Source organism: Lysobacter sp. ISL-50, assembly GCF_018612875.1.
Classification (GTDB): Bacteria; Pseudomonadota; Gammaproteobacteria; order Xanthomonadales; family Xanthomonadaceae; genus Lysobacter.
In genome coordinates, this window is sequence record NZ_JAGGRI010000024.1 from 170,777 (window position 1) to 225,764 (window position 54,988).

Below are 54,988 nucleotides of genomic sequence, written 5' to 3' on the forward strand. Positions count from 1 at the left end.
CGCCTGCGCCAGCGCCTGGAAGCCCGGTTGGGAGAATTCGCATGAACCGCACACCTGAAAACACCGCTGCCGACGCGGTCCGCTTCGACGATCCGCGCATCGCCCGCGAATGGGAGCTGCAGGAACGCGCCCAGCGCGAGGAACGCGCCGGCGCGCCGATGGACGAGGCCGATCCCCGCCTGGCCCAGTACCGCCTGCTGACCCGGGCCTTGCGCGCGCCGGTGATGGAGCCCATCGCGTACGGCTTCGCGGAACAGATCGCGCGCCGCGCGCAGGCCCTGGCCGCCGGCAACGACCGGGTCGAACGTTATCTGCAGCAGCTCCTGCTCGCCGCGCTGGTGGTGGCGGGCGCGGCGATGGTCTGGTCGAGCAGCGCCAACTGGTGGCCGGCGCTGCAGGCGCAGGTGCCGTCCGGCAGCCTGTCCTGGGGTGTGCTGGCCGGCGGCTGCTGTCTGCTGACCTGGGGCTGGGAAGGCGTCGCCCGCGCAATCGGCCTGGACGCCGCGCCCCGGCATACGGCGTGATCGACTGAGCGCCAGCCGCGCCGCTGTCTGCAGCGGCGCGCGCGGCGATGACGGCGGCGCCTGGGTTCACGGCGTTTGCTGCCGCGGAAATTTTCTATTGTGGGAGGGGCTTCAGCCCCGATGCCTTTCGCTCCGATCGCCTTGACCCTAACCGGGCCTGATCGAACAGCATCGGGCCTGAAGGCCCTCCCACAACAAACCTCGAAACGGACGGCCGCTCGAACAAAACGCGAATGTAGGAGGGGCTTCAGCCCCAATGCCTTTCGCTCCGATCGCCTTGACCCTGACCGGGTCTGATCGAACAGCATCGGGCCTGAAGGCCCTCCTACAACAAACCTCGAAGCGGACCGGCCGCTCGAACAAAACGCGAATGTAGGAGGGGCTTCAGCCCCGATGCCTTTCGCTCCGATCGCCTTGACCCTAACCGGGCCTGATCGAACAGCATCGGGTCTGAAGGCCCTCCTACAAAAGACCTCGAAACGGACGGGCCGCTCGAACAAAACGCGAATGTAGGAGGGGCTTCAGCCCCGATGCCTTCCGCTCCGATCGCCCTGATCCTAACCGGGCCTGATCGAACAGCATCGGGCCTGAAGGCCCTCCTGCAACAAGCCTCGAAACGGGCGGGCCGCTCGAACAAAACGCGAATGTGGGAGGGGCTTCAGCCCCGATGCCTTCCGCTCCGATTGCCTTGACCCTAACCGGGCCTGATCGAACAGCATCGGGTCTGAAGGCCCTCCTACAAAAAACCTCGAAACGGACGGGCCGCTCGAACAAAACGCGAATGTGGAAGGGGCTTCAGCCCCGATGCCTTCCGCTCCGATTGCCTTGACCCTAACCGGGTCTGATCGAACAGCATCGGGCCTGAAGGCCCTCCTACAACAAACCTCGAAACGGGCGGGCCGCTCGAACAAAACGCGAAACCGCATCCGCGCATTTGCGGTATCGCGACGGCGTGCGCAGTTCGCTGTCACCAGTGCCCTGCGCGTGTCACCCAAGTAACAGCCATCGCCGGACCCCCTCACCAGACTCGCCTGACATGCATACAACAGGAGAGGCGAGTGATGGAACGTACAAGACTCGAACGTCCCGATTTCAAGGCCGCCGATGAAATGTTCGCCAACGCGTGGCGGGTGAGCCTGCCGGAGCTGGAAGCGCGGGCGCGACGTTTCGCCGAAGGCCAGCGCGACCGCGCCGAGGAATTACTGGCCAATACCGCGATCAAGGCCTTGCTGTTCATGCGCCGCTCGCCGCAGACCATCACCGATCCGTGCGGCTTCCTGTTCGTGGTGCTGCGTCACGTATTTCTCGACAGCGTGCGCCGGCGCGGGCGCGACCGCGAGGTGTTCGACCGCAACCGCGAGGTCGACGGCGACTCGGCCGGTTTCGCCCACGACGGCCTGACCGCCTTGCAGAAGCTGGAACTGGACCAGCAGCTCGACCGCGTGGTCGATGCGGTGGCGCGGATGAGCCGCGAGCAGCGGCGCCTGTTCGCTTACCGCTTCATCGACGATCTGCCGTATCCGGTGATCGCCGAGAAGCTGCACATCAATCAGCCGCTGGCGCGCAAGCGGGTGGAGCTGCTGCGCAATCGCCTGAAGCTGGTGATGTCGCGGGATTGAACCGGCGCGGCCGGGCGCCGCGCCTTCACAAGCCCACCGGGACCGCGTTCCACCTGGATAGACCCGTAACGAACTCAACCCAAGGACAGGCTCATGGCCGATACCCCCGTCAACTCGCAGATCACCGACGCCGTCACCCAGACCAACGTCAAGGTGGTCGCCGAAGCGCCCGCGCAGGCCATCGCTTCGTTGTACCAGGTGTCCAGCCATTCCACGGGTCTGGCCTTGCAGAACGCCGTGCACAGCCAGCAGGTGCTCAATCAGATCTCGACCGCGGTGGTGTCCAAGGCGGTGCAGCTGATCATGGCGGTGGGCGACAAGACGTGATGCGCCCGTTGCCGACCATGCATGCCGGGATTGAGCGGAAAGAGGGTTTTCGACGCGCGGGAGAAGTGCGATGAAGTTCTGGTTCGGTAAAGACAAGGATTCCGCCGCGACGCCGGCCGCGCCCGCGAGCGGGCCGTCGCCGCCGACGGTGGCTGCGGCTGCGGAAGCCGCGCCCGCGCCGCCTGCGGCCGCTGCCGTTGCCGCGAACGCCGCGCCCGCAGCGCCTGCTGTTGCCGCCGCCGCGCCCGTCGTGTCCCCTGGCACGCCATCGCCTGGCGGTGGTGCGGCCGCGTCGTCGCCAGCGTCCTCCGGCGGCGACGCGACCGCGCCTTTGGCCGCGGACGCGGCATCGACGGCCGCCGCTGCGCCTGCGGCAACCGCGCCGAACTCGAACACGAATGCGTCCAACGCAGCCGCAGCCGCAGCCGCAGCCGATCCGAGTCCGACGGACGCGACGCCGGCCGCCGTCGCGCCATCGCCTGTATTCGCCGCCGCGCCGCCGAAAACGCCGCTGGCGACGGCGCGCGAACGCGCGACCCAGGGCGGCGGCGCGACACCGCCGGGAGCGTCGGCGACACCGTCGGCCACGCCGCCCACGACGCCGCCCACCACACCACCCACGACACCGCCGACGCCGCCGACACCACCAACACCGCCGCCGACCGACGCGCTCAATCAGAAGATCGTGCAGGCGGTGCAGTTCACCAACGCCGAAACCGCGTCGTACTCGCCTTCGCAGATCGCGACCGGCCCGGACATGATGATCAGCCAGGCCGCCGGCCTGGTCGCGCAATCGGCCGCGGTGTATTTCGACGGCGTCACCAAGATGGCGCTGGCCAGCCAGGGCGTGCTGATAAAGCAAATGACGCAGGAACTGGTCGAAGGCAACATCGAACCGGCCGCGGAAGACGCTTTGGGCATCCTCGCCACGGACATCTTCATTGCCGCCGCCGCCGCCGTCGCCGCCGCCGCGGGCGCGATGGAAGCCGCATCGGCGAGCTACGCCATCGATCAAATCGACAAGAGCATCGACAAGTACTCCACCTTGTTGCAGAACCGCAAGAGTTCCTGAGCGCTCAGCGCTCGGGAACGCGCCGCCGCCGTATCGCCGTAGCCGTTTCGTTTCATCGCTCCGTCCGACATTCCGTCATCACCGTCGCCGCCACCCGCGTGCGGGCGCTGCATCCGCGCCCGCCACGCCGCGCTGTCGCCGCGAATTTCGCAAAGGACCCAGGCCGTGGCTTACTTTTCCTTGCCCTCGCTGACGCTGCCCAGCTACCGATTCGATTACCACAGCCATTTCGGCGGCATCCTGCCGGTCGAGGACGAGACCGCGACGGCCGCGCAGGCGGTGCAGCTGCCGGTGGCCTACACCCAGCAAGGCCGCGACGGCACCATCGAGGTCGATGTCAACGTGCAGATCGCGCAAGGCCAGCAGCTGTCGCTGGCCGGCGCGTTCGGCGGCGCCGCCGACGCCCAGCAGGGCCGCCGCGGCGCCCTGTCGTTGTTCCTCAAGGCGCTGGCGCTGATGGAAGAAAGCAATCCGTTGGCGATCCTCGCCGCCAGCGGCAATCGCCAGCGCTACGAGCGCGGCGAATGCATCGCGGAGGACATCTACATCGCCTGCGTGTGCCTGGTCCGGCGTATGGAACTAGCCGATCTGAGCGGCGCGGCGGCGACCGATCCGGTGCTGTACAAGAGCGTGCGCGGCGCACTGGAATCGATCGCCAAGCGCTCGTCGCTGCCCGGCGCGGCCGATGCGCTGGCGCCGCTGCTGCCGACGCTGCGCTACTTCAACGACAAGATCTACAGCGCGAGCAAATACACCCCGTTCGACGATGCCTACCGTGCGCGCTCGTTCGCGCTGAAGAAGCTGCGCGCCGAGCCCGGCGGCGAAGAGCGCTATCTGCAATGGATGGCGATGAGCCTGCTGTATCTGGAAAACGAAGGCATCGGCCATGCCCAGCTGGCCCTGGGCGAGGACGAGATCCGCGCCGCCAACGCCGTGGCCAGCAGCTACAACAGCGCGCGCAGCACCCAGTACAAGCTGCTGGGCCACACCTCGGCGGTGTACGGCGGCGACAAGGAACTCGAACGCGATCTCAACACCAAGCTGCTGCCGCTGTTCCAGGACGCGAGCCTGACCGAAGTGGTCGGCATCGATCTGCTCGGCAGCGAGAACAAGGTCGGCAACTACGCCGAGCTGTTCGCCTTCCTGACCGCGCAGGCCAGCCAGGCGACGCCGCCGTTGACGCAGTACTTCGGCAGCGGCGCGAATGCGCGCGCGCTGCAGTTCGTCAATCACATCCACTGCGGCGAAGGCATGGGCGTCGCCGCCGACAACCGCTCGGCGATCGGTTATGCGATGGCGTACTCGGCGCAATTGCCCGACGCGCCGTTCTACCGCGCCTACGCCGACTACGTGCTGACCTGCCTGGCCGCCGCGCAAGGCCGCCAGGCCGACCATCCGCGCGGCAGCGCCGGCACCCACGCGCTGTCGGACAACCAGGTCTCGGGCCTGTTCGACGAATTGTTCCGCAACGACTCGTTGACCATCGGCGGACTGACCCTGCGCCGCTACGACGGCAACAGCACGCGCACCCGCGAACTGGTCGCCTACGCCGGCAAGCGCAACATGATGGCGCTGTGCGAATCGCTGGACCTGCCGTCGGCGCCGCCGCCCGCGGGCGCGCCGCCGTCGCCGCCACCGCCGCCCGCGCCCAGTTACTACGCGCTGCTGACCGCGCCGGCGACGCTGCTGAGCTTCCGCCTGGGCCACGCCTACTACTACCGCAGCTTCGTCGCCGCGCGCTATCCGGTGATCGCCTTCGACACCAACCTGGGCAGCAACGCGATCACCGGCGCCTCGGGCCTGTTCGCTTCGGTGGAGGGCTACCGGCTCAACCGCGGCTTCCGCCATCTCGACGGTTATGTCGATACGGACCTGCTCACCGCCGTCACCGACACGGTGATGTTCACCGGCTTGCAAGCCCTGAGCGCGGATCAGGTCAATCAGCTGATGCAGCTGGCGCGCGGCTCGACCACCCTGCCGCTGCTGTTCAGCGCCGGCGCGCCGGTGATCACGCCGATGCTGAGCGTGGCGATGGCGCCGATCATCCAGACCATCGGCGCGGCGAACTGCTACCAGGGATTCCAGACCCTGGTCACGGCGATGATCGGCGAAAATCAGTCGCGCAGCGTGTGGTTCGCCGCTCTTGCGCGCGCGCTGAACCTGTTCATCAACTGGCGCTGCTATCTGCTCGGCTCCGACGCGCAAGGCGTGGAGCACACCGACATCCAGGACGAATACCTGCGCAGCGTGCTGCTGCTGGCCTACAACCTGGTGCCGTTCGATTCCGCGCCGGGCGCGACCGGTGTGGTCGGAAGCCAATTGCAGCAACTGATCTTTGATGTCGCCGCCGCCTACTGGCAAAGCACCATCGGGCCGCTAGCGGGCTATTCCAGCCAGCGTCAGACCACCGCGACCATCGCCGGCTACAAGGCGCCGGCATCGGTCGTCACCGTGACGCGCAACGCGGCGCCGGCCTGAAATCCGGCCGCATTGCGTATCGCATGACTTGTAGGACCGGAGTTCGCTATGGACGAGAATCTGCATTATCTGCTGCATGAGGAACTGGAAGGCCTGTTCGATTCGCCGGCGGCGCCGGAAAAAACTGCGAGCGTCGGGGCGGTGACGGGCGCGGCCGCCATGCCGGCGCCACAACGCGTAACGGCGGCCGAGCCGGCCGTTACCGCCGCATCGACCACGACAACTGCGACGGCCGTCGCGTCGCCGTCGGCGCAGATCGCCGAGCTGGAGCAATCGACCGAGGCGATGATCAAGCGCCTGATCGAGCTGCTGGCCGAGCCGAAAGTGGTGCAGGCGCTGACGCGTCTGCTGGGCGTGCGCTGAATGTCGGCCGTGGCGAAACAGCCGCCCGCCGCGCGGGCCGCGCGCTCGGACCTGGACGAGCAACTGCGCGTGTTCGCGCACAAGTACTTCGATCTGGAACTGAGCGAGGCGCAACGCGCCGAACTGGCCCTGCACCTGATCGCGCCGGACGCGCACGCGCGTGCGCAGACGAGCGCGGCGGCCGGCGGACGGCGCGGCCAGGCCGGGGATGCGATCGACGAAGAGCGCCAGCGCATTCAGGCCGTGATCAAGCAGAGCCTGGGCCGCGCGCAGGCCGCGCTGATCAGCAACGCCCAGGCCGAGCGCGCGGCCGAGAGCGCCGTGCTCGGCGCGCTGGAACGCACCGACTCGCTCGAAGGCCTGCGTCCGAAGGATCTGCCGCCGGGCACCCAGCCGCCGCTGATCTCGCAGATCGCGGGGCGCCTCACCGAGCTGATCAAGGCCGAAGTCGATGCCTGCTTCCAGCAACAGTTCGGCCCGCTCGCGCTGCAGCTGCAAGCGGTGATCGACACCGCCCAGGCCAAGGGCCTGCTGCCGAAAAAAGACGAAGACGACGCTGCCGGCGACGCTTCGAAAAGCGGAAAAACCACGGAAAAACCCGCTGCCGCCGCGGCCGCGGGCGAAGCGCGCGACAAGTCCGCCAAGACCTCGGCGCCGGCTTCACAACGCGATTGATGACTCGTTCTTCAGCAACGTACGGCATCGGCCGTACTTCATCCTAAGGAGCTCGACATGGCATTCCCTACCGCCGTCAACGATCAAATCACCGATGCCGTCACCCAGTCCAACGTCAAGGTCATCGGCGAAGCGCCGGCCTTCGCGATGGGTTCGATCTATCAGTCGATGGCCCACTCCACCGGCATCTTGTTCGAGAACGCAGTCTCGGCGCAGCAGCAGCAGAACACGCTGGCGCAGGCCGCCGCCAACCAGGGCGTGATGCAGATCTACAGCCTGGATACGACCGCCGCCGCCGGCGCCACCGAGAAGGTCGCCCAGACCGGTGTGTCCGACAACCTCACCAGCCTGATGACCGTGCTGCAGGCGTTCAAGTCCTAAGCCGTCGATCGCCGCGATCCGGCCGCGCAGGTCGGATCGAAGATGCCGGCTCGCGGTTTGCATGAGCCGGGCCGGCATCGGCCTTCGCCGCTTGCGACGCTTGAAATCCGATTACCGCTACCGAGGATTCACTCATGGCATATCCCACCGCAGTCAACAATCAGATCACCGACGCCGTCACCCAGTCCAACGTCAAGGTCATCGCCGAGGGCCCCGCCTTCGCGATGGGCTCGATCTTCCAGGCCTCGGCGCATTCCACCGGCATCCTGTTCGAGAACTCGGTCGCCGCTCAGCAGCAGCAGAACACCTTGGCGCTGGCCGCGGCCAACCAGGGGGTGATGCAGGTCTACAGCGTCGACACCACGGCCGCCGCGGGCGCGACGGAAAAGATCGGTCAGACCGGCGTGGCCGACAACCTGACCAGCCTGTTGACCGTGTTGAACGCGTTCAAATCGCCGTCCGGCCTGTAAGCCGCGACGGACGCGATGCCGGACCGCCGCAGGGCGCCGGCATCGTAGCGGCCACGCGCGCCGCGAGCAGCAGTACGGCGACGACGCCACGACTGCAGGGGAACCATCGCTGTTTCGGCCATCGTCCTCGCCGCGGCTTCCGAACGCAGACGTCCACAGGGGGCGTTATGAAACCTGCCACCGGCCGCGGTCGCGGCCGTCATCACCTGGGCGCCCGCAGCGGTCGCCTCGCCGCCGCCGCTGCCGGCGCGCGGCCGAGCTTATGTCCCTGACACCGGACGACGGCAACGCGGTGCGCCGGCGCCGTTGGGGCCTGGATCGCTGCGCGCTGCTGCGCGGCCTGCCGCCGACGCTGCTGGAGCACATCGCGCGTCACAGCACCGAGCTGAATCTGGACGAAGGCGACGCGCTGTTCTTCAAGAACGATCCCAGCGATTTTCTCGCCTTCGTCGTGCACGGGCGGATCTACAAGCTGCTGTACGGGCCCGATGGGCAGGAGTTGATCGTCGATACGATCGAAAGCGGCGAGACGGTCGATGAGACGCCGCTGCTGGATACGCATTCGCACACCTTCACCGCGGTGGCCTACACCGCCACGCGGGTGTTGCTGCTGTCGCGCCGGCACTTTCCCAGCCTGACCTGCGATCCGGGGGTGATCGAACGCGCCCACGTATCGCTGTGCCTGCGTTTGCGGCATGCGGTCGAGAGCCTGGAGACCATGTGCCTGCATCGGCTGGAGTCGCGCCTGGCGCGTTATCTGCTGTCGCTGATGCACAACCAGTCGCGGCCGCGCGAAGGCGATTTCGAAGTCGCCTTGCCGCCGACCCAGAGCATTCTGGCGGCGATGGTCAACGCCAGCCGGCCGAAGTTGAACGCGCAGTTGCAGACCTGGCATCGCAGCGGTTTGGTGAGCCGCAAGCGCAATATCCTGCGCATCAACGATATCGACCAGTTCCGCTGCAAGGCGTATCTGGGTCGCGATGCGGAACGGCCGGATCAACGCGCGAGGTCGACGGCGGCGCGGCGTAGTGCGTGATGTCGAAGATGCGCGTCGTCGCTGCATGCTGTTCCCCCCTTTGAAAAAGGGGGGCTAGGGGGGATTTGCTTTTAGCCGCACGGCCCGAAGAACAACCGCAAAAGCAAATCCCCCACGTCCGCTTCGCGACCGTTCGCCCCCTTTGTCAAAGGGGGCAACAGCAAAAGCCGCGGCGAAACGATCTCACTTCAACATCGGCCCCAGCTTCGTCCACACATGATCGCGCAGCTTCGGTTGCGCGCTGGCGATCGGATGCAGGTTGTCGGCCTGGAACGCGGCGCGATCCATCGCCACCGGTTCCAGCAGGAACGGCAGCAACTGGGTGCGGTACTTCTGCGACAGCTCGCGGTAGTTGCGCTCGAAGCCTTCCGTGTATTCCTTGCCCAGGTTCGGCGGCATGCGCATGCCGATCAGCAGCACCTGCGCCTTGGCGCCCTGCGCGGCCTGGATCATGCGCTCCAGATTGGCCCGGCTCTGCGCCAACTGCAGACCGCGCAAGCCGTCGTTGGCGCCCAGTTCGATCACCACCACGGCCGGCTTGTTGCGCTGCAACTCGCCGGCGATGCGCGCCGCGCCGCCGGCGGTGGTTTCGCCGCTGATGCTGGCGTTGACCACGCGCCAGCCGGGCTGGGTCTTGGCGATGCGCTCGGCGGTCAACGACACCCAGCCCTGCGAGGCGGCCAGGCCGTAACCGGCCGAAAGCGAATCGCCCATGAACAACACCGTGCGCGCGGCCTTGGCCGCGGGGGCCGCCGCCGCCGGCTTGGCGGCCGGCGCGGGCTGGGCCGAAAGCGGCGCCCCGGCGCTCAGCAGCACGGCCGCGGCCAATAATGCGGCCCGCGCGCCGCCCGTGCCGGCCGCGCGGGCATGCCCGATGGCCCATTGAACCGTGCCGCGCCGTGCCGCATATCCTTCATTCGCGCGTCTGTCGCCAGCGGCATCGGTGCCGCCGCGGTGCGGGCCCGCAGCGGCATGCCGGGCGCCAAGGTTCTTAAAGATCATTTAATAACGTCTCCCGATGATGCGGCGAGGCAAGCAGAAGGACGATCATGGCAGTTTCCAATCTCGCTGATTCGATCATGGCCGAGCGCATCGTGAAAGACGGTGACGAACCGCAGGCTGAAGCGACGCCAGCGGCGGCGCGCGGTGTGGCGACGCTGGAAGTCGATGGCCTGGGCAAGCACGTCGCGTTGCCGTCGGGCGAACTCACCATCCTCGATGGGGTCGGTTTCTCGATCGCCAAGGGCGACACCGTCGCCATCGTCGGCGCGTCGGGTTCGGGCAAGAGCACCTTGCTGTCGTTGCTGGCGGGCCTGGATTCGCCCAGCACCGGCACGGTCAAGCTCGACGGCGAAAATATTTCCGCACTGGACGAAGACGGCCGCGCGCGCGTGCGCGGCGAGAAGGTCGGCTTCGTGTTCCAAAGCTTCCAACTGCTGCCGTCGCTGACCGCGCTGGAAAACGTGATGCTGCCGCTGGAACTGCGCGGCGATCGCGATGCGCGCACGCCGGCGCAGGCGATCCTGGACAAGGTCGGATTGGGCCAGCGCCTGGAACACTATCCGCGCCAGTTGTCCGGCGGCGAGCAACAGCGCGTGGCGCTGGCGCGCGCGTTCGTGACCCGGCCGTCGCTGCTGTTCGCCGATGAGCCCACGGGCAATCTCGACACTCACACCGGTCAGGCGATCATCGAATTGCTGTTCCAGCTCAATGCCGACGCCGGCACCACGCTGGTGCTGGTGACCCACGATGAGCATCTGGCCGAGCGCTGCCATCGCCGCATCCGCCTGGACAGCGGCCGACTGGTGCAGGGCTGATCGTGGGCCGGATCATCGCGATGGCATGGCGGCAATTGCGCCGCGACCTGAAAGCCGGCGACGTGCGCATCCTGCTCGCCTCGCTGGTGCTGGCGGTGCTGGCGGTGACCGCGGTCGGTTTCGTCACCGATCGCGCCGAGCGCGCGCTGGCGATCGAAGCCAACCGCCTGCTCGGCGGCGACGCGGTGATCCGCGCCGATCAGCCGATCCAGGGCGCGTTGCGCGAAGCCGCTTCGGTGCCGCAACTGCGCCGCGCCGAAGCGACCGAACTGCAGACCATGATCCGGGTCGGCGAGCGCCTGCAATTGGGCGATCTGCGCGCGCTGGGTCAGGGCTTTCCGCTGCGCGGCAGCTTCCGCATCGCCGATCGCGCCGGCGGCGCCGAACGCGATGCGACCGGCGTGCCCGCGCCGGGCACGGTGTGGATGAGCCAGGCCGGCGCCGACACGCTCGGGGCGAAGATCGGCCAGGACATCGCCATCGGCGATTCGCGCCTGCGTCTGGCCGCGCTGGTCACGCAGGAACCCGACGCGTCGCTGGACTACTTCAACATCGCACCGAAGGTGTTTCTCAGCCTCGCCGATCTGCCCGCGACCGGCCTGATCCAGCCCGGCAGCCGCATCCGTTATCGAATGGTCGTCGCCGGCGCGCCCGGCGCGGTCGAGCGCTTCGTCGCCGCGGCCAAGCCCGCGCTCGGCCGCGGCCAGCGTCTGGAAACCATTTCCGACGCACGCCCGGAAGTGCGCTCGGCGCTCGATCGCGCCGGACGTTTCCTCGGCCTGGCCGCGCTGGTGTCGGTGGTGTTGGCCGCGGTCGCGGTGGCGATGGCCGCGCGCCGGCACAGCGAGCGCCATCTGTCCGGCACCGCGGTCATGCGTTGCCTGGGCGCGAGCCAGCGCACCCTGGTCGGCATCCACGTCGGCGAGATGGTGTTGCTGGGGTTGATCGCCAGCGCCATCGGTGTCGCGCTCGCATTCGGCCTGCAATGGGCGATCGGCGGCTGGCTCGAACAGTCCTTGAAGATGTCGATCCCGGCGGCGAGCGCGATGCCGGCGCTGCAGGGCTTCGGCGTCGGTCTGGTGGTGTTGCTCGCCTTCGGCGCGCCGCCGGTGCTGGCGCTGCGCCGGGTGCCGGCGCTGCGCGTGCTGCGCCGCGATCTTGACCCGACCGAGCCCAGCGCATGGCTGGTCGGTGTCGCCGGCCTGATCGGGCTGGGCGCGTTGCTGTGGTGGAAGGCGGGCTCGGTGGCCTTGGGCGCGTACATGCTCGCCGGCATCGCCGCGACCTTGGCGGTATTGGCGTTGCTGGCCTGGGGCATGATCGTGCTGGTGCGCCGGCTGCGTTCGCGCCTGCGCGGCAGCCTGCGCTATGGCCTGGCCAATGTCAGCCGCCGCGCCGGCACCAGCATCGCCCAGGTGTCGGCGCTGGGATTGGGATTGATGGCGTTGTTGCTGCTGACCTTCGTGCGCACCGATCTGCTCGATCGCTGGCAGCTGGCGCTGGCCAGCGATGCGCCCAACCGTTTCATCATCAACGTGCAGCCCGACCAACTGGTCGATGTGCGCAAGTTCATCGGCGCGCAAGGGCTGGCCGCGCCGACCTTGTTCCCGATGATCCGCGCGCGGCTGGTGTCGTACAACGGCAAGCCGGTGACCGGCGACAGCTACGCCGAACGCGGCGATCGCGCCAAGCAACTGGCCGAGCGCGAGTTCAATCTGTCGGTGGCGCAGACGCTGCGCGCGGACAACAAACTGGTCGAGGGCAAGTTCTGGGCGCCGCGCAAGCTCGCGCAGCCGGAGGTTTCGGTGGAAGAAAGCTTCGCCGAGACCTTGGGCTGGAAGGTCGGCGACACGATCGGTTTCGATATCGCCGGGCAAGCCTTCAGCGCCAGGATCACCAGCCTGCGCAAGGTCGATTGGGAGAGCTTCCGTCCGAACTTCTTCGTGATCGCCTCGCCCGGATCGATGGACGGCTACGCCGCCAGCTACATCACCGCGATCAGCGTGCCGCCGGCGCAGACCCGCTTCACTTCGCAGTTGGTCGAGCAGTTCCCGAATCTGTCCGTGATCGACGTGGAGGCCGTGCTCAAGCAGGTACGCAGCACCGCCGATCAGGTGTCGACCGTGGTCGAGGTGGTGTTCTATTTCTCGCTGATCGCCGGTGTGCTGGTGCTGATGGCGGCGGTGAGCGCGAGCCAGGACGAACGCTTGCTCGAAGGCGGGGTGATGCGCGTGCTCGGCGGCAGCCGCAGGCAGTTGCGTCTGGCGCAGGCGTCGGAGTTCGCCGCGATCGGTTTGTTGTCGGGCCTGACCGCGGCCATCGCCGCCTCGGTGCTGGCCGGCGTGGTCGCGGTGCAGGTGTTCGATTTGCCATGGGAATTCGATTGGCGCATGGCCGCGACCGGTGGCGGCCTGGGCGTGTTGGCGGCGTTGGCGGCCGGCATGTTCGCGACGCGACGGGTGCTGGATGCGCCGCCTTCGGTGACGTTGCGCGAGTTGCAGGGCTGAGGCGGCCCTCACCCCAGCCCTCTCCCGCAAGCGGGAGAGGGAGTACTTGCGACTCGGAACTTGGAGCCCCTCTCCCGCTTGCGGGAGAGGGGTTGGGGTGAGGGAACGCTCTTAAACCTGCAACTGCGGCTGCGCCTGAAACCTGCGCGCATACCCGCGCTCTTCCGCCACGCGCTCGACCTCGGTATCGGCCAAGTCCGCCGCCGCGTACACGACGTACACCATCGAGCCTTCGCGCAAGCCGACATGATGCAATCGATAACGCTGAGCGCCGCTGCCGGTATCGGGCGGGTAATGAAGCGGCGGCTCGCCGCTGTCGAAGTCGAGTTCGCTGTTGTCGACGGTGCCGCCGACGAATAGGGCTCGCATCTGCTATCGCTCCTGAGTCAGGGGAACGTCTCGCATCGTCCCCATCGCGACGTTGCGGCGCGATGAAACCGGCGTTGCGCCGGCGCAAAATCGCAGCCAGATTTGCGATAAGCGCGACGCGCGCTCATTCGCCCGGCGACAGATGTCCGGAAAACACCCGATGGCGCGGATGCAGCCGCAGCCACAAGCTCTGCGCCAGCAACAATGCCGCGACCGCGAGCGCGCCCCACGCGGCGATGCTGGCGCCGCTCAGCGCCGAATCGGCCTGCTTCACATAAACCGCGGCCAAACCCCAGAGCGCGGCGAGGGTGTAACCGGTGCTGCCGCGCATGCGCGCGTTCAGCGCCAGCAGCAACACCGCCGCCAGCGCCAGCAACGCCAGGCTCCACGCCAGCATGGGGTCGGTCGGCAGCAGCCGATAGGCCACGATCACCTGCGCGGTGTTCAGGAACGCCGCCAGCGACAGCCAGCCGGCGTGCAGAGATATCGCGAACTTGGCCCAGATGGCCTGTCCGGGCAGGGGCGAGAGGTCGCGGGCCAGCACCACCGCGGCCCAGGCCATGCATGCCAGCGCCAGCCAGATCGCCGCCAGGGCCAGCCAGAACCACTGCTGCGAGAAGATCGGCATCCACAGCGCGGTCAGGGTGAAACCGGCCGCCACCGCCGGGCGCAGCCGCAGCAGGGTCTCGTGCTCGCGCCAGCGTCCGCGCAGTTGCCACAGCGCGAAGGCCAGATCGAGCAGGAAAATCAGGCCCCAGATCGAGAACGCGTAACCGGCCGCGACCAGCAAAGTGGGGTAGCGATCGGAGATTTCGCCGGTGTCGGGGCCGAAATAGCCCTGTTGCGCGAACCAGGCCACCGCCGGCATCAGCGCAGCCGCGATCAGGACGGGCAGGCGCACGGCGTCCTCCTTGAGATCCAATGCCACACCCTAGCGCGCAGCCGCGTAAAATCGGCGCGATGATCGAATCTCTCCGTAATCGCCATGCGCGTTGATCCCTCCGACGACGCGCTCGATACCCTGTTCCAGCCTTTCGCCGACGGCGTACTGAGCTGGCCCGAACACGGCGGCGCGCTGTTCCTGCGCGCGCGCGACGGCGTCGGCCTGCGCCAGCGGCCGCGCCCGGGCCTGGTCTGCGAGCAGGATTACAAGCCCGCGCTCGACGCCCTGCATCGCGGCGGCCTGGAGACGATCGAGCTCGAATCGGCCGATCCCGCGCAAGCGCCGTCCAAGCGTTACCCGCTGGTGCTGGTGCTGCCGCCGCGCCAGCGCGAGGAAGCGCGCGCGTTGTTCGCGCAGGCGATCGCGCACACTGCGCCGGGCGGGCGGGTGGTCGCCTGCCTGCGCAACGACGAGGGCGCGCGTTCGGGCGAGGACGATCTGGGCCGCATCGCCGGCAAGGTCGCCAGCCTGTCCAAGCGCAAATGCCGGGTGTTCTGGACTCCGCCGCTGGACGGCGCGCCCGATCCGCAGCTGGCGCGGCAATGGGCCGCGCTGGACGCGCCGCGCGAGATCCTCGGCGGCCGTTTCCGCAGCCGCCCGGGCCTGTTCGCCTGGGACCGGGTCGATCCGGCCTCGGCGCTGCTGGCCGAACACCTGCCGGCCGATCTGGCCGGCCGCGCCGCCGATCTGGGCGCCGGTTACGGCTATCTGTCGGCGGAACTGCTGGCGCGTTGCCCGCGCATCACCGCGCTGGATCTGTACGAAGCGCAGGGGCGCGCCGTGCAACTGGCGCGGATCAACCTGCAGCGCATCCACAGCGCGGTGCCGATGGAATTCTTCTGGCACGACGTCACCGCCGGCCTGTCCCAGCGCTACGACGTGATCGTCAGCAATCCGCCGTTCCACGCCCAGGGCCGCGAAGAGCGCCCCGACATCGGCCGCCGCTTCATCGCCGTGGCCGCCGAGGCGCTCAATCCCGGCGGCCGCCTGTGGCTGGTCGCCAATCGCCATCTGCCGTATGAGGTCGTGCTCGACGAACGCTTCGGCCAGGTGCGCACGGTCGCCCAGCACGGCGGCTTCAAGGTGGTCGAGGCGATCAAGGCGCGGGGCCGCGCATGAAACTGGTCAAGCTGATCGCCAACCTGGGTTACGGCAGCCGCAAGGACGTGACCGCAATGTTCCGCCAGGGCCGCATCACCGATGCCGGCGGCGAGGTGCTGTACGCCGACGACAAAGTCGAGCATGCGGCGATCCGCATCGACGGCGAAGCGCTCGATCCGCCGCAGGGCTTGACGATTCTGCTGCACAAGCCGGTCGGCTACACCTGTTCGACCAAGGACCCCGGCCGCGTCGTCTACGACCTGCTGCCGCCGCGTTATCGCCTGCGTTCGCCGCTGCTGTCCACGGTCGGCCGGCTGGATCGCGACACCAGCGGCATGCTGCTGCTGACCGACGATGGCGGCCTGCTGCACCGGATCGTTTCGCCCAAGGCCCATCTGGACAAAGTGTACGAGGCCACGCTGGCCTCGGACCTGCGCGGCGAGGAAGCCGCGATCTTCGCCAGCGGCGAGCTGATGCTGGAAGCGGAGAAGACGCCGCTGGCGCCGGCCGCGCTGGAGGTGCTGGAACCGCGCCGGGCGCGGTTGATCCTCACCGAGGGCCGTTACCACCAGGTGCGGCGCATGTTCGCCGCGGTCGGCAACCACGTGGACGCGCTGCATCGCGCGCGCATCGGCGGTTTGTCGCTGCGGGACCTGCCGAGCGGGCAATGGCGCACGCTCGATTCCGCCGACCTTGAGACCTTGTTCCGTGGCTGAGTTCGCCGTGCGTCCGCTCGATTTCGTTCCCGCCGCGGTGTTGTTCGACATGGACGGGCTGATGCTCGACAGCGAACGGGCGATGCTGGAAACCTGGCGCGAAGCGGCGCTGACCGAATCGATCGACGCCGACGACGGCCTGTGGCTGTCGATGGTCGGCATGCATGATCGCGCCAGCTTCGCGATGTTGGCCGGGCACCTGGGCGAAGACGCGGCGACGCGGCTGCGCGATACCAGTTATCGCCTGTACGACCAGCGCGTGGTCGCCGGCTTGCCGCGCAAGAACGGCCTGCTGGAATTGCTGGATCTGCTGGAAGCGCACGGCATCGCCAAGGCGGTGGCGACCTCGACCCGGCGCGAGCGCGCGCTGAGCAAGCTCGCCGCCAGCGGGCTGATCGATCGCTTCGGCGTGATCGTGACCGGCAGCGATGTCGAGCATCCCAAGCCGGCGCCGGACATCTATCTGCTGGCGGCGCGCGAACTCGGCGTGGACCCGCGCCGGTGCGTGGTGCTGGAGGACTCCGAGCCCGGCGTGCGCGCGGCGCTCGCGGCCGGCGCGACGCCGATCCAGGTGCCGGATCTGGTCGCGCCAGGAGACGAGTTGCGCGGCTTCGGCCATCGCATCGTCGCTTCGCTGGGGCGGGCGCATGAATTGCTCGACGCGGTGCTGCGGGGCGGGGATGGGTGGGCTGTGGTTCGCGGCTAAGAGCAAATCCCCCCTGGCCCCCCTTTTTCAAAGGGGGGAAGCGTTCTAGGGGTTGTGCAGGGGCTCAGACGACGCAGCTTCGTTGCAAGCAAGCTCTTGCTGTTCCCCCCTTTGAAAAAGGGGGGCAGGGGGGATTTCGCTCTTGCCCCTAAACCATCAACCGCCGCCACCCCTCGAACCCCAACTTGTTCAACGTCTCCAGATTCCGCTCCACGATCACCTCCGGGTCCGGAAACGCCGCCACCGCGCGCTCGACGCTGAGCTCGCGCAGCAGATGCAAGGTCGGGTAGGGCGAGCGGTTGGTGCAGTTGCCGACATCGTCGAAATCGGTGCCGGCGAACTGATAATCGGGATGGAAACTGGCGACCTGAATCTCGCCCTCCAGGTCCAGCGCCGCGACCGCGCCGTCGGCGAGGTCGAGGAAATCGTTGAAGTCCAGGAAGTCGGTCAACACCCGCGGATGGATCAACAAGGTCGTGTCGATCTTTTCCGGATCGCTCTGCTCCAGCAGCACCAGCTCCGAGGCCAGCTCTTCGAGCAAATCCTCGGGCGTGAGCGCCTCGCTCAGCACGAAACGCACCTGGCCCTTGGCCAGCACCGCCTTGGCGAACGGACACAGATTCAGGCCGATCACCGCGCGCTCCAGCCAGCGGCGGGTCGCTTCGATCGGATCGGCTGCGGGGGCCTGGCTCATGGCGAACTCAATCGCGGAAGTTGTCGTACTGCAGCGGCCGCTCGAAGGTGCTGGACTTCAGCAGCGCGATCGCGGTCTGCAGGTCGTCGCGCTTCTTGCCGGTGATGCGCAGCTTGTCGCCGTTGATCTGGGTCTCGACCTTGAGCTTGGCGTCCTTGATCGCCGCGGCGATCTTCTTCGCCAGCTTCTGCTCGATGCCCTGCTGCACGGTGACTTTCTGCCGCGCGCCGGCCAGATTGCTCTCGACCTCGCCGAATTCCAGGCAGCGCGCATCGATCTGCCGCGCCGCCAGGCGCTGGCGCAGGATCAAGGTCATCTGTTCGAGCTGGAACTCGCTCGGAGCCGATTGGGTGATGTGCTTGTCGTCGAGCACGAACTTGGCGTCCACGCCCTTGAAATCGAAACGGGTGGATAGTTCGCGATTGGCCTGATCGACCGCGTTGGTCAATTCGTGGGTGTCCACTTCGGACACGACGTCGAAAGAAGGCATGGCGCACTCGCAGGTAATGAAGGGAAACGCCGCAAAGGGTAACGCAAGCGCGGCGGCGATACGCAGCGTTGCAGCCGCGATGCGGTCAACGATCGGCCGGTTTGACGCCGCCGGCACATCGCCCGCCTAGAATGGCCGGGCACCGTTTCGGCTTCGGCGCCGGCGCATCCGCCGCCCGCCCGGTCCCCGCGGTCCCCGCGACCGCACCGACCCCACGCCGCCGCGCCCGTCTCAACTTCACCTGGAACCGCCATGCACAAGACCGCTGCCTACGCCGCGCAGAACGCGCTTTCGCCCCTGGCCCCGTTTTCGATCGACCGCCGCGCGCCCGGCCCGGACGAGGTGCTGATCGACATCCTCTATTGCGGCGTATGCCACTCGGACATCCATCAGGCCCGCGACGAATGGGGCGGGTCGGTGTTCCCGATGGTGCCGGGCCATGAAATCGTCGGCCGGGTCGCCCAGGCCGGCGCCAACGTCACCCGGTTCAAGCTCGGCGACGCGGTCGGCGTCGGCTGTTTCGTCGATTCGTGCCGCGAGTGCCCGCAGTGCAAGGCCGGCGACGAGCAATATTGCGACCAGGGCATGACCGGCACCTATAACTCGCGCGAACGCGCCAGCGGCGCGCCGACCCACGGCGGCTACTCGACCCGCATCACCGTCGATCAGGCCTATGTGCTGCGCATCCCCGAATCGATTCCGCTCGATCGCGCCGCGCCGCTGCTGTGCGCGGGCATCACCACCTATTCGCCGTTGAAGTACTACGGCGTGAAGGCCGGCGACGAAGTCGCGGTGGTCGGCCTGGGCGGCCTGGGCCACATGGCGGTCAAGCTGGCGGTGGCGATGGGCGCGCGCGTGACCGTGCTGAGCACCTCCGAGTCCAAGCGCGCCGACGCGCTGGCGCTGGGCGCGCACGCCTTCGCCGCGACCCGCGATCCGGCCACGTTCAAGCAACTGGCGCGCAAGTTCAATTTCATCATCGACTCGGTCTCCGGCGAGCACGACTACAACGCTTACCTGGGCCTGCTCAAGGTCGATGGCACGATGGTGCTGCTGGGCATTCCCGAAACCCCGGCGCCGGTCGCGGCCGGGCTGTTGATCAGCAAGCGCCGCAAGCTGGTCGGCTCGATGATCGGCGGCATCCGCGAAACCCAGGAAATGCTCGACTTCTGCGCCGAGCACGGCGTGGCCTCGGATATCGAGCTGATCGACATCGACCAGGTCAATCAGGCCTACGAGCGCATGCTCAAGGGCGATGTGCGCTATCGCTTCGTCATCGATATCGCCAGCTTCGACAAGGCGGCCTGAGGCGGCGCGACGGTCGCCGGTGTCGAAGTCGCCGTCCCCGTGAAGGCGGGGACAGCGCGATTCGTCCCAAGCCTTCATCCCACACGAAGGCGGGACTCCAGAGACTTGAGCGCCCGCTCGCCACGCCCATCGCGGCGCGGCCGGGTAAGCTGCGGCCATGCCGCTGCTGCTGATTCCCCTGTTGCTGTTGATCCTGCTGGCGCTGTGGGCGCTGCTGATTCCGATCGGCCTGATCCAGCGCTACCGCTACGGCAAAGCGCGGCGCCGTGCGCTGCCGTGGGCGATCGCTGTGGCGACGGCGCTGTCGCTGATCTCGCTGCTGCTGTTCTTCGCCAGCGCCTGGGCGATCGGGCACTGGATCGACGACGCGCCCGTGTACGCCGCGGCCGGGCTGGCGGCGGGCTGCGCGCTCGGCGCCCTGGGCCTGGCGCTGACCCGCTTCGAAGACGAGGCCAAGGGCTTGTACTACACCCCCAATCGCTGGCTGGTGCTGGGCCTGACCCTGATCGTCGCCGCGCGCATCGTCTACGGCCTGTGGCAGGGCGCGCACGCCTGGAGCAGCGACATGCACGAAGGCTGGTTGCCGCGCCAAGGCAGCCTGCTCGCGGTCGGCGGCCTGCTGCTGGGTTACTACCAGATCTACACCCTGGGACTGCGGCGGCGCCTTCGCCGGCATGCACGCGCATTCGCCGCGGCGCGATGAGGTGACACAGCGCAGGTGACGCGCGCGCCGGGGGCGCGGCATGATGGCCAGTCCCGTTCGTGCCGGCCGCCATGACAGTCCTGCTTCGTCCCCGCATCCCTCCGCGCAGCGCTCGCGGGCACGCGCCATGACCGCGATCGCGTCGCGGCAGCGCCGCGCGATCGCGAGCATGCTGATCGCGGTGCTGATGTTTTCGATGATGGACGCGCTGCTCAAACTGCTGTCGGAGCACTATCCGCCGTTCCAGGTCGCGACCCTGCGCGGCCTGTCGTCGTTGCCGTTCGTGCTGACCTGGGCGATCGCCAGCATCGGTCTGCGCTCGCTGTTGCGGGTGCGCTGGCCGCTGCATCTGCTGCGCGGCGTGCTGGGCGTGGGCATGATGGCCGCGTTCGTCTACGGCGTGAACCGGTTGCCGCTGTCCACCACGTACTCGGTGTTCTTCATCGCGCCGCTGCTGATCACCGCGCTGTCCGGGCCGATCCTGGGCGAACGGGTCGGGCCGCGGCGCTGGATCGCCATCGGCGTCGGCCTGCTCGGCGTGCTGGTGCTGCTGCGCCCCACTGGCGAAGGCATGCTCAGCACCGCCGCGCTGGCGGTGGCGGCCGCGTCGCTGGCGTATGCGGTCACCGCGATCACCGTGCGCGTGCTGTCGCGCACCGACAGCACCCAGTCGATGATGGTGTGGCTGATGGTGATGATCAGCCTGGGCGCCGGCGCCCTGGCCTGGTCGGGCTGGGTTCCGGTGCGCGGCGAGGACTGGTGGCTGATCCTGGGCCTGGGCGTGGCCGGTTCGCTCGGCCAGTACGCGGTCACCGAGGCGTTCCGTCTCGGCGAGGCCTCGCTGATCGCGCCGCTGGAATATACCGCGCTGATCTGGGGCGTGATCCTCGACCTCAGCCTGTGGGGCGTGCTGCCCGATTCGATCACCTGGGTGGGCGCGGCGATCATCGTCGCCAGCGGCCTGTACCTGCTGCGCCGCGAGCGCGTTCACGCGGAAGCTGAACATCCTTAAGCGCGATCTCGCGCAAGCGCATCGGTAAACGCCGCGATCGTGCGTCTATACAGGTGTCCCGCAACCGCGCGCGGTGGCGGCGGGTGAACAAGAGTGAACGTGCGTGCGCGCTTCGCCGCAGCGCGCCATGACGATTGCTTCGCCACGGCGTAGTGTCGAAGCGTAGTCAGGGGAGAAGCACATGACCGCGCTCGTCCACGCTCCCGGGGCACCGTGCTGGTTCGAGTTGGCGAGCGACGATCAACCCGCCGCGGAGGCGTTCTACTGTGCGCTGTTCGGCTGGACGGTCGAACGCACGCCGATGCCCGACGCCAGCGCGTATACGATTTTCAAACTCAACGGCCTGGATGTCGCCGGCACCTACAGCCTGGTGCCCGGCGCCTCGCCCGGGCCCGACGGCAACACCGCCTCGCACTGGGGCGTGTATTTCCGCGCCGCCGACTGCGACGCGGTCGCCGCGCGCGCGGCGGCCTTGGGCGGGCACGTGATCGCCGCGCCGTTCGAACTGATGGAACACGTGCGCATGGCCGTATGCGCCGATCCGGAAGGCGTGGTGTTCTCGCTGGCGCAGCAGCGCGCGCATCCGGGCGTGGACGCGATCGGCGTGGACAACGCGGTGTGCTGGGCGGAGCTGGCCACCCGCGACATCGCCCGCGCCGAGGCCTATTACCAGCAGTTGTTCGGCTGGCGCATGCAGGCGCATCCGCACGCGCCGACCGGCTACCGCGTGTTCGTCGATGAGCAGCGCATGCTCGGCGGCCTATTGCAGATGCAGCCCGACTGGGGCGACCTGGCGCCGCACTGGTCGATCTACGTGCAGGTGCCGGACGTGGACCTGTGCGTGGAGCGCGCGCTGGCGCTGGGCGGGCAACTCGCGTTCGCGCCGTTCGACGCCACCGGCGTGGCTCGCATCGCCCGTCTCAACGATCCGACCGGCGCGGGGTTCTACGTGATCCATTTCCTCGACGAGGCAGGGCACTAGTTCGATCGCGCCGGGCGCAAAAAAAGAACGGGCTCCCGAAGGAGCCCGTTCCGTACTGCCAACCACCGCTGCGATGTCGCTGCAGCGTTTGCTGCCACTGCGTTACCGCACCTGCCGCTGCAACCTTTTCGGTTGATCAGAAGCGCGCGCCGATGCCGACGCCGACGGTGACCGGGTTCAGCTCGGCTTCGCCGACCTTGACGCCGTCCAGCTTCACGTCCGGCTTGCCCTGCATGTAGCGCACGTCGGCGCGGGCGAACCAGGTCGGGTTGATGTTGAGATCGACACCGGCCGTGGCCATGGCGCCCTTGGCGTTTTCCACGCCCAGACGCTGGCCGCCCGACAGCGATTCATTGCTGTAGTTGGCTTCGTAGTAGCCCAGGCCCACGAACGGACGCACGATGGTGTCGGCGCCGCGGAAGTGGTACTGGCCGCTCAGCGCGATCGGCTGCGAATCGACGCTGCCGATCTTGCCGCCGCCGGCGTTGACGCGGTGGCCGAACTTGTCCGCCGCACCCCACGCCTCGATGGCGATGTTGTCGTTGATGAAGTAGCTGGCGCTGAGCGTCGGCGCGCCGTCACCGTCCAGGTCGGTGCGGGTGCCGGCGATCTGCGGATTCTTGGTCGGCTGGGTCAGCGCATAGCCGCCGACGATGGCGAAGCGCTTGCCGCTCGCGCTGTCGGTGGACGCATCCTGAGCGAAAGCGGCGGGGGCGAACGCCAGCGCGCCGATCATGGCAAGGGTCAAATGACGAAAACGGATCATGGAGTGGACTCCTGTTGTTGTGTTGTGTGTTGCACGACGCCTTGGGGGAGGCGGTGCGCAAGGTAACAACGCATGCATGAACCGAACTTGCCGCGCGAACCGGCGTGAAGGAACTTTTCACGCGGGAAGCGTGTTAGAGGCCTGTTTTCAAGGGGAAAATGAACGAAATGAACATATTCGGACTGGTCGGAAATGGTGGCTGATTCTTGCTCGTCGCGTGTTGTTCAGTGTCGGATGTTCGCGGCCAGATGTTCGGATATGGCGACGAAAAGCCTTTAAAACAGCGATTTTCGTGTGTTCATGCGTTCGATGAACGAATCGTGGCTCGCGTGAACAGCGATCCGGCGGCGATGCATTCAACACGGCCGAAGCGATCGAAACCTCTTCAGCGCGCACCTAAACGGCGCAGAAACGCCTGTTTTTTCGCATTGAATTGAAAGTGCGATCCATGCGTGGAACTTTTCCGCCGTATGGATACGCGCGGAACATTCGCGGCTGTTCACTGCGCCCGAAGCGTTTGCGAACTCGCGCGCGGCCCGCGCGCATCGCGCCTCGCGAACCGCCACAACCGGCATGGCGAACGGCCATGACGAATGTCACGCCATCCAACGGCACGGGCAGCGCGCAGGCCTTCAAGGCAATCTGAATGCCATTCCCACCGTCGAGGACCCGACGATGCGCGCTCGCCTTCCGCTCCGACTCACCGCCCTGGCCGCAATGACGCTGGCCTGCGGCGCGGCCTTCGCCGACGTCCATGTCGACGCCAACTGCGAAATCGACAGCCCCTTCGAGCTGACCCTCAACGAGCGCAGCCTGATCCTGACCCGCAAGGACGACGCGCCCAAGGCGATCGTCATGCGTCAGGGCCGGATGTTCGTCGATGACCGCTGGGTGCAGCTCAGCGGCGCCGACACGACCCGCATCGCCGAGTTCGAGCGCGGCACGCGCGCGGCCATGCCCGAGGCCCAGCACATCGGCCGCGAGGCCGCCGATATCGCCTTCACCGCGCTCGGCGAAGTCGCCGCGGTGCTCGGCAATCATCCCGACCGCACCCGCGCCCACCTCGACAAGGCGCGCAAGCAGCTCGACAGCCGCTTGAGCAATGTCATCACCCCGACCCGCTTCAGCGGCAAGGCGCTGGGCGACGGCATCGCCGACGCGCTCGGCGAGACCCTGCCGACCGTGATCGGCGAATTGGCTGGCGGCGCCATCACCGCCGCCTTCAGCGGCGACACCGACAAGTTCAAGCGCCTGGACAAGCTGGACGCGCAGATCGAAGCGGCGGTGCAACCCCGCGCCGACGCACTGGGCCGCCGCGCCGACGGCCTGTGCCAGCGCATGCGCAATCTGGACGCGCTCGACAATGCCTTGAGCTACCGCTTCGACGGTCAGCCGCTGGAACTGCTCAAGGTCGAGGTCAAGGAAAAGCAGGCGAAATAGTCGGCCATCCCGGGCGTTGGCGTGCTTACCGCGGCGCCGGCCACCCGACTCGGCAAGCCGGACCACCCCCTCGCAGCGACCCGGTCGCCTCCCAGTACCGTGGCGTACGCAAGTCCGCCGCGGTGCGCCGGCTGTGCCGCTTAGGCCTTTAGTACTGCACCGTGCCCCGTGCGGTTGGCGTGACCGCCTGCACACGCCACAATAGGGTTTTCGCGCATTGCGGAGCCCCACGAACATGGCTGATCTGAAGGAAGCACGCGTCCCCGACATCGGCGACTACGACGGCGTACCCGTCATCGAATTGCTGGTCGCGGTCGGCGACACGGTGACCCAGGACCAGGGACTGGTCACGCTGGAATCCGACAAGGCCACCATGGAAGTGCCGGCGCCGTTCGCGGGCATCATCCGCGAACTCAAGGTCAAGATCGGCGATCAGCTGGCTGAGGGCAGCGTGGTGGCGCTGATCGAGCCAACCGAAGGGGAAGCAAAAGCGGCGCCCGCGCAACCGCAAGAACCCGCAAAACCCGCCGCGCCCGCCGCCCCGGCCAAAGCCGAAGTTCCCGCGCCCGCGAAACAGGAAGCCCCGCAACCCGCGGCCCCGGCCCAGTCCGAAGCCGCCCCCGCGCCCATCGCCGGCGCCAATGCCGGCACCGACCCGGAAGCCCTGCCTCCGCGCACGCCGCCGGTCGCCTTCACCGCCGACGAGCTCATGCCCGACAAGGTGCCCTACGCCAGCCCGGCCGTGCGCCTGTTCGCGCGCGAACTTGGCGTGGACCTGGCGCGGGTCGGCGGCAGCGCGCGCGGCGGCCGCATCAGCAAGGAAGACGTGCAGTCCTTCGTCAAGGGCGTCATGCAGGGCGGCGGCGGTGCGCCGGCCAGCGCCGGCGCGGCGCCGAGCCTGGGCGGCGGCCTCAATCTGCTGCCGTGGCCGAAGGTCGATTTCAGCAAGTTCGGCGAGACCGAAACCAAGCCGCTGTCGCGCATCCAGAAGCTCTCCGGCGCCAACCTGGCGCGCAACTGGGCGATGATCCCGCACGTCACCCAGCACGACGATGCCGACATCACCGACCTGGAAGCGCTGCGCGTGGCGCTCAACAAGGAGAACGAGAAGGCCGGCCTGAAGCTGACCATGCTCGCCTTCCTGATGAAGGCCTCGGTGTCGGCGCTGCAGAAGTTCCCGAACTTCAACGCATCGCTGGATGCGAGCGGCGAAAACCTCACCCTGAAGAAGTATTTCCACATCGGCTTCGCCGCCGACACGCCCAACGGCCTGGTCGTGCCGGTGGTGCGCGACTGCGACAAGAAGGGCGTGCTGCAGATCGCGAAGGAAACCGGCGAGCTCGCCGCCAAGGCGCGCGACGGCAAGCTCGGCCCGGCCGACATGAGCGGCGGCTGCTTCTCGATCAGCTCGCTCGGCGGCATCGGCGGCACCGCGTTCACGCCGATCGTCAACGCGCCGGAAGTGGCGATCCTGGGCGTGTCCAAGTCGGCGACCAAGCCGGTGTGGGACGGCAAGCAGTTCGCGCCGCGCCTGATCCTGCCGCTGTCGCTGTCCTACGATCACCGCGTCATCGACGGCGCCGCCGCCGCGCGTTTCACCGCGTATCTGGCGCAGTTGCTGGCCGACATGCGCCGCGTGCTGCTGTAACGCGCCGATATCACAGTAAGTTCGCGGTCGATGCGCGGCGGTTTCGCCCCGCATCGCCGCCCGCGCCGTCGCCGACGGCGGCCGGGTTCGCGCCGCCCTCGTGTCCGAGATTCGTCTACCGCCGTCGCCCAACAGGATCCCCCGCCGCAATGATTCGTTCCTCGCGTACCGCTTCCGCCTCCCGCCGCCTGGCCTGGCTCGGCCTCGCCGCCGTGCTGGCCGCGCCGTTCGCGCAGGCCGCCGATCAGTGCCAGTTCGCGCTCGGCCGCGGCTGGCCGCCGGCGACCGAGAATCACGGCTCGGCGGTGGAACAACTGCTGGCGGCCAAGGCCGAAGCGCGTCTGACCCTCACCTACCTGCCCACCCGCGGCACCGAAAGCGGCCTGCTGCTGATCCCCGGCAGCGGCGACGCCGACTGGACGCTGCGCCACGCCATGCCCAACGAACGCGTCGCGGTGTGGAACACCGGGCGCGCCAGCGGCGCGCTGCAACTGCGCGTGGAGCAGGAAGTCGATAACGAGGAAGCGCCGATCCCGGCCGCGCTCGCGCAGCGCCTGGTCGGCGGCTGGAAGCGCGCGCTGGAAAGCATGGCGCCGAAGGACAAGCCGGCCGAATTCCAGGACAAGGACCAGGTGCTGTTCGTGGTCGATGGCCTGCGCGTGAGCGGCGTGCGCCCGGACTGCGGCGTCGGCGAAATCGTCATGAAACAGGCGAGTCTGTTGACCGAGGCTTCCAACGAAAGCGCCTCCAAGCGCGAGCGCCGCTGGCGCGCGCTGGGCGAGTCGCTGGACGAACTCGACAAGGAATTGACCGACACCGCGGCGCCGGCCCGATAAGCCGCGCGCCGGCCCGCGCTGCCTCAGCGCATCCGCGGGCAAGCATCGCAGGCGCCGGCCTTCGCGGCGGGCGCCGAACGCACGGCCTGGCCGTGCGCCCCCACGACGGACGCGCACCGCGCGCCCGCAACGCACCGAAGAGGACGCAGCGCGATGGCCAGCAGCATTGAAGTGAAGGTTCCCGACATCGGCGATTACGACGGCGTCCCGGTCATCGAATTGCTGGTCGCGGTCGGCGATACGGTCAAGAAGGATCAGGGCCTGGTCACGCTGGAATCGGACAAGGCGACGATGGAAGTGCCGTCGTCGGCCGACGGCGTGGTCAAGTCGATCAGCGTCAAGATCGGCGACAAGGTGGCCGAGGGCGCGGTGATCGCGATCCTGGAAGCCGCTGGCGATTCCGCAGCCGCCAGTGAAACCAAAGCACCTCTCTCGCCTGCGGGAGAGGTCGCCGCGCGCAGCGCGGCGGGTGAGGGCAGCACGCCGGCCGTCGCGCCCCCATCCTTGCCTTCCCCCGCAAGCGGGGGAAGGAATGAAGTCGCGGCTGTCGCCGCGGCCACTCCTACGGGCCGCAAGGCCGACGTCGAATGCCGCATGCTCGTGCTCGGCTCCGGCCCCGGCGGCTACACCGCCGCGTTCCGCGCCGCCGACATCGGCCTGGACACGGTGCTGGTCGAACGCTACGCCAGCCTCGGCGGCGTCTGCCTCAACGTCGGCTGCATTCCGTCCAAGGCGCTGCTGCACGCCGCCGCGGTCATCGACGAAGCCAAGCACGCCAGCGATTACGGCGTCAGCTTCGGCGCGCCGAAGATCGATCTCGACGCGCTGCGCAGCTACAAGGAAAAAGTCGTCGGCCAGCTGACCAAGGGTCTGGCCGGCATGGCCAAGCAGCGCAAGGTGCGCGTGGTCGCCGGCACCGGCAAGTTCATTTCCGCGAACGAACTGGAAGTGACGGGCGAGGGCGGTACCCAGTTGATCCGCTTCGAGCAATGCATCATCGCCGCCGGTTCCCAGGCGGTGAAGCTGCCGGGCTTCCCGTGGGACGACAAGCGCGTGATGGATTCCACCGACGCGCTGGAACTGGCCGAGATCCCGAAGAAACTGCTGGTCGTCGGCGGCGGCATCATCGGCCTGGAAATGGCCACCGTGTACCGCGCGCTGGGCAGCGAAGTCACCGTGGTCGAGTTCCTCGATCAGCTGATGCCCGGCGCCGATCCGGATCTGGTCAAGCCGCTCGCCGATCGCCTGAAGAAGCAGGGCGTGGCGGTGTATCTCAAGACCAAGGCCGCCGGCACGCAGGCGCTGAAGGAAGGCATCAAGGTCAGTTTCGAAGGCGAAAAAGCCCCCGAGGCGCAGGTGTTCGACCGCGTGCTGGTCGCGGTCGGCCGTTCGCCCAACGGCGGCAAGATCGACGCCGACAAGGCCGGCGTCGGCGTCACCGATCGGGGTTTCATCCCGGTGGATCGGCAGATGCGCACCAACGTGCCGCACATCTTCGCCATCGGCGATCTGGTCGGTAACCCGATGCTCGCGCACAAGGCCACGCACGAAGGCAAGCTCGCCGCCGAAGTCGCCGCCGGCGAGAAGAAGGAATGGGTCGCGCGGGTGATTCCGTCGGTGGCCTACACCGATCCGGAAATCGCCTGGGTCGGCGTCACCGAAGCCGAAGCCAAGGCCAAGGGCCTGAAGGTCGGCGTCGGCAAGTTCCCGTGGGCGGCCAGCGGCCGCGCCATCGGCATCGGCCGCACCGAGGGCTTCACCAAGCTGATCTTCGACGAAGCTACCCACCGCATCGTCGGCGGCGGCATCGTCGGCGTGCACGCCGGCGATCTGATTTCCGAAGTGGGCCTGGCGATCGAAATGGGCTGCGAAGTCGCCGACATCGGCCACACCATCCACCCGCATCCGACCTTGAGCGAGTCGGTCGGCATGGCGGCGGAAGTGTTCGACGGCACCATCACCGATTTGTACATTCCGAAGAAGAAAGGCTGATCGCGATCGCGCGATTGCCATGAAAAACGCCGCCGTTTCCGGCGGCGTTTTTTTATTTGCGCGACTTAGGTCAGAACGAGAACGTCACGCCCGCCATCGGTCCCTTGAAGCGCTGATCCAGGCCGACCACGCCGTCGTTGCCGCCGCGGCGGGCGTCGATCTTGAACCAGTCGTAGCCGACGAACACGCCGAAGCTTTCCGTGAAGCGGTATTCGGCCAACGCGTTGGCGCGGCTGATATCGCCCTTGTAGTCGCCGAAATCGCCCCAGCCCGCGTCCAGGTACTGTCCCTGCACGACGAAGCGCCAGTGTTCGCTCGGCGACAAGGTCACGCGCGTGCCGACCACCGGCGCGTAGCCGTCTTCGCTGGAACTGGTGTGATAGCTGGCGGTGCCGGCGGCGGCGTCGAGCTTGCCTTCGAGCTTGGCGTACTCCACGCCGATCTGCAGGCCCCAGCTGACCGTGTCGGTCTCGATCACCGAGTAGTCGTACATCACGCTGGCCAGTTCGAATTTGGCCTTGGCCTTGGCGAAGCTGCCGGCGGGAATGGTGGTGTCGTCGAAGGAGACGTTCTCGTTCAACGTGGCGCGCTTGCTCTTGTCGTAGCCCCAGTAGTTGAACAGCAGGCGGTTGCGTTCGCTGAAGCGGAACAGGCCTTCGATGCGCGGCACGGTTTCCTTGCTGCCGAAGTCGAAGTCCTGGCTGAAACGATAGGGCTGGCCTTGGAAATTGGTGCCGGCGCTGAGTTCGCCGCTGGTGTCGACCGACATGGCGCCCAGGCGCACGGTGAAGCGGTCGTCTTCCGCGTGCGCGGGCAGCGCGTACGCGGCGCACGCGGCCAGCGCGAGCGACAGGGGAAGAAGTTTGGCGGTCACGAGTTCACTCCATATGCGGGGGAATACAGCACATTCGTGTACTGGTTCGTACATGAATGCCAATCGCGCAGTGGAGTGATCGTGAAAAAAACGGGGGTGGCCGATTCGGCAAAGCTGTATCGGCAAAAAAGCGAACTGCTTCACAAAAGGCGAAGCCCCGGCGGGTCATGCCGGGGCTTCGGGGTGCCCACCGCAGCTTTTGCCATTGACGAGGAGAGAGTGGCGGCGGGCGTTCACTGATATTGACCGGTGCTTTGGCGAAAGGTTCCGCAATTCGTCAAAGATTTCGATCAAGTCGCCAACGCGTTGGCCGATGCGTTCTCGATGCGGCGGCGTTCGATGCGCTTCCAGACCTTTTCGTGCAGATGGAAGGCCACCGTGTTGCAGGCCGGTTCGACCAGGGCCAGTGCGCCGCCGACCCAGAGACTGCCGGTCATCACGTATCCGACCAGGAAGGCCACGCAGAAATGGATGCAGGCGAAGCTGAGGGTCTTGCTCATGGGAGCGGCCTAGATGAGAATGATTCTCAAAATACGCCGACCCAGGGGAAAAGCAAATCGAATGTAGCGACTGGTTCGATAGTCGTCGGCTATGACGGTCGGGGCCGGCGACGCCTTGCTTACCTCCCAGGTAATTCAACGCACTAGCCGCGCGCCGCATAGTTGCAGCCATGAAAGCGGACGCGATCGCCGTGTTGACTACGCAACATCCGGCCTATGGCGGTCCCGTGACTGCCGCCGGTTGCCGCAAAGTCGCCCGCGTTCTATACTTTTGCGGCTCTACCGGGCGCTTTGCAGCGCCAACCCCAGACCGACGAGACCCGCGTGCACGATCCAATGTCCGCAGGCCGCCGGCTGGCGTCGCGCGCGATTGCCTGGCAAGCCGGCGCAACGGCGCTGGCCTCGCTGGCCTTCTTCTCCCTCGGCGCGATGCATGCGCTGGCGGCAGCGGTGGGCGGCGGCGCGGCGGTAGCTGGCAGCTTCGTGGCGGCCAGGATGGCATTGGGGGGGGGCGTGCAACCGGCCGGGATGGCGATGGGTCGGTTGTTGGCCGGAGTCATATTCAAGTGGGTGGCGGTATTGATGGTTCTCGGGCTCGGCATGGCCCGGTGGCATCTGCCGCCGCTACCAATGCTGGTGGGATTGCTGGCGGCGACGCTGGCCTTCGTACTGGCCAATCTTCTGAAACGATAAGGTGTCTTTCGTGAGTGAACAGACCGGTTCGGGCGGCCTGAACGAATACATCAAGCACCATTTGACCCACAACACCAGTGAGGTCTTTGGCAGCGAGGCGATGTCGAAGTTCAACTTCGACTCGTGGATCGTGGCTTTGGTGCTCGGTCTCGTGTTCATCCTGTGGTTCGGCCTGGCCGCGCGCAAGGCGACGGCGGGCGTTCCCAGCAAAGGCCAGGCGTTCGTCGAGATCATCCTCGAATTCATCGACGGCCAGGTCAAAGACACCTTCCACGGCGACCGCCGTTCGGTGACGCCGCTGGCGCTGACCATCTTCATGTGGGTCGTGTTCATGAACACGATGGACCTGCTGCCGCTGGATCTGTTCGGCTGGCTGGTGCACGTCACCGCCGGCGCGGAAACGGCGCACCACACGTATTTCCGCGCCGTGCCGACCGCCGATCTCAACACCACTTTCGCGATCTCGGCCTCGGTGTTCTTCATCCTGATCGGCCACGCGGTTTCGGCCAAGGGCGTGGGCGGCTTCGGCAAGGAACTGGTCACCGCGCCGTTCCACGCGCATGGCGTGATGAAGATCGTGCTGGTGCCGGTCAACCTGGTCATGAACGTCATCGAGTGGCTGGTGAAGCCGGTTTCGCTCGCGATGCGACTGTTCGGCAACATGTACGGCGGCGAGCTGGTGTTCATGCTCATCGCCGGTCTGATGGGAAGCATCTACACCTTCGTGCCTGGCGTGATCGCCAACGCCGCCTGGGCGATCTTCCACATCCTGATCATCCTGCTGCAGGCCTTCATCTTCATGATCCTCACGGTCGTCTACATCGCAGGCGCCCGCGAAAGCCATTGATTCAAGCCGCCTCACCCGCTGCACCGCCCCTTATTCGTTTTCCCTTCACCGTTTAGCACTACCTCTACCAGGAGAAGCACCATGGAGTTCATCGCCAACGTTCAGGGTCTGACCGCGATCGCGATCGGCATCATCATCGGTCTGGGCGCGCTCGGCGCTTGCCTCGGCATCGCGATCATGGGTTCGAAGTTCCTCGAATCCGCCGCGCGTCAGCCGGAGCTGGTGCCGATGCTGCAGGGCCGTATGTTCCTGCTCGCCGGTCTGATCGACGCCGCGTTCATCATCGGCCTCGCCGTTGCCCTGTTCTTCGCGTTCGCCAACCCGCTGATCGAAGCCGTCAAGGCCGCTGGCGTCGCCGGCTGATCAGGCAGAGCCGTGCCCCGATCGGGGCGCGACTCGGCAATCCGGGCCGGCGCTCGCCGGCCCAACGTAAGTAACGTCGAGGACCCGTCATGAATCCCAACATGACTTTCTTCGGTCAGATGCTCTCCTTCGCGATCCTCGTATGGTTCACGATGAAGTTCATTTGGCCGCCGCTGAACGCAGCGATCGAAGCGCGCCAGAAGAAGATCGCCGAAGGTCTGGCGAACGCCGAAGGCGCCGAAGTTCTCATCCAGCAGGCCAAGGCGCAGGCGGACGAGATCGTGCGCGAGGCTCGTACCAAGGCCAACGAAGTCATCGACCAGGCTCATCAGCGCGGCAATCAGATCGTCGATCAGGCCAAGACCGATGCGATGGTCGAAGGCACGCGTCTGAAGGCGCTGGCCGATGCCGAAATCGCCGCGGCGGCCGACCGCGCCCGCGAGGATCTGCGCAAGCAGGTGTCCGCGCTGGCCGTGACCGGCGCCGAAAAGCTGCTCAAGCGCGAAATCGACGCCAACGCCCACAAGGCGTTGCTCGACGAGCTCGCCGCAGAAATCTGATCGGATAGCCCAACGCGATGAGCCAGAACCTCACCCTCGCCCGTCCGTACGCCCGCGCTGCATTCGCGCTGGCGCGCGAAGCCGGCCGCCCCGGCGACTGGTCGCATGCGCTCGCCTTTTCGGCGCGCGTTTCGGCCGATCCGCAGGTGCAGTCGCTGCTCGGTCATCCGCAGCTGACCTCCGGCGACGCCGTCGCCCTGGTCGCGATCGATGGCGCGGACGAGTCCGTGCAGCGCTTCCTGGCGCTGCTGGCCGACAACCGCCGTCTGTCGCTGCTGCCGGAAATCTCCGGCATGTTCGAACAACTGCGCGCCGAAGCCGACCGTGTGGTCAAGGCCAAGGTCACCTCCGCCAGCGATCTGCCCGCGGCCGAACTCGATGCGATCAAGGCCGCGCTGATCAAGCGCTTCGGCCGCCAGGTCGAAGTCGAGACGGCGGTGGACGCATCGCTGATCGGCGGCGCGGTGATCGACGCAGGCGACGTGGTGATCGACGGCTCGCTCAAGGGCAAGCTCGCGCGCCTGCAGACGGCATTGGCCGGTTAAGCCGGGAACAGGGAATAGGGAACAGGCGATCGTCGAAGCACACGCGCTTCCGATTGCCGGCTCCCGAATCCCGACTCCCGAACCAAAAGAAAGCACCCGCGCGTCGCCCCATCGCGATGCAGGACCAAGGAAACGACAATGGCAAGCACCCAGCTCAACCCGTCCGAAATCAGTGAACTGATCAAGACCCGCATCGAGAAGGTCAAGCTGGCCGCCGAAGCGCGCAACGAAGGCACCGTCACCTCGGTCGCCGACGGCATTGTGCGCATCCACGGCCTGGCTGACGTGATGCAGGGCGAAATGATCGAACTGCCGAACAACACCTTCGCACTCGCGCTGAACCTGGAGCGCGACTCGGTCGGCGCCGTGGTGCTGGGCGATTACGAACACCTGGGCGAAGGCGACGTCGCCAAGACCACCGGCCGCATCCTGGAAGTGCCGGTCGGCCGCGAACTGCTCGGCCGCGTGGTCAACGCGCTCGGCGAGCCGATCGACGGCAAGGGTCCGATCGGCGCGGCCCTCAGCGCTCCGGTGGAGCGCGTCGCTCCGGGCGTGTTGTGGCGCAAGTCGGTCGATCAGCCGGTGCAGACCGGTTACAAGACCGTCGATGCCATGATCCCGATCGGCCGCGGCCAGCGCGAGCTGATCATCGGCGACCGTCAGACCGGCAAGACCGCGATGGCGATCGACGCGATCATCAACCAGAAGGGCACCGGCATTAAGTGCATCTACGTCGCGATCGGCCAGAAGGCCAGCTCGATCTCGAACGTGGTGCGCAAGCTGGAAGAAAACGGCGCCCTGGCCCACACCATCGTGGTCGCCGCGACCGCGTCGGAATCGGCCGCGATGCAGTACATCAGCGCCTACTCGGGCTGCACCATGGGCGAGTTCTTCCTCGACCGCGGCGAAGACGCGCTGATCGTGTACGACGATCTGTCCAAGCAGGCCGTGGCCTACCGCCAGATCTCGCTGCTGCTGCGCCGTCCGCCGGGCCGCGAAGCCTACCCGGGCGACGTGTTCTACCTGCACAGCCGCCTGCTCGAGCGCGCCGCTCGCGTGAACGCCGACTACGTCGAGAAGTTCACCAACGGCGAAGTGAAGGGCAAGACCGGTTCGCTGACCGCGCTGCCGATCATCGAAACCCAGGCCGGCGACGTGTCCGCGTTCGTGCCGACCAACGTGATCTCGATCACCGACGGCCAGATCTTCCTGGAAACCGACCTGTTCAACGCCGGCATCCGCCCGGCCGTGAACGCCGGTATCTCGGTGTCGCGCGTCGGCGGCGCCGCCCAGACCAAGATCGTCAAGAAGCTGTCGGGCGGCATCCGTATCGCGCTCGCCCAGTACCGTGAGCTGGCCGCGTTCGCGCAGTTCGCTTCCGACCTGGACGAAGCCACCCGCAAGCAGCTCGAGCGCGGTCAGCGCGTGACCGAGCTGATGAAGCAGAAGCAGTACGCGCCGATGTCGATCGCGCTGCAGTCGCTGTCGATCTACGCGGTCGATAAGGGCCACATGGACGATGTGCCGGTGAACAAGATCGGCGCGTTCGAAGAGGCGCTGCACGCGCACTTCACCAACACCGCGGGCGAACTGGTCAACAAGATCAACGCCAGCGGCGATTGGAACGACGAAATCGAAGGCGCCTTCAAGAAGGGCATCGAAGAGTTCAAGCAGACCGGGACCTGGTAAAGCCGGGAATTGGGAATAGGGAGTCGGGAATCGGGGAAACCCGCGCCGGCTCCCGCGATTCCCGATTCACGATTCCCTATTCCCACGAGCGGAGCGAGCAATGGCCGGCGGCAGAGAAATCAAAACCAAGATCAAGAGCGTGCAGAACACCCGCAAGGTGACGCGCGCGCTCGAAATGGTCTCGGCTTCCAAGATCCGCAAGGCGCAGGATCGGATGAAGACCTCGCGCCCGTATGCGCGCGTGATCAAGCAGGTGATCGGTCATCTGGCCCAGGCCAACACCGACTACCAGCATCCGTACATGGTCGAGCGCAAGGACCCCAAGCGCGTTGGCTATGTGATCGTGTCCTCCGACCGCGGTCTGGCCGGCGGCCTCAACAACAACCTGTTCCGCAAGCTGCTCGGCGAAATCCGCAAGTGGCAGGAGCAGGGCGTCGAGGTCGATGTGGTCACCATCGGCCAGAAGGCCTCGGTGTTCTTCCGCCGCATCAAGGTCAACATGCTGGCCTCGGTCACCCATCTGGGCGACCAGCCGCATCTGGAGCAACTGGTCGGCGTGATCAAGGTCATGCTCGACGCCTACAGCGCCGGCAACATCGATCGCGTGTTCCTGAGCTACAACGACTTCGTTAACACGATGACCCAGCGCGCGGCGTTCGATCAGCTGCTGCCGCTGCCGGCGCCGGAGACGCAGGTCGCCAAGCACGACTGGGACTACATCTACGAACCCGATGCGCAGACCGTGCTCGAGCACGTGCTGACGCGTTACATCGAGTCGCTGGTGTACCAGGCGGTGCTGGAGAACGTGGCCTCCGAGCATGCCGCGCGCATGGTCGCGATGAAGTCGGCCAGCGACAACGCGACCAAGCTGATCGGTACCTTGAACCTGGTCTACAACAAGGCCCGCCAGGCAGCGATCACGCAGGAAATTTCCGAAATCGTCGGCGGCGCCGCGGCGGTTTAAGCCGGGAATGGAGAATCGAGAATAGGGAATCGACAAAAGCAAAGGCTTTTGACTTCCCATTCCCGATTCCCAATTCCCCATTCCCGACAAACGAATCAAACAAAGTTAGCTGGAGTTACAACCATGAGCCAGGGCAAGATCGTTCAGATCATCGGTGCGGTCGTTGACGTCGAGTTCGCGCGCGAGTCGGTGCCGAAGGTGTACGACGCGTTGAAGGTCGAGAACACCGCCATCACCCTCGAAGTGCAGCAGCAGCTCGGCGACGGCATCGTCCGCGCGATCGCGCTGGGCTCCACCGACGGTCTCAAGCGCAACCTGATCGCCACCAACACCGGCCGTCCGGTCGCCGTGCCTGTCGGCGCGGGCACGCTGGGCCGCATCATGAACGTGCTCGGCGAGCCGATCGACGAAGCCGGTCCGATCGACGCCACCGAGCATTGGGAAATCCACCGCGCGGCTCCGGCCTATGCCGACCAGTCCTCGGGCAACGATCTGCTGGAAACCGGCATCAAGGTCATCGACCTGATGTGCCCCTTCGCCAAGGGCGGCAAGGTCGGCCTGTTCGGCGGCGCCGGCGTGGGCAAGACGGTCAACATGCTCGAGCTGATCAACAACATCGCTCGCGCGCACTCGGGTCTGTCGGTGTTCGCCGGCGTCGGCGAGCGCACCCGCGAAGGCAACGACTTCTACCACGAGATGGCCGAAGCCGGCGTCATCCAGCTCGAGAACCTCAAGGACTCGAAGGTCGCGATGGTGTACGGCCAGATGAACGAGCCGCCGGGCAACCGCCTGCGCGTCGCGCTGACCGGCCTGACCATGGCCGAGTACTTCCGCGACGAAAAGGACGCCAGCGGCAAGGGCCGCGACGTGCTGTTCTTCGTCGATAACATCTACCGTTACACCCTGGCCGGCACCGAAGTGTCGGCGCTGCTCGGCCGCATGCCGTCGGCGGTGGGTTACCAGCCCACGCTGGCGGAAGAAATGGGCGTGCTGCAGGAACGCATCACCTCGACCAAGACCGGTTCGATCACCTCGATCCAGGCCGTGTACGTGCCCGCGGACGACCTGACCGACCCGTCGCCGGCGACGACCTTCGCCCACCTCGACGCCACCGTCGTGTTGAGCCGTAACATCGCCGCGCTGGGCATCTACCCGGCCGTGGACCCGCTCGACTCGACCTCGCGCCAGCTCGACCCGAACGTGGTCGGCGCCGAGCATTACGACACCGCGCGCCGCGTGCAATCGACGCTGCAGAAGTACAAAGAGCTCAAGGACATCATCGCGATCCTGGGCATGGACGAGCTGTCGGAAGAAGACAAGACCGCCGTGTCGCGCGCGCGCAAGATCGAGCGCTTCTTCTCGCAGCCGTTCTTCGTCGCGCAAGTGTTCACCGGCGCCGAAGGCAAGTACGTCTCGCTGAAGGACACGATCCGCGGCTTCAAGGGCATCTGCGACGGCGAATACGATCACCTGCCGGAGCAGGCGTTCTACATGGTCGGCGGCATCGAAGAAGCGGTCGAGAAGGCCAAGAAGATGGGCGTGGGCTGAGACGCCTGACGGCGTCTCGGGAATTGGGAGTCGAGAATCGGGAATCGTAAGAGCGGAGCGTCGGCCATCGCGGCTTTAGACGATTCCCCATTCCCCATTCCCGATTCCCGTCGAACGAGCAAAGCGAGAAAGACATGGCCACTACGTTCCGTTGCGACATCGTCAGCGCCGAGGAAGAAATCTTCCACGGCGAGGCGACGCTGCTCGTCGCCACCGGCGAGATCGGCGAACTCGGCATCGCGCCGCGCCACGCGCCGCTGATCACGCGCCTGAAGCCGGGCAAGGTCGTGGTGACCCTGCCCAACGGCGAACACCTGGATTTCGCCGTGTCCGGCGGCATCCTGGAAGTGCAGCCGCAGGTCGTGACCGTGCTGGCCGACACCGCGATCCGCGCGCAGGACATCGACGAAGCCGCCGTCCGCGCGGCCAAGGAAGAAGCCGAACGCGCGCTGGCCAACCGCGGCCCGCAGATGGAGGTCGCGCAGGCTCAGGCCAAGCTCGCCGAAGCGATGGCGCAGTTGCAGGCGCTGGAGCGTCTGCGCAAGAACATGAAGCACTGAGCCGGCGATGCGTCGCCGCTTACGAAAACGCCGGCCTCGCGCCGGCGTTTTTCGTTTCAGGCGATCGCGGCTTCGCGCGGCTAGCGGCGATACACCCAATGCCGCGACACCAGGAACCCGGCCCCGGCCAGTATCACTTCGATCACCGGCTTCGCCGCCCACGTCCACTGGAGCCCGGCATAGCGGTCGATAAGGCTGATCGCGCAGGTGCTGACCAGGGTGGTGGCGAGCCACAGCATCACGAAGCGGCCGAACTGGCGCTTGCCGACCGCGGTGTTCTCGCTGGCGAAGGTGAAGCGGCCGTTGAGCCAGAACCCCAGCATCGCGCCGCTGACGCGGCCGGCCAGATTGGCCGCTTCCACCGGCATGCCCAGGTGGCTCAGGCCGACCATGACGCTCCAGTCCACGCAGTACTGCAGGGCGCCGAAGATCAGGTAATTGCGGCCCTGCCGGGACAGGCTCACGCGCGCGCCCCGGCGGCCGGACGCGGCGGCGGGCAGGGCGGAAGCGGGCGCGATGGCAGGGCGGGGGCGGCTTCGGTCATGGCCGTATTCTAGCCAGACGCTCCACGACAGACCCTGTACCATCGCGCGATCCGGATATCGAGAGTGGCGGTAGTGCGCAGCGCGGTACTGATCCCCTGCTACAACGAAGCGCGCACGGTGGCCAAGGTCGTCGCCGATTTCCGCCGCGCGTTGCCGCAGGCCGACATCTGGGTGTTCGACAACGCCAGCACCGACGGCACCGCCGAACTGGCGCGGCAGGCCGGCGCGCGGGTGTACCGGGTGCCGGCCAAGGGCAAGGGCAACGTGGTGCGGGCGATGTTCCGCGAGGTCGAGGCCGACGTCTATCTGATGGTCGATGGCGACGACACTTATCCGGCCGATCACGCCGGCGCGTTGCTCGAAGACATCATCGAAGGCCGCGCCGACATGGTCGTGGGCACGCGCCTGGAACAGCACGACAGCGCCTCGTTCCGGCGCTTCCATGGCTTCGGCAACAAACTGGTGCGCTGGAGCATCGGCCGCTTGTTCGGCCAACCGGTGCGCGACGTGCTCTCCGGTTATCGCGCGTTCTCGCGCCGCTTCGTCAAATCCATGCCGGTGCTGTCGCGCGGTTTCGAAATCGAAACCGAGATGACCGTATTCGCGATGGCGAACGCCTTTGTGTTGAGCGAGCGCACCGTGCCCTACGGCGTGCGGCCGGAAGGCAGCGAATCCAAGCTCAGCACCTTCCGCGACGGTTTCCGCGTGCTGCGCACCATCGGTTTTCTCTACAAGGACCTGCGCCCGCTGCTGTTCTTCGGCAGCGCCGCGTTGCTGGCCGGGCTGGCCAGCCTGGGCTTCGGCGCCTTCGTATTCCACGAATTCAGCCTGACCGGCGAAGTCACCCATCCCTCGACCGCGGTGCTCGCCGCGGCCTTGGCGCTGACCGCGTTCATCCTGCTCGCCACTGGATTGATCCTGGATACGGTCAATCGGCGCTCGAACGAAATCCTGCGGTTGATTACCGACCAAGTGGTGCATCGCCGGGATGACGGCGCCGCCTGACGCCGTCCTTGCGCAGTGGGTGCTTAATTGGTGAACGAAGGCGCGTCCGGCCAGTCAGGCAAGGATTCGCGACGTTCGCGCCATGAAGCGGGAATTCCTTTGTCGCCTACATAGCAGGCCACCACGCCGCCGACGATCGCGCATAAAGTGTCGCGATCGCCACCCGCGCTCACGGCCAGCCACAGCGCCGACGGGTAATCCTCCAATGCTTGCGCGCAGCACCATATCGCGTACGGCACGGTGTCCTGGGCCGACATTTCGCTGCCATTGCCGAGCACGGCGACGGCTTGGTCGAGCGACGTCACATGATCCATCGCCTGCGCACGCAGCAGCTTGGATCGCACTTCGCTGATCGGCAGGAGTTCGGCGATCGCGGCGATGAATTGAGCATGCGGCGGCCGTTGTCCGAGCCGCCGAAAACGACACGCCTGCGCGGCGGCCAAAGCCACCGCGACGGCGCCGGTGATGCCCTCGGGATGACGATGCGTAACTTCGGCCGAGAGGTGCGCTTGCTCAGCCACGGCGGTCAGGTCATCGCTGAAATACGCACCCACCGGCGCGGCACGCATCGCCGCGCCATTGCCATGCGAGCCCTGGCCGCCGAACGAGGAGCCGGCGACTTCGCGCCAGGATTCGCCATTGGCGATGCGTTCCAGGACGCGGTGCATGGACGGACCATACGCGCGGTCATATTCGTAATTCCGCGCGAGAGACAGCGCCAGCCGCTCCTGGTCGATCTGTCCATCGGCAGCCAGCACGACGACGACCGACAGGGACATCTGCGTGTCGTCGGTGTAGTGCCAAGGCGCGGGCGGGAGCTCGCGTTGCTCCAGCCATGCCTGCGCCGTGGCCGGATTCTGGAAAAAGCATTGGCCGAAGGCATCGCCTATGGACAGACCGTCCAGGGCGAGGCGAGCGCGCTGTAAGGCGTTCATCTATCACCTGCTTCGATGGTTCGGGTCATTTTGCCGCCACGCAAATCGGCGCGAACGGCGCGCGCGCCAGCGGGCACAGTTCGATCTCGGCCAAGCTGTCGGCGACCGGCAGGCAGGCGCCGCCGACGCTGAGGCCGTACAGCGCCATGCGCTCGGCGGCGGGGTGGTCCACGCGCACCGGACGCAGCAGCCACAGCGGGCCGGGGTGGGTCGCGACAGTACGCTCGACGCGTTCCTGCAGGCGCGTGCAGCGCTGCGGGTCCATGAAGTTGTTGCGGATCGCCAGCGCCGGCACTTCGCGCGGCAGGAAGGCGACGGCGTGCGCGATCGGGTTCTCGGTGCTGGTCAGCACGATGCTGCCCTGGGGCAAGGCCGGGAAAGTCACTTCGATCATCGGCGAGCGGAACGGGTCGCGGCCCCAATTGGGATGCTTGGTCGGCGCGATCACCAGCACCATCGCGATCAGCATCGCGGTGCGGGTCCAGCGCTTGGCGAACAGCATCGACACGACGCCGACGATCAACAGCGAGAACAGCAGCTCCAACGGCAACAGGTAGCGGTAGATGCCGTAAAACGTCAGCCAGGAGAAATAGCCGACCGCGACGAAGGCCAGCAGCGGCCAGCGCAGCGCGGCGGCGTTTTGCTCGGCGGCGATGAGCCCGGGGTCGGCCTGCGCCGGGCCTGGACCGGCCTGCGCCGCGTCGATGCCGCGATCGCGGCGCAGCCATAGCCACGCGGCCAGCGCGCACAGGCCCAGCAGTACGCGCGGGTCCGCCAGCAGCGGTTCGGAGAAGTCGCGGCCGCGGCGCAGCAGGCGCAGCGGCGCGTCGAGAATCTCGACCGCGTTCTCGGGCAGATAGCGCTTATCGCGCCAGGAATCGGCGATGGTGTCGGGCGACAGGAACCATTGATTGAAATACGGGAACAGCGGATTGCCGTGGTGCTGCCACAGATACCAGCCCCACGGCCCCCAGCACAGCGCGGCGGCGATGCCGCCGCCGACCGCCAGCGCGCCGATGCGCAGCGGCAATTGCCGCACCGGCCCGGCAAGCGCGGCCGCGGCGATGAAGCCCAGGCAGTAGGTCACGCCGGTCAGCTTGAAACCGGCGGCGGCGCCGGCCATCAGCCCGATCGGCAGCCAGGTCGCGACCGGCCCGCGCCGCTGCTGCGACTGCGCCAGCCACAGCAGCGCGCCGAGCATGAACGCGGCGACGATGTGGTCGTTGAAGATCGCCGCCGTGCCCGGATACACCGCCGCGCCGGTGATCGCCACGAAACCGGCGATCCAGGTGCGCGCGCGGCTGCGCTGCGCCGGCATCAGCGTATCCAGCAGGCGCAGGCCGAAATACAGCGCCAGCAGGCTGGGAATCGCCAGCCAGATCGCGATCGGCACGCCGCCCAGGCCGGCGCGGACCATCAGCGCGAAGGGGATATCGACGATCGGGTTGTGCCAACTCTGCAACTGCGCCGGCGCGATGTCGCCCGCCAGCCGGCCTTCCAGCCATGCCAACGGCGTATACAGGTGATAGTTACGCAGATCCCAGTTCGCGTCCTGGCGCAGCACGATCGTGGCGATCGCGGTGAAGAATAGGGCGACCAGCGCGGCGGTCCGCCGGGAAGCGCGCTCAGCGGGCATGCATAGTCCTGGGTAAGGCAGTTGGTAAGATTCGGCCCTGACGGGGGGCCCACGTCAAGCAACCGAATGTAAGGAAGGTTTCATACATGGCTCAAGAGTCGATGAACCAGTTGCACATCGTCATCCTCGCCGCGGGCGAGGGCAAGCGCATGAAGTCGGCGACGGCCAAGGTGCTGCAGAAGATCGCCGGGCGGCCGATGCTGGCCCAGGTGATCGACACCGCGCGTGCGCTGCGCCCGGCCGGCATCCATGTCGTCTACGGCCACGGCGGCGAACAGGTGCGGCAGGCCTTCCAGGGCCAGCCCGACCTGCATTGGGCCGAACAGGCGCAGCGCCTAGGCACCGGTCACGCCGTCCAGCAGGCGATGCCGGGCGTGCCGCAGGACGCGCGGGTGCTGGTGCTGTACGGGGACGTCCCGCTGATTACCCCGCAGACCTTGCAGTCGCTGCTGGATTCGCCCGGACGCCTGGCGGTGTTGGTCGCCGATCTGGACGATCCCAGCGGCTACGGCCGCATCGTGCGCGATCCCGAAGGCCGGGTCGGCAGCATCGTCGAGCACAAGGACGCCAACGAAGAACAGCGCGAGATCCGCACCGTCAACACCGGCATCCTGGTCGCCGACGGCGAACCGCTGCGGCGCTGGCTGGACCGGCTGGGCAACGACAACGCGCAGGGCGAGTACTACCTCACCGACGTGTTCGCCGCCGCCACCGCCGAATACAGCCCGGCGGAAATGGTCCACGTGGCCGATCCGATCGAAGTCGAAGGCGCCAACGATCCGTGGCAGCTGGCCCAGCTCGAACGCGCCTACCAGCGCCGCGCCGCGCGCGCGTTGTGCGTGCAGGGCGCGCGCCTGGCCGATCCGGCGCGCTTCGACCAGCGCGGCGAGGTCCGCGTCGGCCAGGACGTGGAGATCGATGTCGATGTCGTGCTGGAAGGCACGGTCGAACTCGGCGACGGCGTGATCGTCGGGCCGTTCTGCCGGCTCAAGGACGTCAAGCTCGGCGCCGGCACCGTGGTGCGCGCGCATTGCGATCTCGACGGCGTGGTGGTCGAAGGCGCGGCGCAGATCGGCCCGTATTCGCGCCTGCGTCCGGGCACCGTGCTCGCCGACGGCGCGCACGTGGGCAATTTCGTCGAGACCAAGAACGCGAAAATCGGCGTGGGCAGCAAGGCCAACCATCTGACCTATCTGGGCGACGCGATGATCGGCGCGGGCGTCAACGTCGGCGCCGGCACCATCACCTGCAATTACGACGGGGTGAACAAGTCGGTGACCACGATCGAGGACGGCGCCTTCATCGGCTCCAATTCCTCGCTGGTGGCGCCGGTGACGATCGGCAGGAACGCGACCATCGCCGCCGGTTCGGTCATCACCAAGCCGGCGCCGGCGGATCAGCTGACGGTGGCGCGCGCGCACCAATCGACGGTGGAAGGTTGGAAGCGGCCGGTCAAGAAAAAACCGCAGGACTGAGCGGCGGCGGGGCGCCAGGCCTCGCGCAAACCGTTCACCGCGAAGGCTCGGGACGCCGATCGGCGTCCCGAGTTTCTACTGCGCCCCGCCGTTGTCGCGGCGGGGCAGATCATCGAACATCCGCGACGGATGCGTCGCCTTGCGGCGGGCGCGATCAAGGAACGTAGGTCACCGACTCGGTCGAGCCCACCTGCGCCTTGACGATCTGCGTGTAGTACGCGGCCGCCGTGGTGGTGTTGAGGAAGGCGTTCGGCGCCCAGATCATCACGCCTTGATAGCCGTTGCTGGCGACGCTCGCGGAGATCGTCCCGGCTTGCGAGGCCGAACTGAACTGCGGCGAGATGCCCAGGAACAAGTTGCTCTTCAGCATGCCGTAGCCGACATAGGGCGTGAGATAGCTGACGCTGCCGCCGTAGGTCATCTCATAGCCTTCGGTGAGCTGCGTGGCCGCGTTGGTGGGCGAGCTGAAATACTGCGAGTCGGACCACAGCGCCTTGCTCAGGGTCTTGCCGGAAAAATACGGATTGGCGCGGATCGCCTTGAGCACGTTATAGAACGCGGTCGCGTTGCCCGAGCAGGAGGAGTATTCGTCGTCGACGCTGATGCCGTTGAGGTCGTACTTCACCACCTCGGCCACCATCGCGTTGCCGAGCTTGGTCGCCGCGCTGGCGCTCATGTTGCACGACCAGCCCGCGTTCTGATGATTGCCCAGATACGAGATCTGCACCTTGATCCCCTTCTGCTGCAACTCCCGGACGATGTCGATGTTGTCCTTCAGGATCGCGCTCATCTCCGAGTTGTAGTACAGCACGGGAGCGTTGGGCTTGCTGCCGTTGATGTTGGCGGCGAACAGCACGAGGTCGGAGAAGAACGGCTTGCCGGTGCTGCTTACCAGATAGTGGCCGACGTCTTTCACGTCTTGCGGCGATGGATTGTTCAGGAATACGACGTTGCGCGCCGAAGCCGCGAAACTTGCAAGAAATGCCATTAGACCGGCGGCCAAAAGCGTAGATTTGCGAAGCATTGGCGAATCTCCTGTTCTGTTTTTTGGAAAAAACATTCGATTTGACGGGCGCGAACGTCCTGTCGCGATTGAGGTTCACGACCCTCCTGTCTAGAAACGGAAGCGAAGGCCACTCCCCTACATCGATGATCGTAGATTCAATGCTTCGCGCGCGATGCGATCACGTGCGCAACTTCGCCGCGATACCAAGGATCGCTTGCCTGGCCATTGCGGCGAGGCGGATGCGGGCGTCGTCGCCCGCGACTGCGATGGTGTGAACGGATGCCGCCATCGCGCATCGATGGCGATGCCGCACGGACTGCGAATCGAACATCGCTGTGTCGCCAATGTTCGCAAGCGCGCCGCGCGCCGCGATCGAAACCGCGGCGCGCAGTGCGATGGATCGAACGTCCGCGATCGCGGACGTTCGAATGACTTCAGCGCGTACCGCCGCCGGCCAGCAACTGCTCGCCGGTGAGCCAGTACGAATCGTCCGACGCCAGGAACACCGCGATCGAAGCGATGTCGTTCGGCTGGCCGATGCGTCCCAGCGGCGTCTGTCCGACCGCCCAGCTTTCGAAGTCCGAACCGATGAAGCCGGCCGACACCGTGCCCTCGGTTTCGATCATGCCCGGGTTGAGCGAATTGACCCGGATCTTGCGCGGGCCGAGTTCCCGCGAAAGCACGCCGGTGATCGCGTCCACCGCGCCCTTGGTGCCGGTGTAGACCGCGCTGTCGGCCGGCGTGATGCGGCTGACGACCGAGCCGATGTTGATGACGCTGGCGCCTTCGCCCAGATGCGGCGACGCCGCCTGGGTGGTCAGCAGCAGGCCGAGCACGTTGACGTTGAACTGCTGGTGGAACTGTTCTTCGGTGATCTCCGCCAGCGGCGCGAACGCGTAGATGCCGGAGTTGTTGACCAGCGTGTCGAGACGGCCGAACTGCTTGATCGTGGCATCGACGATGGCCTTGGCGTCGGCGGCCTTGGACACGTCGCCCTGCACGGCGATGGCCTTGCCGCCGGCCGCCTCGATGGCCGCGACCACGGCGTCGGCGCCGGCCTTGCTGGAAGCGTAGTTGACCGCGACCGACGCGCCCTGCGCGGCCAGCGATTTGGCGATGGCCGCGCCGATGCCCTTGGATGCGCCGGTGACCAGGGCGACCTTGCCTGCGAGTTTGTTGCTCATGACGGTTTGATTCCTGTGGGGTGGGTGAAGCGGGGTTAAATTCCAGTAGTTCAAAACATATGAACTATTGAACTAGAAATCAAGGGCCGATAAGATGGCGCCATGAAACCGCTGGTGCACCCCTCGATCGAGGACATCACCGTGGAGGGCGTTCTCCACGCACTGTCCGACCCCGTGCGCGCGGCGATCTACGCCCAGATCGCCGGGTCGGCCTGCGCCATGAACTGCTCGAATTTCCTGCAGATCAGCGACCGCGACATTCCCAAGTCCACGCTGTCCCTGCATTTTCGCGCCTTGCGCGAGGCCGGGCTGATCCGCAGTGAGCGCTTTGGTGTCGAGATGCACAACACCACGCGTTGCGCCGACATCGAACAGCGTTTCCCTGGATTGCTGCCGGCGATCCTGCAGGCGCACGCGGCGCAATCGGCCGGACGCGCGCGCGCGGCCAAGCGCCGCCTCGGTGCGGCGAAAAGAGCCGACTGATCAGGCGACAGAAGATCGAGCGGCGCGGAGCGATCCGCGCCGGCAGGCGATCAGTCCGGCAACACCATCGACACGCACAGGCCGCCGCCGTCGCGATTGAGCAGGGCGATGCGGCCGCCGTGCGCTTCGGCGATTTCGCGCGCCAGCGCCAATCCCAGGCCGGTGCCGTTGCGCTTGGTCGAATAGAACGGCAGCAGCGCGTTGGACAGCACCGCGTCGTTCATGCCGGTTCCGCGATCGAGAATGTCGATGCGCCAGGCATCCTGCACCCGCCGCAACTGCAGTCGCACCTCGTCGGCTGGCGATCCAGATTCGTGCGCGTTCTTGAGCAGATTGATCAGGCACTGCTCGAGCTGGGCCACATCGACCCGCGCAATCGCGTCGCCCTGCACGCCGTCGTAGGCGAAATCCACCTGGCTGCGCAGTTGTTCGACGAAGCGCGACCACTCGATCGGCTCCAGCCGCGGCGAGGGCAGCTTGGCGAACCGCGCGTAGTCGCGGATGAAGCCTTCCAGATGGCGCGCGCGTTCTTCGATGGTCTTGAGCGCGGTCGGCAGCCGTTCGTACTGGCCGCGCCGCACCAGCTCGGCGCCGGAATGGGCGAGCGAGGCGATCGGCGCCAGCGAGTTGTTGAGCTCGTGGCTGATCACCCGGATCACCTTCTTCCAGGTCTGCACTTCCTGCCGGCGCAGTTCCGCGGTGAGCTGGCGCAGCAGCACCAGTTCGTGGGCGCGGCCGTTGAGGCGGAAAATGCGCCGCGACAGGTGGTAGATCTCTTCGTTCTCGATATCGCCGACGCTGAACATGCCGTCGCCGCCGCGCTCGATGGCTTCCTGCATCGGCACCGGCGCGCGCGACAATAGTTCGCGGAAATCCTGGCCTTCCAGGCGGCGGCCTTCGCCGAGCATCTTGCGCGCGGCCAGATTGCCGTGGACGATGCGCCGCGACGGATCGACCAGCATCATCGCCACCGGCGTGTTCTGCACCATCGTGTCGAGCAGCAGTTCGCGCTGGACCAGGCTCAGGCGCTGCTCGCGCAGCGCGTCGCCCAGACGGTTGTGGCTGGCGACCAGTTCGCCCAGCTCGCCCTTGCCGGGCCAGTTGAAGCTGATCGAATAATCGCCGTCGCGATAACTGGCGACCGAGCCTGCCAGCGCGCGGAACAGCGAATTCATCGGCGCGAACGCGCGCCGCACCTGATAGACCAGCAACGGCGCCAGCACCGCCAGCACGATCGCCAGCGCCAGCCACGGCCGCGCCAGATACCGCGACAGCCACAAGGTCGCCGCCGCGCCGACCGCGAGATAGGCCAGCGCGATCGCACTGAACACCAGACTCAAGGGTAGCCGGCGCATGATCGCTCCTCAGTCGCGCTTGATGCCGAGCCGTTCCAGGCGACGGTACAGCGCCTGGCGCGACAGCCCCAATTCGCTCGCGGCCTGGGCCAGCACGCCGCCGGCGCGTTCGAGCGCGGCTTCGATGCTGACGCGGTCGAGCTCGTCGCCGCCGTTCCCGGCCGCGGCCGTCGGCGCCGGCGCCGACGGCAGGCCGAGGTCGGCCGCGCCGATGCTGTCGCCGCGCGCCAGCAGCGCCGCGCGCTGCAAGGTGTTGCGCAATTCGCGCACGTTGCCGGGCCAGTGGTGGGCCAGCAGTGCGCGTTCGGCGTCTTCGCCCAGGCGCTTGCCGGCGGCCAGCGGGTTGTCGCGCAGGAACAAGCGCGCCAGCGGCAATACGTCGTCGCGGCGGTCGGCCAGCGGCGGCAGATCGATCTGGATGGTGTTGAGGCGGTAATAGAGGTCTTCGCGAAAGCGGCCGTCGCGGATCATCGCCGGCAGGTCGGCATTGGTCGCGCTGATCACCCGCACCTTGACCTGACGTTCGCGATTGGAGCCCAGGCGCTCGAAGCGGCCGGTTTCCAGCACGCGCAGCAATTTCATCTGCCCGGCCGGCGGCAGGTTGCCGATTTCGTCCAGGAACAAGGTGCCGCCGTCGGCGGCTTCGAACTTGCCTTCGCGCATCTTGTTGGCGCCGGTGTAGGCGCCGGCCTCGCTTCCGAACAATTCCGCTTCGATCAGTTCGGTCGGCAGCGCGCCGCAGTTCAAGGTCACGAACGGGCCGGACTTGACCGCGGAGTTGGCCTGGACGATCTCGGCGATCTTTTCCTTGCCCGCGCCGTTAGGCCCGGTGATCAGCACCGGCACGTCGGCGCGGGCGACATGGCAGGCCAGTTCGATCACCCGCGCCAGCGGTTCGGAGCCGAACACCAGGCCGCGCAGGTCGTAGCGCGCTTCCAGTTCGCGATGCGCGCGGCGGCGCTGCTCGTGCAGGCGCGAGACCTCGCGCGTGCTGTTGCTCAGTTCGAGCAGGTTCTCGACGCTGGCCAGCAGTTTCTGATCGTCCCAGGGCTTGGCCAGATAGTCGGCGGCGCCGGCCTTGGCCAGATCGACGGCGATGTCCAGGTGCGTCCACGCGGTCAGCAGGATGATCGGCAGGTCCGGATAACGCGCGCGGATCGCGCGGAACAGCGCTACGCCTTCTTCGCCGGAGGTGGTGTCGGCGGTGAAGTTCATGTCCTGCAGCACCAGGCCGATGTCGTCGCGGGCGAGCCGCTCCAGGCCTTCCTCGGGCGATTGCGCGGTGACCACCTGGATCTCGCGCAGACCGAACAGAAGATCCAGCGCGGTGCCGACCGCCGGGTTGTCGTCGATGACCAGGACCGTGCGCATCAGAGTTCCGTTGTGATGAAAGAGCACAATGCCCGCGATCGAGCCGTGCCGAGTATGCCAGCGGCGACGCGGGGCGGCGAATCGCCGTTGCGGCGACGACGCCTGCCGCGGTGGGCGAACAGGCGTCGCGCGCTCACCGCGCTTGCTTCGCGGCCTTGGCCGCGGCGCCGCGCTGGGTCGCCGCGATCCACGCATCGATCCGCGTTTCCAGCTCGCGCAGCGGCAACGCGCCGCCGCCGAGGATCTGGTCGTGGAAGACGCGACGGTCGAAGCGCTTGCCCAGACTGGCCTCGGCGCGCGCGCGCAGCTCGCGGATTTTCAGCTGGCCCATCTTGTACGCCAGGGCCTGGCCGGGCCAGGCGATGTAGCGATCGGCCTCGGCCTGGATGTTGGGTTCTTCCATGTCCGAGTGATCGCGCATCCACTGCACCATCTGTTCGCGGGTCCAGCGCTTGTAGTGGACGCCGGTGTCGAGCACCAGGCGATTGGCGCGGATGAGTTCCTGCGAGAGCCGGCCGAAGTCGCTGTACGGGTCCTGGTAGAACCCGACTTCCTTGCCCAGGTCTTCCGAATACAGGCCCCAGCCTTCGATGAAAGCGGTCTGGCCGAGCAGGGTGCGGAACTTCGGCAGTTCCGGCAGCGCGCGCGACATCGACAATTGCAGATGATGGCCGGGCACGCCTTCGTGATAGGCGACCGCTTCGATCGTGGTCAGCAGGCGCTTCTCGGGTTCGCCGGTGTTGACCGTGATCAGGCCCGGCCGCTTGCCGTCCGGCGTGCCGGCCATGTACTGCGCGGCCGAGGCTTCCTTCTCGCGCCAGGCTTCCACCGACTGCACCTGCACCTGCGTGGTCGGCAGGGTGGCGAACAATTCCGGCAGCCTGGTTTCCATCTTCGCCAGATACTCGCGGTACAGATCGAGAATCTGCTCGCGCGAGGTCGCATGGCGCTTGGGATCGGCGGCGACGGCGTCGCGCATGGTTTTCAGGTCGGCGTAGCCCAGCGTCTTCGCGATGCGGGTCTGTTCTTTCTCGATCCGGGCCACTTCGCTCAGGCCCAACTGGTGAATTCGCTCGGGCGGGGTCGAAGAGGTGGTGAACTGCTCGATCGCATAGCGGTACAGGCCGTCGCCGCCGGGCAGCGACCACACGCCGTACTGCTCGCGGCCCTGCGGCGCGTATTCCTTGCCGACGAACTCGGCGAGCTGGCGATAGGCCGGACGCACCTGCTGATCGACCGCTTCCAGGATCTGCTTGCGCAAGCGTTCGCGTTCGGCCGCCGGCACGCTGTCGGGGAATTTCTTCAGCGAGGCGGCGAAGACGTTGTCCTCGCCGGCGGCGTCGGCGATGCCGTTGCACTGCGCGGCGACCTTGTCGAGCAGGTAGCGCGGCTGCATCAGCCCGTCCTTGGCGCCCTGCCGCGCGACTTGCGTGACCTGGTCGAGGATGCGCGGAATCTCGCGCAGACGCTTGAGGTAATCGTCGTACTGCTGGGTGTCGTTGAACGGGAAGGCCTTGATCATTATGGTCAGGATCAGGTGCGTACCGTTGAACTGATCCAGCGGCATTTCATGGGTCTTGAGCGCGTAGCCGCGCAGATCGTTCTCCAGCCAGCGCACCATCAAGCGGTGGTTGAGCAGATCGCCTTGCGGGAAACCGCGCGTGTCCACGGACTTGAAGCGCGCCAGCATCGCGCGCGTGGCCTCGTTGTGGCGCTGCGCGCCGGCCAGCGAGAAATCGCTCCAGGCATCGTTGTAACGGTAGTCGCCGAAGAAGCTGGCCTGCTCGGGCAACTCGCGCATCATGCCTTCCCACTGCTCGTCCATCAGCGCGTTGAAGGCTTTCAGGCGCGTAGCGACATCGGCGGCCTGGGCGCTCGCCGCGACGGCGGCGGATGGCTTCGCCGCGTGCGCGGCCGGCAGCCAGGCCGCGCCGATCAGCGCCGCAGACAAGACGGCGGTGCGCAGCGATGCGCGATGCGACGGGCGGTGCGGGAACGAAGGGCGCATGGTGATCTCCGTGGTGTCGGGCGGGGGCGAGGCCGGTCGCGTCGTCCCGATCCCGTCCGGGCGGCCGGACAGGGGGCAGGTAAGCAGATGCGGTGAAGGCGGCATCGGTGGCGCAGCTTGCCTGAATCCGCGCGGTGCCAGCATCCGACTTTTGCGACAGGCGCGCGAGCCGCATCGTGAGATGTAACCGCGATGCGGTCGCGGCGATCGCCGGGGCCCGGCCGCGAGCGCGCTCGATCAGGCCGAACGCGTCGCCAGCGCCGGCGGCACCATCGCGGCGCGGCGCGCCGGTCCGTACACCGCGAACTGGCCCAGCAGCCACAGGCACAGCGCGCCCATCGGCAGGTACAAGGCCGGCAGCCGCGGCAGTTCGTAATACTTCATCAGCGCCAGATTGATCGCGAACGCCAGCGCCATGCCCAGGACGATGCCGATGCTGGTCAACAGGAAGTTCTCGGTCTGGAAGTAACGCAGGATCTGCCCCTGGGTCGCGCCGAGCGCGCGCCGCACGCCGATCTGCTTGGTGCGCTGCTGGACCCAGAAGCTGGCCAGGCCGACGATGCCCAGCGCGGTCACGATCAGCAGGGCGATGCACACCGCGCCGAGCAGCCAGACCATCGAGCGGTCGGTCTGCAGGTACCTGTCGGCCATGCTTTCGACGAGAGCGTTCTTGTCGCTGAGGATGCGCAACGGTCCGTTCTTGGCCAGCGCCTCGCCCGCGGACTTGAGGATCTGCTGGCGTTGCGAGGGGTCCACCCGCAGCAGATAGATGCCGTCGTCGTAGCTCATCTCGATCGGGAAGATGACCGAATACTCCGCCGAGCCCAGGCCGAAGCCTTCGTTCGGGCGCAGCAGGTGTTCGACCACGCCGACCACATGGGTAGGCGCATCGCCCCAGGAGTAGAACGATTTGCCGAGAGGGTCCTGGCCGGGGAACAGCTTCTCGGCCAGCGCGCGGGTGATGATCGCCGAGGACACCGGATAGTTGGCGCCGGGTTCGCGAGCTTTCGCGTAGTTGATCATTTCTTCCGGGTTGAAGTCGCGGCCGGCGATCAGCTTCAGGCCCATGGTCTTGATGAACTGCGGATCGCCCAGATAGATCGAGACGTTGGTGGTCGGGACCTTCTGATCGGAGCTGAGATTGATGCCGCTGTTCCAGGAAGAATCGCCGTAGCGCACCTGATTGACGACGGTCGCGGCCTTCACGCCCGGCAGCGAGCGCAGCAGGGCCAGATCCGCATGCGTCAGCGCCTGTTTGTCGCCCTTGGCGTTGATGCCGCGGATCGCCACGCGCAGCAGTTCGTTCTCGACCATGCCGCTGGGACGCTGCATGCGCTGGATGCGGTTTTCGATCAGGAACACGGCGTTGCAGATGATCGCGCAGGTCAGCGCGACTTCGAACACGATCAGTGCGGCGGCGGTCTTGTGCCGGCGCAACGTGGTCAGGATGGGGCGGATGTCCATGCGTGGCCTCACTGGCTCTTGAGCTGGATGGCGGGCGTCACCTGGCAGGCGCGCCAGGCGGGCAGCAGCCCGGCCAGCACGCTGGCGGCGATGGCCAGCAGGAAGGTGGTGAACAACATGTTCATGTCCAGCCGGGCCAGCGCGGCGTAGGCCACCGGCTGCTGACGCACGGCCCACAGGCCGAGCTGCGCGAGCAGCAGACCGAGCAGACCGCCGGCCAGACCGATGGTGCCGGCTTCGACCAGGCACTGGGCGAAGATGGCGCGACGGGTCGCGCCGAGGGCGCGGCGCACGCCGATTTCGCCGGAGCGGCGCAGGAACTTGGCCAGCAGCAGGCCGACCGTGTTGAGCAGGCACACCAACAGGAAGCCGAACGCCAGCCACATCTGCAGGCGCACGTCGCCCGGCACCACGCGCTTGAAGTCCAGCCATTGCATGATGCTGTCCAGCTTGGGCGCGGTCGGACGTTCGAAGCGGCCGGCGCTGCGCTGCTGGGCGACGTAGTTGGTCAGATAGCGGCGGTATTCATCGACTTTCCGCGGCGTGCGCAGCTCGACCCAGTACTGCACCCAGGCGCACTCGGCGCTGAGGCTTCGGTTGCCTTCCTCGTCCTTGTTGTTCTCGCCCCAGCAATCGACACTGCCTTGCGCATCCATGCGCAGATCGCGGGAGGTGCTGAACGGCAGGAACAACTCTTCGGGCTCGCCGAAACCGCGTTCGACGCTGAGGTCGTAGAAATTGGGCTGCGGATGCCATGGCTTGATCACGCCGATCACGCGGAACTCGTGCTTGTCCAGCCACAGCGACTTGCCCACGCTGTTGCCGCCGCCGAACAGTTTCATGTTGAGTTCCGATCCGATCACCGCCACGCGTGCGCGTCCAGCGTCGTCTTGCGCGGTCCAGGGCGCGCCGTACTCGAACGGCGCTTCGAACATGGCGAAGAAATCCGCCGAGGTGAAACGCGAGTCCTGGCGGATCGGCGGCATGCCATTGCTGCGCGGCTCGATGGCGACGGCGCCGCTGGACATCAGCGCCTGGCGGTCGCCGCGCTTCTCGCGCAGCAGGGCTTCGGCGTCGAAGCGCGTGAAATTGTCGTGCGGCTCGTCGCCGGGGGTGTAGTCGTCCATCGGGCGCGGATCGATGCGCGGATGGAAGATCTGCCCGCTCTTGTTCGGAAGCGGATCGCCGGACAGCACGTGGAACACGGTCAAGGTGGTCATCGCCGCGCCGATGCCGAGCGCGATGGCCAGCACCATCAACGCGGTCAGCACCATGTTGCGCTTGAAGCTGCGCAGGGCGAGCTGGAAGTAATAAGCGAACTGGCTGTTGCCGGGCATGCTCGCGACCTCAGACGGTGGTGGTGTCGGCGCCGGTGTCGGCGGCCGCGAACTCGGTGGACATGGGCGCGCGGATCAGGCTGGGTTCGGCGCGCAAGTCGGTGGCCATGCCATCGACGATGTGCACGTTGCGCTGCGCGCGCGCGGCCAGTTCCGGATCGTGGGTGACCATGATGATGGTGGTGCCCTGGCTGTTGATCTCTTCGAGCAGTTCCATCACCCCGCGCGCCATCTGCGAGTCCAGGTTGCCGGTGGGTTCGTCGGCCAGCAGCAGGCGCGGCGAACCGGCCAGGGCGCGCGCGATCGCGGCGCGTTGTTGCTGGCCGCCGGACAGTTCGGTCGGATAGTGGCGCATGCGCGAGCCCAGGCCGACCTGGGTCAGCGCTTGTTCGATGCGTTGCCTGCGTTCGGCCGCGGGCATGCGCCGGTAGCGCAACGGCACGTCGCAGTTGTCGAACAGGTTGAGGTCGGGAATCAGGTTGAAGCTTTGGAAGATGAAGCCGATCTTCTGGTTGCGCAGGCGCGAGCGGGCGTCGTCGGACAAACCGCTAACGTCCTCGCCGTCGAGCTTGTATGCGCCGCCGCTGAAGGTTTCCAGCAGGCCGGCGATGTTGAGGAAGGTGGTCTTGCCCGAGCCCGACGGCCCGGTCACCGCGACGAACTCGCCGGTGCGCACGTGCAGATCCAGCGAGCGCAGGGCATGGGTTTCGACGAGTTCGGTGCGATAGACCTTAGTGACCTGGCGCATGTCGAGCATAAGGGAGTTTCCTTGCTTGATTCGTTATTGGATGTGTATTTCTGAGCGTTCGCTTCGTTGCCCGGCTTTTGCCGTCATCCCCGCGAAGGCGGGGATCCAGAGACTTCAGCGTAAGGCCTGGATAAAGCCCTGGATCCCCGCCTTCGCGGGGATGACGAACAAAAGCGCGGGCGAGTCGGCGAACATTGCGGCGCCGACCACTCAGCGAACCGCAAACATCGGCAGCGCGCAAGCGGTCAGGTAACGGCCCAGGCGGGAATTGCGCCGCGCGGCGGTTTCGGCGTTGGCGCTGCGGGCATTGCCGGCATC

General features: G+C 66.9%; 58 protein-coding genes (2 of these 58 cut by a window edge). 37 read left to right on the forward strand and 21 right to left on the reverse strand.

Going from position 1 to position 54,988, the window contains the following annotated elements; all coding sequences use genetic code 11:
- The 11 genes from J7J50_RS15560 to J7J50_RS15610 all read left to right on the forward strand — a co-directional run.
- On the forward strand, window positions 1-45 hold the 3' end of the coding sequence (locus J7J50_RS15560; RefSeq protein ID WP_057941535.1) for a sigma-70 family RNA polymerase sigma factor. 522 nt of this gene lie to the left of the window's left edge; only the last 45 of its 567 coding nucleotides appear in the window; the start codon falls outside the window, past its left edge; it ends in the stop codon at window positions 43-45.
- Window positions 42-524, forward strand: coding sequence for a hypothetical protein (locus J7J50_RS15565; RefSeq protein WP_215056723.1), 483 nt, complete (start codon window positions 42-44; stop codon window positions 522-524). The genes J7J50_RS15560 and J7J50_RS15565 overlap by 4 nt, the downstream gene beginning before the upstream one ends.
- A 1,061-nt stretch (window positions 525-1,585) precedes the next feature.
- Complete coding sequence (locus J7J50_RS15570; RefSeq protein WP_215056722.1) at window positions 1,586-2,143, forward strand: sigma factor-like helix-turn-helix DNA-binding protein; 558 nt, start codon at window positions 1,586-1,588, stop codon at window positions 2,141-2,143.
- Between the two features lie 93 nt (window positions 2,144-2,236).
- Window positions 2,237-2,470 (forward strand): RebB family R body protein, encoded by a 234-nt coding sequence (locus J7J50_RS15575; RefSeq protein ID WP_057941538.1) that lies wholly within the window; start codon window positions 2,237-2,239, stop codon window positions 2,468-2,470.
- Window positions 2,471-2,540: 70 nt separating this feature from the next.
- Window positions 2,541-3,542 (forward strand): hypothetical protein, encoded by a 1,002-nt coding sequence (locus J7J50_RS24845; RefSeq protein ID WP_251047722.1) that lies wholly within the window; start codon window positions 2,541-2,543, stop codon window positions 3,540-3,542.
- A gap of 165 nt (window positions 3,543-3,707) precedes the next feature.
- Entirely contained in the window at window positions 3,708-6,020 is a 2,313-nt protein-coding gene (locus tag J7J50_RS15585) for a hypothetical protein (protein ID WP_215056721.1), read from the forward strand.
- Between the two features lie 48 nt (window positions 6,021-6,068).
- A complete protein-coding gene (locus J7J50_RS15590) occupies window positions 6,069-6,383 on the forward strand; it encodes a hypothetical protein (RefSeq protein ID WP_215056720.1) in 315 nt (104 codons plus the stop codon).
- A 9-nt stretch (window positions 6,384-6,392) separates the two neighbouring features.
- Window positions 6,393-7,058, forward strand: a complete 666-nt coding sequence (locus J7J50_RS15595; RefSeq protein ID WP_215056719.1) for a hypothetical protein — start codon at window positions 6,393-6,395, stop codon at window positions 7,056-7,058.
- 57 nt (window positions 7,059-7,115) lie between these two features.
- Complete coding sequence (locus J7J50_RS15600) at window positions 7,116-7,439, forward strand: RebB family R body protein (RefSeq protein WP_057941543.1); 324 nt, start codon at window positions 7,116-7,118, stop codon at window positions 7,437-7,439.
- 134 nt (window positions 7,440-7,573) lie between these two features.
- Window positions 7,574-7,909 carry a RebB family R body protein gene (locus J7J50_RS15605; RefSeq protein ID WP_057941544.1) on the forward strand — a complete coding sequence of 112 codons (336 nt, stop codon included), beginning with the start codon at window positions 7,574-7,576 and terminating at the stop codon, window positions 7,907-7,909.
- Window positions 7,910-8,171: 262 nt separating this feature from the next.
- Window positions 8,172-8,945: a Crp/Fnr family transcriptional regulator gene (locus J7J50_RS15610; RefSeq protein WP_215056718.1), complete on the forward strand. Its 774-nt coding sequence runs from the start codon at window positions 8,172-8,174 to the stop codon at window positions 8,943-8,945.
- A 183-nt stretch (window positions 8,946-9,128) separates the two neighbouring features.
- Here the strand turns inward: J7J50_RS15610 and J7J50_RS24850 are convergent, their stop codons facing one another.
- The gene (locus tag J7J50_RS24850; protein ID WP_251044452.1) at window positions 9,129-9,659 is read right to left on the reverse strand and encodes an arylesterase; all 531 of its coding nucleotides are present in this window, start codon (window positions 9,657-9,659) and stop codon (window positions 9,129-9,131) included.
- Between J7J50_RS24850 and J7J50_RS24855 the strand changes: the two genes are divergently transcribed.
- The 3 genes from J7J50_RS24855 to J7J50_RS15625 all read left to right on the forward strand — a co-directional run bounded on the left by J7J50_RS24855 (window position 9,658) and on the right by J7J50_RS15625 (window position 13,269).
- Window positions 9,658-9,831: a hypothetical protein gene (locus J7J50_RS24855; RefSeq protein WP_251044451.1), complete on the forward strand. Its 174-nt coding sequence runs from the start codon at window positions 9,658-9,660 to the stop codon at window positions 9,829-9,831. The genes J7J50_RS24850 and J7J50_RS24855 overlap by 2 nt on opposite strands.
- Window positions 9,832-9,994: 163 nt before the next feature.
- A complete protein-coding gene (locus J7J50_RS15620) occupies window positions 9,995-10,762 on the forward strand; it encodes an ABC transporter ATP-binding protein (RefSeq protein WP_251044450.1) in 768 nt (255 codons plus the stop codon).
- A gap of 20 nt (window positions 10,763-10,782) precedes the next feature.
- On the forward strand, window positions 10,783-13,269 hold the full coding sequence (locus tag J7J50_RS15625) for an FtsX-like permease family protein (RefSeq protein ID WP_215056716.1): 2,487 nt from the start codon (window positions 10,783-10,785) through the stop codon (window positions 13,267-13,269).
- A gap of 111 nt (window positions 13,270-13,380) precedes the next feature.
- On the opposite strand, the gene J7J50_RS15630 is transcribed toward J7J50_RS15625, so the two are convergent.
- Both J7J50_RS15630 and J7J50_RS15635 read right to left on the reverse strand, forming a co-directional pair.
- A complete protein-coding gene (locus J7J50_RS15630) occupies window positions 13,381-13,638 on the reverse strand; it encodes a hypothetical protein (protein ID WP_215056715.1) in 258 nt (85 codons plus the stop codon).
- A gap of 124 nt (window positions 13,639-13,762) precedes the next feature.
- The gene (locus tag J7J50_RS15635) at window positions 13,763-14,539 is read right to left on the reverse strand and encodes a hypothetical protein (protein ID WP_215056714.1); all 777 of its coding nucleotides are present in this window, start codon (window positions 14,537-14,539) and stop codon (window positions 13,763-13,765) included.
- A gap of 84 nt (window positions 14,540-14,623) precedes the next feature.
- Between J7J50_RS15635 and J7J50_RS15640 the strand changes: the two genes are divergently transcribed.
- Genes J7J50_RS15640 through J7J50_RS15650 form a run of 3 tightly spaced genes read left to right on the forward strand, consistent with a single transcriptional unit; the run spans window position 14,624 to window position 17,104 of the window.
- The gene (locus tag J7J50_RS15640) at window positions 14,624-15,700 is read left to right on the forward strand and encodes a class I SAM-dependent methyltransferase (RefSeq protein WP_215056713.1); all 1,077 of its coding nucleotides are present in this window, start codon (window positions 14,624-14,626) and stop codon (window positions 15,698-15,700) included.
- On the forward strand, window positions 15,697-16,398 hold the full coding sequence (locus tag J7J50_RS15645; protein WP_215056712.1) for a pseudouridine synthase: 702 nt from the start codon (window positions 15,697-15,699) through the stop codon (window positions 16,396-16,398). The genes J7J50_RS15640 and J7J50_RS15645 overlap by 4 nt, the downstream gene beginning before the upstream one ends.
- Entirely contained in the window at window positions 16,391-17,104 is a 714-nt protein-coding gene (locus tag J7J50_RS15650) for an HAD family phosphatase (RefSeq protein ID WP_343222521.1), read from the forward strand. Before J7J50_RS15645 ends, J7J50_RS15650 begins: the two co-directional genes overlap by 8 nt.
- Before the next feature lie 148 nt (window positions 17,105-17,252).
- Here J7J50_RS15650 and J7J50_RS15655 read toward each other — a convergent pair whose 3' ends face one another.
- Window positions 17,253-17,798, reverse strand: coding sequence for a DUF1415 domain-containing protein (locus tag J7J50_RS15655; RefSeq protein WP_215056711.1), 546 nt, complete (start codon window positions 17,796-17,798; stop codon window positions 17,253-17,255).
- A 7-nt stretch (window positions 17,799-17,805) separates the two neighbouring features.
- Complete coding sequence (locus tag J7J50_RS15660; protein WP_057941550.1) at window positions 17,806-18,288, reverse strand: YajQ family cyclic di-GMP-binding protein; 483 nt, start codon at window positions 18,286-18,288, stop codon at window positions 17,806-17,808.
- Window positions 18,289-18,540: 252 nt separating this feature from the next.
- Here J7J50_RS15660 and J7J50_RS15665 point away from each other — a divergent pair, with 252 nt between their 5' ends.
- The 4 genes from J7J50_RS15665 (at window position 18,541) to J7J50_RS15680 (ending at window position 22,293) form a co-directional block, all read left to right on the forward strand.
- Window positions 18,541-19,596, forward strand: coding sequence for an NAD(P)-dependent alcohol dehydrogenase (locus tag J7J50_RS15665; protein WP_215056710.1), 1,056 nt, complete (start codon window positions 18,541-18,543; stop codon window positions 19,594-19,596).
- A 157-nt stretch (window positions 19,597-19,753) separates the two neighbouring features.
- Window positions 19,754-20,299, forward strand: a complete 546-nt coding sequence (locus J7J50_RS15670; RefSeq protein ID WP_215056709.1) for a DUF1453 domain-containing protein — start codon at window positions 19,754-19,756, stop codon at window positions 20,297-20,299.
- 127 nt (window positions 20,300-20,426) lie between these two features.
- Window positions 20,427-21,311: a DMT family transporter gene (locus tag J7J50_RS15675; RefSeq protein ID WP_251044449.1), complete on the forward strand. Its 885-nt coding sequence runs from the start codon at window positions 20,427-20,429 to the stop codon at window positions 21,309-21,311.
- A 181-nt stretch (window positions 21,312-21,492) separates the two neighbouring features.
- On the forward strand, window positions 21,493-22,293 hold the full coding sequence (locus J7J50_RS15680) for a VOC family protein (protein WP_215056708.1): 801 nt from the start codon (window positions 21,493-21,495) through the stop codon (window positions 22,291-22,293).
- A 136-nt stretch (window positions 22,294-22,429) separates the two neighbouring features.
- Here J7J50_RS15680 and J7J50_RS15685 read toward each other — a convergent pair whose 3' ends face one another.
- The gene (locus J7J50_RS15685) at window positions 22,430-23,059 is read right to left on the reverse strand and encodes an OmpW family outer membrane protein (protein WP_215056707.1); all 630 of its coding nucleotides are present in this window, start codon (window positions 23,057-23,059) and stop codon (window positions 22,430-22,432) included.
- A gap of 675 nt (window positions 23,060-23,734) precedes the next feature.
- Between J7J50_RS15685 and J7J50_RS15690 the strand changes: the two genes are divergently transcribed.
- From J7J50_RS15690 to lpdA, 4 genes are all read left to right on the forward strand, one after another.
- A complete protein-coding gene (locus J7J50_RS15690) occupies window positions 23,735-24,499 on the forward strand; it encodes a DUF2884 family protein (protein ID WP_215056706.1) in 765 nt (254 codons plus the stop codon).
- Between the two features lie 235 nt (window positions 24,500-24,734).
- Window positions 24,735-26,147, forward strand: a complete 1,413-nt coding sequence (locus J7J50_RS15695) for a dihydrolipoyllysine-residue acetyltransferase (RefSeq protein WP_215056705.1) — start codon at window positions 24,735-24,737, stop codon at window positions 26,145-26,147.
- Window positions 26,148-26,296: 149 nt separating this feature from the next.
- Window positions 26,297-26,983, forward strand: coding sequence for a hypothetical protein (locus J7J50_RS15700; RefSeq protein WP_215056704.1), 687 nt, complete (start codon window positions 26,297-26,299; stop codon window positions 26,981-26,983).
- A gap of 153 nt (window positions 26,984-27,136) precedes the next feature.
- Complete coding sequence (gene lpdA / locus J7J50_RS15705) at window positions 27,137-28,975, forward strand: dihydrolipoyl dehydrogenase (RefSeq protein ID WP_215056703.1); 1,839 nt, start codon at window positions 27,137-27,139, stop codon at window positions 28,973-28,975.
- Window positions 28,976-29,045: 70 nt separating this feature from the next.
- Here lpdA and J7J50_RS15710 read toward each other — a convergent pair whose 3' ends face one another.
- The gene (locus J7J50_RS15710) at window positions 29,046-29,849 is read right to left on the reverse strand and encodes a hypothetical protein (RefSeq protein ID WP_215056702.1); all 804 of its coding nucleotides are present in this window, start codon (window positions 29,847-29,849) and stop codon (window positions 29,046-29,048) included.
- 290 nt (window positions 29,850-30,139) lie between these two features.
- On the reverse strand, window positions 30,140-30,349 hold the full coding sequence (locus J7J50_RS15715) for a DUF2061 domain-containing protein (protein ID WP_215056701.1): 210 nt from the start codon (window positions 30,347-30,349) through the stop codon (window positions 30,140-30,142).
- A gap of 336 nt (window positions 30,350-30,685) precedes the next feature.
- Here J7J50_RS15715 and J7J50_RS15720 point away from each other — a divergent pair, with 336 nt between their 5' ends.
- The 9 genes from J7J50_RS15720 to J7J50_RS15760 all read left to right on the forward strand — a co-directional run bounded on the left by J7J50_RS15720 (window position 30,686) and on the right by J7J50_RS15760 (window position 38,118).
- On the forward strand, window positions 30,686-31,042 hold the full coding sequence (locus tag J7J50_RS15720; protein ID WP_057941561.1) for a hypothetical protein: 357 nt from the start codon (window positions 30,686-30,688) through the stop codon (window positions 31,040-31,042).
- A gap of 10 nt (window positions 31,043-31,052) precedes the next feature.
- Window positions 31,053-31,889 carry a F0F1 ATP synthase subunit A gene (gene atpB, locus J7J50_RS15725; protein WP_215056700.1) on the forward strand — a complete coding sequence of 279 codons (837 nt, stop codon included), beginning with the start codon at window positions 31,053-31,055 and terminating at the stop codon, window positions 31,887-31,889.
- 81 nt (window positions 31,890-31,970) lie between these two features.
- Window positions 31,971-32,252 carry a F0F1 ATP synthase subunit C gene (atpE, locus tag J7J50_RS15730; protein WP_215056699.1) on the forward strand — a complete coding sequence of 94 codons (282 nt, stop codon included), beginning with the start codon at window positions 31,971-31,973 and terminating at the stop codon, window positions 32,250-32,252.
- Window positions 32,253-32,341: 89 nt separating this feature from the next.
- On the forward strand, window positions 32,342-32,812 hold the full coding sequence (locus tag J7J50_RS15735; protein WP_057941562.1) for a F0F1 ATP synthase subunit B: 471 nt from the start codon (window positions 32,342-32,344) through the stop codon (window positions 32,810-32,812).
- Between the two features lie 17 nt (window positions 32,813-32,829).
- Entirely contained in the window at window positions 32,830-33,357 is a 528-nt protein-coding gene (locus tag J7J50_RS15740) for a F0F1 ATP synthase subunit delta (protein ID WP_215056698.1), read from the forward strand.
- Window positions 33,358-33,495: 138 nt separating this feature from the next.
- Window positions 33,496-35,046 carry a F0F1 ATP synthase subunit alpha gene (atpA, locus tag J7J50_RS15745; protein ID WP_215056697.1) on the forward strand — a complete coding sequence of 517 codons (1,551 nt, stop codon included), beginning with the start codon at window positions 33,496-33,498 and terminating at the stop codon, window positions 35,044-35,046.
- Between the two features lie 100 nt (window positions 35,047-35,146).
- Window positions 35,147-36,010, forward strand: a complete 864-nt coding sequence (gene atpG / locus J7J50_RS15750) for a F0F1 ATP synthase subunit gamma (protein ID WP_215056696.1) — start codon at window positions 35,147-35,149, stop codon at window positions 36,008-36,010.
- A gap of 123 nt (window positions 36,011-36,133) precedes the next feature.
- Window positions 36,134-37,558, forward strand: coding sequence for a F0F1 ATP synthase subunit beta (gene atpD, locus J7J50_RS15755; RefSeq protein ID WP_057941566.1), 1,425 nt, complete (start codon window positions 36,134-36,136; stop codon window positions 37,556-37,558).
- Window positions 37,559-37,692: 134 nt separating this feature from the next.
- Window positions 37,693-38,118: a F0F1 ATP synthase subunit epsilon gene (locus J7J50_RS15760; RefSeq protein ID WP_215056695.1), complete on the forward strand. Its 426-nt coding sequence runs from the start codon at window positions 37,693-37,695 to the stop codon at window positions 38,116-38,118.
- Window positions 38,119-38,198: 80 nt separating this feature from the next.
- Here J7J50_RS15760 and J7J50_RS15765 read toward each other — a convergent pair whose 3' ends face one another.
- Entirely contained in the window at window positions 38,199-38,582 is a 384-nt protein-coding gene (locus tag J7J50_RS15765; RefSeq protein ID WP_215056694.1) for a GtrA family protein, read from the reverse strand.
- A gap of 144 nt (window positions 38,583-38,726) precedes the next feature.
- Between J7J50_RS15765 and J7J50_RS15770 the strand changes: the two genes are divergently transcribed.
- On the forward strand, window positions 38,727-39,668 hold the full coding sequence (locus J7J50_RS15770) for a glycosyltransferase (protein WP_215056693.1): 942 nt from the start codon (window positions 38,727-38,729) through the stop codon (window positions 39,666-39,668).
- Between the two features lie 23 nt (window positions 39,669-39,691).
- Here the strand turns inward: J7J50_RS15770 and J7J50_RS15775 are convergent, their stop codons facing one another.
- Window positions 39,692-40,603 (reverse strand): ADP-ribosylglycohydrolase family protein, encoded by a 912-nt coding sequence (locus tag J7J50_RS15775; RefSeq protein WP_215056692.1) that lies wholly within the window; start codon window positions 40,601-40,603, stop codon window positions 39,692-39,694.
- 25 nt (window positions 40,604-40,628) lie between these two features.
- A complete protein-coding gene (locus J7J50_RS15780) occupies window positions 40,629-42,239 on the reverse strand; it encodes a hypothetical protein (protein ID WP_215056691.1) in 1,611 nt (536 codons plus the stop codon).
- A gap of 101 nt (window positions 42,240-42,340) precedes the next feature.
- Between J7J50_RS15780 and glmU the strand changes: the two genes are divergently transcribed.
- Window positions 42,341-43,714: a bifunctional UDP-N-acetylglucosamine diphosphorylase/glucosamine-1-phosphate N-acetyltransferase GlmU gene (glmU, locus tag J7J50_RS15785; protein WP_215056859.1), complete on the forward strand. Its 1,374-nt coding sequence runs from the start codon at window positions 42,341-42,343 to the stop codon at window positions 43,712-43,714.
- A gap of 154 nt (window positions 43,715-43,868) precedes the next feature.
- On the opposite strand, the gene J7J50_RS15790 is transcribed toward glmU, so the two are convergent.
- The 3 genes from J7J50_RS15790 to J7J50_RS15800 all read right to left on the reverse strand — a co-directional run bounded on the left by J7J50_RS15790 (window position 43,869) and on the right by J7J50_RS15800 (window position 45,904).
- Entirely contained in the window at window positions 43,869-44,738 is an 870-nt protein-coding gene (locus J7J50_RS15790; protein WP_215056690.1) for a hypothetical protein, read from the reverse strand.
- Window positions 44,739-44,898: 160 nt separating this feature from the next.
- Complete coding sequence (locus J7J50_RS15795; protein WP_215056689.1) at window positions 44,899-45,051, reverse strand: hypothetical protein; 153 nt, start codon at window positions 45,049-45,051, stop codon at window positions 44,899-44,901.
- A gap of 103 nt (window positions 45,052-45,154) precedes the next feature.
- Window positions 45,155-45,904, reverse strand: a complete 750-nt coding sequence (locus J7J50_RS15800) for a glucose 1-dehydrogenase (RefSeq protein ID WP_215056688.1) — start codon at window positions 45,902-45,904, stop codon at window positions 45,155-45,157.
- 102 nt (window positions 45,905-46,006) lie between these two features.
- On the opposite strand from J7J50_RS15800, the gene J7J50_RS15805 reads away from it, so the two are divergent.
- Complete coding sequence (locus J7J50_RS15805; RefSeq protein ID WP_215056687.1) at window positions 46,007-46,387, forward strand: helix-turn-helix domain-containing protein; 381 nt, start codon at window positions 46,007-46,009, stop codon at window positions 46,385-46,387.
- 50 nt (window positions 46,388-46,437) lie between these two features.
- Here the strand turns inward: J7J50_RS15805 and J7J50_RS15810 are convergent, their stop codons facing one another.
- The 7 genes from J7J50_RS15810 to J7J50_RS15840 form a co-directional block, all read right to left on the reverse strand.
- Complete coding sequence (locus J7J50_RS15810) at window positions 46,438-47,742, reverse strand: ATP-binding protein (protein WP_215056686.1); 1,305 nt, start codon at window positions 47,740-47,742, stop codon at window positions 46,438-46,440.
- Between the two features lie 9 nt (window positions 47,743-47,751).
- Complete coding sequence (locus tag J7J50_RS15815) at window positions 47,752-49,113, reverse strand: sigma-54 dependent transcriptional regulator (protein WP_215056685.1); 1,362 nt, start codon at window positions 49,111-49,113, stop codon at window positions 47,752-47,754.
- Between the two features lie 133 nt (window positions 49,114-49,246).
- A complete protein-coding gene (locus tag J7J50_RS15820; RefSeq protein WP_215056684.1) occupies window positions 49,247-51,121 on the reverse strand; it encodes a DUF885 family protein in 1,875 nt (624 codons plus the stop codon).
- Between the two features lie 237 nt (window positions 51,122-51,358).
- Window positions 51,359-52,585: an FtsX-like permease family protein gene (locus J7J50_RS15825; protein WP_215056683.1), complete on the reverse strand. Its 1,227-nt coding sequence runs from the start codon at window positions 52,583-52,585 to the stop codon at window positions 51,359-51,361.
- 8 nt (window positions 52,586-52,593) lie between these two features.
- The gene (locus tag J7J50_RS15830; RefSeq protein ID WP_215056682.1) at window positions 52,594-53,922 is read right to left on the reverse strand and encodes an ABC transporter permease; all 1,329 of its coding nucleotides are present in this window, start codon (window positions 53,920-53,922) and stop codon (window positions 52,594-52,596) included.
- A gap of 10 nt (window positions 53,923-53,932) precedes the next feature.
- Entirely contained in the window at window positions 53,933-54,679 is a 747-nt protein-coding gene (locus J7J50_RS15835) for an ABC transporter ATP-binding protein (protein ID WP_215056681.1), read from the reverse strand.
- A gap of 201 nt (window positions 54,680-54,880) precedes the next feature.
- Window positions 54,881-54,988 carry the end of a hypothetical protein gene (locus tag J7J50_RS15840; RefSeq protein ID WP_215056680.1) on the reverse strand. The gene runs 111 nt beyond the window's last position, so 108 of the gene's 219 nt are visible here — the last part of the coding sequence; the start codon falls outside the window, past its right edge; its stop codon occupies window positions 54,881-54,883.

Bases quoted from the DNA above. Each gene is read 5' to 3' on its own strand.
- J7J50_RS24855 (WP_251044451.1), top strand. From the start codon at position 9,658: ATGAACAACACCGTGCGCGCGGCCTTGGCCGCGGGGGCCGCCGCCGCC.
- J7J50_RS24850 (WP_251044452.1), bottom strand. From the start codon at position 9,659: ATGGGCGATTCGCTTTCGGCCGGTTACGGCCTGGCCGCCTCGCAGGGC.
- J7J50_RS15675 (WP_251044449.1), top strand. From the start codon at position 20,427: ATGACCGCGATCGCGTCGCGGCAGCGCCGCGCGATCGCGAGCATGCTG.
- J7J50_RS15655 (WP_215056711.1), bottom strand. From the start codon at position 17,798: ATGAGCCAGGCCCCCGCAGCCGATCCGATCGAAGCGACCCGCCGCTGG.
- atpG (WP_215056696.1), top strand. From the start codon at position 35,147: ATGGCCGGCGGCAGAGAAATCAAAACCAAGATCAAGAGCGTGCAGAAC.
- J7J50_RS15830 (WP_215056682.1), bottom strand. From the start codon at position 53,922: ATGCCCGGCAACAGCCAGTTCGCTTATTACTTCCAGCTCGCCCTGCGC.
- J7J50_RS15575 (WP_057941538.1), top strand. From the start codon at position 2,237: ATGGCCGATACCCCCGTCAACTCGCAGATCACCGACGCCGTCACCCAG.
- J7J50_RS15660 (WP_057941550.1), bottom strand. From the start codon at position 18,288: ATGCCTTCTTTCGACGTCGTGTCCGAAGTGGACACCCACGAATTGACC.
- J7J50_RS15625 (WP_215056716.1), top strand. From the start codon at position 10,783: ATGGCATGGCGGCAATTGCGCCGCGACCTGAAAGCCGGCGACGTGCGC.
- J7J50_RS15695 (WP_215056705.1), top strand. From the start codon at position 24,735: ATGGCTGATCTGAAGGAAGCACGCGTCCCCGACATCGGCGACTACGAC.
- J7J50_RS15715 (WP_215056701.1), bottom strand. From the start codon at position 30,349: ATGAGCAAGACCCTCAGCTTCGCCTGCATCCATTTCTGCGTGGCCTTC.
- J7J50_RS15810 (WP_215056686.1), bottom strand. From the start codon at position 47,742: ATGCGCCGGCTACCCTTGAGTCTGGTGTTCAGTGCGATCGCGCTGGCC.
- J7J50_RS15815 (WP_215056685.1), bottom strand. From the start codon at position 49,113: ATGCGCACGGTCCTGGTCATCGACGACAACCCGGCGGTCGGCACCGCG.
- J7J50_RS15665 (WP_215056710.1), top strand. From the start codon at position 18,541: ATGCACAAGACCGCTGCCTACGCCGCGCAGAACGCGCTTTCGCCCCTG.
- J7J50_RS15800 (WP_215056688.1), bottom strand. From the start codon at position 45,904: ATGAGCAACAAACTCGCAGGCAAGGTCGCCCTGGTCACCGGCGCATCC.
- J7J50_RS15805 (WP_215056687.1), top strand. From the start codon at position 46,007: ATGAAACCGCTGGTGCACCCCTCGATCGAGGACATCACCGTGGAGGGC.
- atpD (WP_057941566.1), top strand. From the start codon at position 36,134: ATGAGCCAGGGCAAGATCGTTCAGATCATCGGTGCGGTCGTTGACGTC.
- J7J50_RS15775 (WP_215056692.1), bottom strand. From the start codon at position 40,603: ATGAACGCCTTACAGCGCGCTCGCCTCGCCCTGGACGGTCTGTCCATA.
- J7J50_RS15825 (WP_215056683.1), bottom strand. From the start codon at position 52,585: ATGGACATCCGCCCCATCCTGACCACGTTGCGCCGGCACAAGACCGCC.
- J7J50_RS15680 (WP_215056708.1), top strand. From the start codon at position 21,493: ATGACCGCGCTCGTCCACGCTCCCGGGGCACCGTGCTGGTTCGAGTTG.
- J7J50_RS15565 (WP_215056723.1), top strand. From the start codon at position 42: ATGAACCGCACACCTGAAAACACCGCTGCCGACGCGGTCCGCTTCGAC.
- J7J50_RS15720 (WP_057941561.1), top strand. From the start codon at position 30,686: ATGTCCGCAGGCCGCCGGCTGGCGTCGCGCGCGATTGCCTGGCAAGCC.
- J7J50_RS15610 (WP_215056718.1), top strand. From the start codon at position 8,172: ATGTCCCTGACACCGGACGACGGCAACGCGGTGCGCCGGCGCCGTTGG.
- J7J50_RS15640 (WP_215056713.1), top strand. From the start codon at position 14,624: ATGCGCGTTGATCCCTCCGACGACGCGCTCGATACCCTGTTCCAGCCT.
- J7J50_RS15690 (WP_215056706.1), top strand. From the start codon at position 23,735: ATGCGCGCTCGCCTTCCGCTCCGACTCACCGCCCTGGCCGCAATGACG.
- J7J50_RS15740 (WP_215056698.1), top strand. From the start codon at position 32,830: ATGAGCCAGAACCTCACCCTCGCCCGTCCGTACGCCCGCGCTGCATTC.
- J7J50_RS15735 (WP_057941562.1), top strand. From the start codon at position 32,342: ATGAATCCCAACATGACTTTCTTCGGTCAGATGCTCTCCTTCGCGATC.
- J7J50_RS15760 (WP_215056695.1), top strand. From the start codon at position 37,693: ATGGCCACTACGTTCCGTTGCGACATCGTCAGCGCCGAGGAAGAAATC.
- J7J50_RS24845 (WP_251047722.1), top strand. From the start codon at position 2,541: ATGAAGTTCTGGTTCGGTAAAGACAAGGATTCCGCCGCGACGCCGGCC.
- J7J50_RS15790 (WP_215056690.1), bottom strand. From the start codon at position 44,738: ATGCTTCGCAAATCTACGCTTTTGGCCGCCGGTCTAATGGCATTTCTT.
- J7J50_RS15630 (WP_215056715.1), bottom strand. From the start codon at position 13,638: ATGCGAGCCCTATTCGTCGGCGGCACCGTCGACAACAGCGAACTCGAC.
- J7J50_RS15795 (WP_215056689.1), bottom strand. From the start codon at position 45,051: ATGTTCGATTCGCAGTCCGTGCGGCATCGCCATCGATGCGCGATGGCG.
- J7J50_RS15570 (WP_215056722.1), top strand. From the start codon at position 1,586: ATGGAACGTACAAGACTCGAACGTCCCGATTTCAAGGCCGCCGATGAA.
- J7J50_RS15600 (WP_057941543.1), top strand. From the start codon at position 7,116: ATGGCATTCCCTACCGCCGTCAACGATCAAATCACCGATGCCGTCACC.
- J7J50_RS15820 (WP_215056684.1), bottom strand. From the start codon at position 51,121: ATGCGCCCTTCGTTCCCGCACCGCCCGTCGCATCGCGCATCGCTGCGC.
- lpdA (WP_215056703.1), top strand. From the start codon at position 27,137: ATGGCCAGCAGCATTGAAGTGAAGGTTCCCGACATCGGCGATTACGAC.
- J7J50_RS15620 (WP_251044450.1), top strand. From the start codon at position 9,995: ATGGCAGTTTCCAATCTCGCTGATTCGATCATGGCCGAGCGCATCGTG.
- J7J50_RS15590 (WP_215056720.1), top strand. From the start codon at position 6,069: ATGGACGAGAATCTGCATTATCTGCTGCATGAGGAACTGGAAGGCCTG.
- J7J50_RS15685 (WP_215056707.1), bottom strand. From the start codon at position 23,059: ATGATCCGTTTTCGTCATTTGACCCTTGCCATGATCGGCGCGCTGGCG.
- J7J50_RS15670 (WP_215056709.1), top strand. From the start codon at position 19,754: ATGCCGCTGCTGCTGATTCCCCTGTTGCTGTTGATCCTGCTGGCGCTG.
- J7J50_RS15780 (WP_215056691.1), bottom strand. From the start codon at position 42,239: ATGCCCGCTGAGCGCGCTTCCCGGCGGACCGCCGCGCTGGTCGCCCTA.
- J7J50_RS15700 (WP_215056704.1), top strand. From the start codon at position 26,297: ATGATTCGTTCCTCGCGTACCGCTTCCGCCTCCCGCCGCCTGGCCTGG.
- J7J50_RS15605 (WP_057941544.1), top strand. From the start codon at position 7,574: ATGGCATATCCCACCGCAGTCAACAATCAGATCACCGACGCCGTCACC.
- atpA (WP_215056697.1), top strand. From the start codon at position 33,496: ATGGCAAGCACCCAGCTCAACCCGTCCGAAATCAGTGAACTGATCAAG.
- J7J50_RS15645 (WP_215056712.1), top strand. From the start codon at position 15,697: ATGAAACTGGTCAAGCTGATCGCCAACCTGGGTTACGGCAGCCGCAAG.
- glmU (WP_215056859.1), top strand. From the start codon at position 42,341: ATGAACCAGTTGCACATCGTCATCCTCGCCGCGGGCGAGGGCAAGCGC.
- atpE (WP_215056699.1), top strand. From the start codon at position 31,971: ATGGAGTTCATCGCCAACGTTCAGGGTCTGACCGCGATCGCGATCGGC.
- J7J50_RS15835 (WP_215056681.1), bottom strand. From the start codon at position 54,679: ATGCTCGACATGCGCCAGGTCACTAAGGTCTATCGCACCGAACTCGTC.